The organism is Pseudomonas sp. SWRI50 (assembly GCF_014269095.1).
Taxonomy (GTDB): Bacteria; Pseudomonadota; Gammaproteobacteria; order Pseudomonadales; family Pseudomonadaceae; genus Aquipseudomonas; species Aquipseudomonas kermanshahensis.
The window spans coordinates 284,472-340,973 of sequence record NZ_JABWRW010000001.1 but is presented as its reverse complement, the minus strand read 5'-3'; the positions used below and the strand labels follow the sequence as shown (position 1 = coordinate 340,973).

Below are 56,502 nucleotides of genomic sequence, written 5' to 3'. Positions count from 1 at the left end.
TGCGGTCCTGGGCGTCTTTCTTGATAGCGTTGATCATTTTTGAACTTCCTCGATCAGGGTTCCTTCCGCGCCGCCATGCACGATGTTCAGCAGGGCGCCCGGCTTGTTCATATTGAAGACGCGCAGCGGCATCTTGTGGTCGCGGCAAAGGCAGATTGCCGTCAGATCCATCACACCCAGCTTGCGATCCAGCACTTCATCGTAGGTCAGATGATCGAACTTCTCGGCATGCGGGTCCTTGAATGGATCTGCAGTGTATACACCATCGACCTTGGTTGCCTTCAATACCACGTCGGCATCGATTTCGATGGCGCGCAGGCAAGCGGCAGAGTCGGTGGTGAAGAACGGGTTGCCGGTACCGGCAGCGAAGATTACGACTTCTTTGGCGTTCAGGTGGCGCATGGCTTTGCGGCGATCATAGTGATCGGTCACGCCTACCATGGAAATCGCCGACATGACGATGGCGGTAATGTTTGCCCGCTCCAGCGCGTCGCGCATGGCCAGGGCATTCATGACGGTCGCCAGCATGCCCATGTGGTCACCGGTGACGCGGTCCATGCCGGCTGCACTGAGCGCCGCACCACGGAACAGGTTGCCACCGCCGATCACCAGACCGACTTGCACACCGATGCCGACCAGTTGGCCGACTTCCAGCGCCATGCGATCCAGGACCTTGGGGTCGATCCCGAACTCTTCCGAGCCCATCAGGGCCTCGCCGCTAAGTTTGAGTAGAATGCGTTTATAGCGAGCCTGATGACCACTGCCCTGCTGAGCCATTGCGAATCTCTCCTGCGGCGTTTGTAAAAAAATTCTGGCGGGCTGCTTGAGCCTGCGTGTAACTCTAACGTGACGCAGCGACTGCGTCAGCGAACAGCGGTTTGGAAAACCGCTCCCGCTTTGACAAAGAGGCTGCGCGCGTGAGCGGGCAGCCTCTTTGGGGCGACAGACGTGTCTGTCTTACTGCTTGGCAGCAGCTACCTGAGCGGCAACTTCTTCAGCGAAGTTGTCGACTGGCTTCTCGATGCCTTCGCCGACCTTGAAGTAGGTGAAGGAAACGATTTCAGCACCGGCTTTCTTGGCCAGCTCGCCAACCTTGACTTCCGGGTTCATGACGAAGGCTTGCTCTTTCAGCGAAGCTTCAGCCTTGAACTTGGTGATACGGCCGTTGATCATGTTCTCAACGATGTTTTCCGGCTTGCCGGCGATCTTGTCGGCGTTCAGCTGCAGGAAGACATTCTTCTCGCGCTCGATGGCCTCGGCGGAGATTTCCGATGCATCCAGGAACTCCGGGTTCGAAGCAGCAACGTGCATGGCGATGTTCTTGGCCAGCTCGACGTCGCCGCCTTTCAGGACAACAACGGCACCGATCTTGTTGCCGTGCAGGTAAGCACCAACAACGTCACCCTCAACGCGCGCCAGGCGGCGGATGTTGACGTTTTCGCCGCACTTGGCGACCAGGGCTTCACGGGCTGCTTCGCGCGAGGCGATCAGCGGTGCAGCGTCGGTCAGCTTCTGGGCGAAGGCTTCTTCGAGGCTTTCGGCTACGAAGTTTTTGAAGTCGTCTTGCAGGGCCAGGAAGTCGGTCTGCGAGTTGACTTCCAGCAGAACGGCGGCTTTGCCGTCGGTCTTGACGGCGATAGCGCCTTCAGCAGCGACGTTGCCAGCCTTTTTGGCGGCCTTGATGGCGCCCGAGGCACGCATGTCGTCAATGGCTTTTTCGATGTCGCCGCCGGCCTTTTCCAGGGCCTTTTTGCAATCCATCATGCCTTCGCCGGTACGCTCGCGCAGTTCTTTGACCAGCGCTGCAGTAATTGCTGCCATTTCAAAATCCTCTTGGAAAGTTTTTCAACCATTCCACCCGCTCATCACGGGCGTTCAATTCTGCAAATCCGCTGTTTCTATCTCAGCAGGCCCATAGTGCGGGGCGGTTGCTGACAGCAGGATTTCAAGGTGGCAAAAAGGGGGCAAAGCCCCCTTTTTGCGTGCCAAGTAGACGCCAGGCGTCAATTACTCAGCAGCAGGTGCAGCCGCTTCTTCAGCGTAGACTTCGGTGCCGCCAGCAACGTTGTTGCGGCCGCGGATGATGGCGTCGGCCATCGAAGTCATGTACAGCTCGATAGCGCGGATGGCGTCATCGTTACCTGGGATGATGTAGTCAACACCTTCCGGGCTGCTGTTGGTATCGACAACGCCGATAACCGGGATGCCCAGCTTGTTGGCTTCGGTGATAGCAATGCGCTCGTGGTCAACGTCGATCACGAACAGGGCATCAGGCAGGCCGCCCATGTCCTTGATACCACCCAGGCTGCGGTCCAGCTTTTCCAGATCGCGCGAACGCATCAGGGCTTCTTTCTTGGTCAGCTTGGCAAAGGTGCCATCTTCGGCCTGAGTTTCCAGGTCGCGCAGACGCTTGATCGAAGCACGGATGGTTTTGTAGTTGGTCAGCATGCCGCCCAACCAGCGGTGGTCAACGTATGGCGAACCGGCACGAGCAGCTTGCTCGGCGACGATCTTGCCGGCGGAACGCTTGGTGCCGACGAACATGATCTTGTTCTTGCCCTGGGCCAGACGCTCTACGAAAGCCAGAGCTTCGTTGAACATTGGCAGGGTTTTTTCCAGGTTGATGATGTGGATCTTGTTACGCGCGCCGAAAATGTACTTGCCCATTTTCGGGTTCCAGTAACGGGTCTGGTGGCCGAAGTGCACACCGGCCTTCAGCATATCGCGCATGTTGACTTGGGACATGATAGTTCCTTGATAAGTCGGGTTGGGCCTCCACGCATCCCAATGACCAACCCACAGATTCTAGAATCCGGGGCACCCAGGTCATCGTGTCGACACGTGTGTGGGTTTAGGGCTTACGGGGTCGACCCCGAAAGCGGCGCATTTTATACCACAGACCGCGAGCGAACGGAACCCGAATACTGTCGCGTCCGTCAGCGGTTTTTGCAGCACCCAGGCTTTCAGGCCAAAATGCCCTCTATAGACAGCAGGATGGCCGGCTTTATCCCGACCGATTGCCGCCCTGCTCTGCTAGAATCCGGCCTTTCCCGTTTGTTCGCGCCGTGCACGGCGCCGTAGAGAGCCTGTAATGACCGTCACCATCAAGACCGCAGAAGACATCGAGAAGATGCGCATCGCCGGCCGCCTGGCCGCCGAGGTGCTGGAAATGATCGAAGAGCACGTCAAGCCCGGTGTCACCACCGAAGAACTGGACCGCCTGTGCCACGACTACATCGTCAACGTGCAGCAGGCCATCCCGGCGCCGCTCAACTACAAGGGTTACCCCAAGTCGATCTGCACCTCGATCAACCATGTGGTCTGCCACGGCATCCCCAACGACAAGCCGCTCAAGGACGGTGACACGCTCAACATCGATGTCACCGTGATCAAGGACGGCTACCACGGCGACACCAGCCGCATGTTCCACGTCGGCAACGTGCCGGTCTGGGCCGAGCGCCTGTCCAAGGTCACCCAGGAATGCATGTACAAGGCCATCGAGCTGGTCAAGCCGGGCTGCCGCCTGGGCGACATCGGCGAAGTGATCCAGAAGCACGCTGAAAAGAACGGCTTCTCGGTGGTGCGCGAATTCTGCGGCCACGGCATCGGCAAAGTGTTCCACGAAGAACCGCAGATCCTCCACTACGGCCGCGCCGGCACTGGCATGGAACTCAAAGAAGGCATGACCTTCACCATCGAGCCGATGATCAACCAGGGCAAGGCAGACACCAAGGTCCTGGGCGATGGCTGGACCGCCATTACCAAGGACCGCAAGCTCTCGGCCCAGTGGGAGCACACCCTGGTGGTGACGGCGACCGGTTACGAGATCTTCACGCTGCGCAAGGACGACACTATCGCGCGCACCTCGGCCTGAGTCCGCGCCAGGCACCCCACGACAGGAACGCGACGCAATGCCCCAGGTGGATCCCGAGCTGTTCGACCGCGGCCAGTTCCAGGCGGAACTGGCCCTCAAGGCGAGCCCTATCGCCGCCTTCAAGAAAGCCATCCGCCAGGCGGGCGAGGTGCTCGACCGGCGTTTTCGCGAAGGCCGCGAAATCCGCCGTTTGATCGAGGACCGCGCCTGGCTCGTCGACAACATCCTGCAGCAGGCCTGGAACCAGTTCGACTGGGGCGACCAGCGCGGCATCGCCCTGGTCGCGGTAGGCGGTTACGGGCGCGGTGAACTGCACCCGCATTCCGACATCGACCTGCTGATTTTGCTAGGTGCTGCCGAACACGAGCAGTACCGCGAGGCCATCGAGCGCTTCCTCACCCTGCTCTGGGACATCGGCCTGGAAGTGGGCCAGAGTGTGCGCACCGTCGACGAATGTGCCGAGCAGGCACGTGCCGACCTGACGGTCATCACCAACATGATGGAAAGCCGCACCGTCGCCGGCCCCGAAGCCTTGCGCCAGCGCATGCTGGACGTCACCAGCACCGAGCACATGTGGCCGAGCAAGGAGTTCTTCCTGGCCAAGCGCGCCGAGCTCAAGGCCCGCCACCACAAGTACAACGACACCGAGTACAACCTTGAGCCCAACGTCAAGGGCTCACCCGGTGGCCTGCGCGACATTCAGACCGTGTTGTGGGTGGCGCGCCGCCAATACGGCACGCTGAACCTGCACGCCCTGGCCGGTGAAGGTTTTTTGCTGGAAAGCGAGAACGAACTGCTGGCCTCCTCCCAGGACTTCCTGTGGAAGGTGCGCTATGCCCTGCACATGCTGGCCGGGCGCTCGGAAGACCGCTTGCTGTTCGACCACCAGCGCAGCATCGCCGCCTTGCTGGGCTACAGCGACGAGAACCCCAAGCGCGCGATCGAGCAGTTCATGCAGCAGTACTACCGGGTGGTGATGAGCATCAGCCAGTTGTGCGACCTGATCATCCAGCACTTCGAGGAAGTCATCCTCGCCGACGATGACAGCGGCACCACTCAACCCTTGAATGCGCGCTTCCGCCTGCATGACGGCTATATAGAAGCCGCCAAGCCGAACGTATTCAAACGCACGCCGTTCGCCATGCTGGAAATCTTCGTGCTGATGGCCCAGCACCCGGAGATCAAAGGGGTACGCGCTGATACCGTGCGCCTGCTGCGCGAGCACCGGCACCTGATCGACGAAACCTTCCGTCACGATATCCGCAACACCAGCCTGTTCATCGAGTTGTTCAAGTGCGAGATCGGCATCCACCGCAATCTGCGCCGGATGAACCGCTACGGCATCCTCGGCCGCTACCTGCCGGAATTCGGCCTGATCGTCGGGCAGATGCAGCATGACCTGTTCCACATCTATACGGTCGATGCGCACACGCTCAACCTGATCAAGCACCTGCGCAAACTGCAGTACACGCCGGTTTCCGATAAATTCCCGCTGGCCAGCAAGCTCATGGGCCGCCTGCCCAAACCCGAGCTGATCTACCTGGCCGGGCTTTACCACGACATCGGCAAGGGCCGCCAGGGTGACCACTCGGAGCTGGGCGCGGTGGACGCACAGACGTTCTGCGAGCGCCACCAACTGCCGGCCTGGGACAGCCGCCTGATCGTCTGGCTGGTGCTGAACCACCTGGTGATGTCCACCACCGCACAGCGCAAAGACCTGTCCGACCCACAGGTGATCAACGACTTTGCCTTGCATGTGGGGGACGAGACCCGCCTGGATTACCTCTATGTGCTGACCGTGGCCGACATCAACGCCACCAACCCCAGCCTGTGGAACTCCTGGCGCGCCAGCCTGCTGCGCCAGCTGTACACCGAGACCAAGCGCGCCCTGCGCCGTGGCCTGGAAAACCCACTGGACCGCGAAGAGCAGATCCGCCAGACCCAAAGCGCCGCGTTGGACATCCTCGTGCGCGAAGGCGTCGACCCGGACGACGTCGAGCAACTCTGGTCGCAGCTGGGCGACGACTACTTCCTCAAGCACAACGCGGCCGATGTGGCCTGGCACACCGACGCCATCCTCCAGCAGCCGGCCGACGGCGGGCCGCTGGTGCTGATCAAGGAAACCACCCAGCGCGAGTTCGAGGGCGGTACGCAGATCTTCATCTATGCCCCCGACCAGCACGACTTCTTCGCCGTGACCGTGGCGGCCATGTCGCAGTTGAACCTGAACATCCATGACGCGCGCATCATCACCTCGAGCAGCCAGTTCACCCTCGACACCTATATCGTGCTCGACAATGACGGCGGCTCGATCGGCGACAACCCGCAGCGGGTCAAGCAGATTCGCGACGGCCTCACCGAAGCGCTGCGCAACCCCGAGGACTACCCGACGATCATTCAGCGCCGGGTGCCACGCCAGCTCAAGCACTTCAATTTCCCGCCGCAGGTGACCATCCTCAACGATGCCCAACGGCCGGTGACCATCCTTGAGATCACCGCGCCCGACCGGCCGGGCCTGCTGGCTCGGATCGGCCGCATCTTCCTGGAGTTCGACCTGTCGTTGCAGAACGCCAAGATCGCCACCCTCGGCGAGCGCGTGGAAGACGTGTTCTTCATCACCGATGCCGATAACCAGCCGCTGTCCGACCCGCAGCTGTGCAGCCGCCTGCAGGAGGCTATCGTCCAGCAGTTGCAGGCTGGCCAGGCGAGCGACGCCAGCCCGACCCGCGTGACCTTTTAACGATTAGACGATTGACGAGACCTTGCGCCGATGAACCATGCCCTGACCCAGCTTCAGCCCTACCCGTTCGAGAAACTGCGCGCCCTGCTGGGCAGTGTGAAACCTGCGGCCGACAAGCGCGCCATCGCGCTGTCGATCGGTGAGCCGAAGCACACATCGCCGGCGTTCGTCGCCCAGGCCATGGCCGACAACCTCGACAAGCTGGCGGTGTACCCCAGCACCCTCGGCCTGCCAGGGCTGCGCCAGGCCATCGGCCAGTGGTGCGAGCGCCGCTTCGGCGTGCCAACCGGCTGGCTGGATGCCGACCGTCACATCCTGCCGGTCAACGGCACCCGTGAAGCACTGTTCGCCTTCACCCAGGCCGTGGTCAACCGGGCCGATGATGGCCTGGTGGTCAGCCCTAACCCGTTCTACCAGATCTACGAAGGCGCGGCGCTGCTGGCAGGCGCCACCCCGCACTACCTGCCGTGCCTTGAAAACAACGGCTTCAACCCTGACTTCGACGCCGTGCCGGCTGATGTCTGGCAGCGTTGCCAAATCCTCTTCCTGTGCTCGCCAGGCAACCCTACCGGCGCGCTGGTGCCGATGGACACCCTGAAGAAGCTGATTGCCCTGGCCGACGAGCATGATTTCGTGATCGCCGCCGACGAATGCTACAGCGAGCTGTACTTCGACGAAGACGCCCCACCACCGGGCCTGCTCAGCGCCTGCGCCGAACTGGGCCGCAGCGATTTCAAACGCTGCGTGGTGTTCCACAGCCTGTCCAAGCGTTCCAACCTGCCTGGCCTGCGTTCGGGCTTCGTCGCGGGCGATGCCGAGATCATCAAGCCATTTTTGCTGTACCGCACCTACCACGGCTGCGCCATGCCCGTGCAGACCCAGCTGGCCAGCATCGCTGCCTGGCAGGACGAGGCGCACGTGCGCGAAAACCGTGACCAGTACCGCGCCAAGTACGATGCCGTGCTGGATATCCTGCAGCCGGTGATGGATGTGCAACGCCCGGATGGCAGCTTCTACCTGTGGGCCAAGGTGCCGGGCTGCGACGCCGCGTTCACCCGCGACCTGTTCGAAGCCCAGCATGTGACCGTGGTGCCGGGGTCGTACCTGTCGCGTGACGTGGATGGCGTGAACCCTGGCGCTGGCCGAGTGCGCATGGCGTTGGTTGCGCCGCTGGCCGAGTGCATCGAGGCCGCCGAGCGGATTCGCGCGTTCCTGCAGAACCGCTGATTAGGCAGGGGGCGCTTTGCGCCCCATCGCAGCGGTTCGGCGCCCCGACAAGCCAGCTCCTACAGATAACTGCGCAGGCTCAGACCTTGTGAGGCCCCTGTGGGAGCGGGCTTGCCCCGCGAATGGGCTGCAGAGCGGCCCCTGCGAGCTACCGGACAGCGCCCAGGTTCGCCTCGCTCATATCCAGCTCACCCAGCACCTGCCGCACCACCTCATCGCCCACCAGGTGCTGACGATGCAGGTTGTACAACTCCAGCCGCTGCGCCCGCAGCGCACGCAAGCGCAAACGCCGCTCAAGCAGGTCCATCTGCTCAGCCAGGGCCCGTGCCTCCGCCGTGTCGTTGTAACTGTCCAGCTCGTCCCGGTACTCGGCCATCAACCGTGCCTTGAGCTCGGTCGCCAGTGTTGCTTGCGCGGCATCCTGCGGCGCGTTGGCATCGATCACCTCTTCCGCCTCCAGGGCATGAATCGCGGCCTCGGCCGTGCGTCGCCAAGCCTCCAGCACTTCTTGATGCAGCCGCTCATCCGGGCTTTGGGTGACGCCGCGCAGCAGAATCGGCAAGGCAATGCAGGCACTGATCAACGACAGCAGAATGACCCCTGCGGCGATGAAGATGAGCAAATCACGCTCGGGGAACGCGTGCCCCGCACTGATCAACAGCGGCACCGACATCACACCCGCCAGAGTCACGGCGCCACGTACGCCCCCTAGGGTCAGCAGCCAGCAGGAACGCGCCGTGGGCATCAGCACCAGCGCCGGCTTGCCCCGCCAGCGGCGTACCACACCAATGGCCCGCCAGATGCTCTGCACCCAGATAAACCGCAGCAGGATCAACGCCGCGAAGATCGCCAGTACATCCAGGCAGCGCCAGGCCAAGGTCGGCCAGACAGTGGCCTCGTGGCTCACGACGGCCTTGATGATGTCCGGCAATTGCAGGCCGAGCAGCAGGAAGATCAGGCCATTGAAGGCAAACTCCAGCAACGACCACACACTGCGATTGAGCAAGCGGGTACTGGTCTGGCGGGGCAGCAGGTCGAGCCAGCTCTGCATCATGCCGGCCGCCACTGCCGACAGAATGCCGGATACCCCCAGGCGCTCTGCCAATACATATGCCGCAAAGGGCAGCAACAGCATGAACACCACGTGCGTGGCGGGGTCGTCCCAGCCGCGGGCGATCATCCAGGCGCGCAGACGGCCGATCAGCCAGCTCAGGGCAACGCCGACCGCCAGGCCGCCAAGGGCAACCAGGACGAAGCTGAAGCTTGCATCGGCCAACGAGAACACCCCCGTGATCGCTGCGGCCAAGGCGAACTTGAACGTCACCAGGCCCGAGGCATCGTTCATCAGCGCCTCACCCTGCAGCATATGCATCAGCGGGGTTGGCAGACGGTCCTGTGCAATGGCCGAAACGGCCACGGCATCGGTAGGCGACAACACCGCTGCCAGGGCAAAAGCGACCGGCAGCGGGATGCTCGGCAACAGCCAGTGAATGAAGTAACCGGCGCCGACCACGGTAAACAGCACCAACCCCACGGCCAGCGCCACCACCGGCCCGCGAATGCGCCACAATTCGCGCTTGGGAATGCGCCAGCCATCGGCAAACAGCAGCGGCGGCAGGAACAGGAAGAGGAACAGCTCGGGGTCCAGGGCCACGTGCAGCCCCAGGGTGGGCCAGGCCAGCAGCGCGCCAGCGGCAATCTGCACCAATGGCAGGGGCAGCGGAATCATCCGGCCGACCAGCTTCGACACGCTGACCAGCGTGAGCAAAATGAGGACGGTATAGGCTGACTGCATCCGTGAAAGCTTCCTTTATGAATCAATAACCGTAGCGAGGCGAAACATCGCCATTGAAACAATATGTTAGCGGCGTATGGCAATGCGGGGCCGCTGCACGATAGTCGCAGGTGCGGCGGGAATATGTAACACAATGATGCATGTGTTTGGGTGACGGGGGGCAAGGCTGAAGGGCGTTGGCGCCTATGAGAACGAGCGCCGCCCGCGCGGCGCTTCGCAGCACAAGGCTGCTCCTACATCTGTTTCGGGCCAATTATTCCTGTGGCATGGGCGCGCGGCCCCTTGGTGCCCACCTTGATATCGAGTCGGACAAACAAGGCGGTCGCGCGCAGATTCCACAGGCGTGACTGGCCCGAAACAGATGTAGGAGCAGCCTTGTGCTGCGAAGCGCCGCGCGGGCGGCGCTCGGTCTCATAGGCGCTACAACGCTCAACCCCTCCCCATTCGCCCACACCCCGTGGCGCTCACCGAATCGTTCCCGCATAATCCCGCGACTGACTTTCGAAAAATGGAGAAATTGGGGAACCTTTGCCCCAATGTACACAATGACTTACACGCTCTACGGCATCAAAGCCTGTGACACCATGAAAAAGGCGCGTACCTGGCTCGAAGACAAAGCCATCGCCTACGAATTCCATGACTATAAAACCCAAGGCATCGACCGTGACAGCCTGAACCGCTGGTGCGACGAGCACGGCTGGGAAGTCATCCTCAACCGTGCCGGCACCACCTTCCGCAAGCTCGACGACGCCAGCAAGGCTGATATCGACCAGGCCAAGGCCGTCGAGCTGATGCTTGCCCAACCTTCGATGATCAAGCGCCCGGTGCTCGATCTGGGCGAGCGCACCCTGGTTGGTTTCAAACCTGATTCGTATGCCGCAGCTCTGGCCTGAGCCCGCCTGCGCTTCCACCCTATTTCGCACGAGGTAATCCCATGTCCAATACCCTGTTCAGCCTGGCCTTCGGTGTCGGCTCCCAGAACCGCCAGGGCACCTGGCTTGAAGTCTTCTACGCACAACCGCTGGTCAACCCAAGCGCCGAGCTGATCGCTGCCGTTACCCCGATCCTCGGCTACGAAGGCGGCAACCAGGCCATTGCGTTCAGCAATGCGCAAGCGGCGCAGCTGGCTGAAGCCGTGAAAGGCATCGATGCCGCCCAGGCTGCCCTGCTGACCCGCCTGGCTGAAAGCCACAAGCCGCTGGTCGCCACCCTGCTGGCAGAAGACGCCGCGCTGACCTCGACCCCAGAGGCCTACCTCAAGCTGCACCTGCTGTCGCACCGCCTGGTCAAGCCGCACGGCGTGAGCCTGGCCGGCATCTTCCCGCTGCTGCCAAACGTCGCCTGGACCAACCAAGGCGCCGTCGACCTGGGCGAGCTGGCCGAACTGCAACTGGAAGCACGCCTGAAGGGCGAGCTGCTGGAAGTGTTCTCGGTGGACAAGTTCCCGAAAATGACCGATTACGTGGTCCCGGCCGGCGTGCGTATCGCCGACACCGCCCGTGTGCGCCTGGGCGCCTACATCGGCGAAGGCACCACCATCATGCACGAAGGCTTCGTCAACTTTAACGCGGGCACCGAAGGCCCAGGCATGATCGAAGGCCGCGTTTCGGCGGGCGTCTTCGTCGGCAAGGGTTCGGACCTGGGCGGCGGCTGCTCGACCATGGGCACCCTGTCCGGTGGCGGCAACATCGTCATCAAGGTCGGCGAAGGCTGCCTGATCGGCGCCAACGCCGGTATCGGCATCCCGCTGGGCGACCGCAACACCGTCGAAGCTGGCCTGTACATTACCGCTGGCACCAAGGTGAACCTGCTCGACGAGAACAACGAGCTGGTCAAAGTGGTCAAGGCCCGCGACCTGGCCGGCCAGACCGACCTGCTGTTCCGTCGCAACTCGCTGAATGGCGCGGTGGAATGCAAGACTCACAAGTCGGCCATCGAGCTGAACGAGGCGCTGCACGCCCACAACTGAGAACCTTCCTCGGTTTGAAGTGATAAGATCGGGTCTGGCGTAATGCCAGACCCGTTTTTCATTCCAGGCCCCGCGACCATGTTCCAGCCCTCCCCCTGGCGTGCCGATTTCCCCGCCATCGCCGCCCTGCAACGGCAGCACCAGACTTACCTGGACAGCGCCGCCACCAGCCAGAAACCGCAAGCCCTGATCGATGCCCTGAGCCATTACTACGGCCATGGCGCGGCGAACGTGCACCGTGCCCAACACCTGCCCGGCGCGCTGGCGACCCAGGCGTTCGAAACCAGCCGCGACAAGGTTGCCGCCTGGCTCAATGCCGCCGATTCGCGGCAGATCGTTTTCACCCATGGCGCCACCTCGGCCCTCAACCTGCTGGCCTATGGCCTGGAGCACCGCTTCGAAGCCGGTGACGAAATCGCCGTCAGTGCCCTGGAACACCATGCCAACCTGCTGCCCTGGCAACAGCTGGCCCGGCGGCGCAACCTTCGCCTGGTTATCTTGCCGCTCGACATTCACGGCGGCATCGACCTCGATCAGGCCCTGCAACTGATCGGGCCACGCACCCGGGTACTGGCGGTCAGCCAGCTGTCCAACGTGCTGGGCACCTGGCAACCGCTGTCGGCCTTGCTGGCCCATGCCCGGGCCCAAGGCGCATTGACCGTGGTCGACGGCGCCCAGGGCGTGGTGCATGGCCGCCATGATGTGCAGCAGTTGGCGTGCGACTTCTATGTCTTTTCCAGCCACAAGCTGTATGGCCCGGAAGGGGTTGGCGTGCTGTACGGTCGCAGCCAGGCGCTGGCGCTGCTGCGCCACTGGCAATTTGGCGGTGAGATGGTGCAACTGGCCGAGTACCAGAGCGCCAGCTTCCGCCCCGCCCCGCTGGGCTTCGAAGCCGGTACCCCACCCATCGCGGGTGTCATCGGCCTAGGCGCCACGCTCGATTACCTGGCCAGCCTCGATGCTCAGGCGGTCGAACGGCATGAGGCCAGCTTGCACCAGCACTTGCTGCGCGGCCTGGCCGACCGCGATGGCATTCGCGTGCTCGGCTCGCCACAGACGGCCTTGGCCAGCTTCGTGATCGAAGGGGTGCACAACGCCGACATAGCCCATCTGCTGACCGAGCAAGGCATCGCCGTGCGTGCCGGCCATCATTGCGCCATGCCGCTGCTCAAAGGGCTGGGGCTTGAGGGGGCGATTCGGGTGTCGCTGGGGCTGTATAACGACAGCGATGACCTGCAGCGCTTTTTCGACGCGCTGGATCAAGGGCTGGAGATGTTGCGATGAGTTTGCCGACAGCTGCCCGCGAGGCGCTGGAACAGTTCGAGCAGGCCCGCGGCTGGGAGCAACGTGCGCGGCTGCTGATGCAGTGGGGTGATCGTCTTGAGCCGCTGAGTGATGCCGACAAATGCGAGCACAACCGTGTGCATGGCTGTGAAAGCCTGGTGTGGCTGGTGGCTGAACAGCAAGATGGCCAGTGGCGATTCAAGGCCAGCAGCGATGCACGGTTGTTGCGCGGGTTGCTGGCCTTGCTGCTGGTGCGGGTGCAAGGCCTGGCCAGCAGCGAGCTGGCTGAGCTGGATTTGCCGGGCTGGTTCAGCCAGTTAGGCCTGGAACGGCAACTGTCCCCCTCGCGCAGCAATGGCCTGCATGCGGTGTTGCTGCGGATGGCAGAAATCACCTCCAGCCACTGAACAGTGGGACTTATTCGCGGGCTTGCCCGCGAATAGGAACAGGTTACTCGGGTTTGACCCGCTCCGAAGGCCGCCTGGCACCCGCCACCAGTTTTTCCACGGCCTTGCTGGCCGCGACCATGCCAAAGGTCGCGGTCACCATCATCACTGCGCCAAAACCACCCGAGCAGTCCAGGCGCACGCCTTCACCGACGAAACTCTTCTGCAGGCAAACACTGCCATCACCCTTGGGGTAGCGCAGCTGTTCGCTGGAAAACACACACGGCACGGCGTAGTTACGGCTGACATTGCGCGAGAAGTTGTAGTCGCGACGCAAGGTGGACCGTACCCGTGAAGCCAGTGGGTCGTTGAAGGTCTTGTTGAGGTCACCGACCTGGATTTGCGTGGGGTCGATCTGCCCCCCCGCGCCACCGGTGGTCACAACGCCGATCTTGCGCCGCTTGCACCAGGCAATCAGCGCGGCTTTGGCCATGACGCTATCGATGCAGTCGATGACGAAGTCGAGGCCTTCGGTGATGTACTCGGCCATGGTCTCGCGGGTGACGAAGTCAGCTACCGCGTGCACCGTGCACGCTGGGTTGATCGCCCGCAGGCGCTCGGCCATGACCTCGACCTTGGGCCGCCCCACTTGCCCTTCGAGGGCATGGGCCTGACGGTTGGTATTGCTGACACAGACATCGTCGAGGTCGAACAGGGTAATCTCGCCCACGCCACTGCGCGCCAACGCCTCGGCCGCCCACGAGCCGACCCCGCCGATACCGACGATCGCCACATGGGCCTGTTTCAACCGTTGCAGGCCATCATCGCCATACAACCGGGCGACGCCGGCAAAGCGTGGATCTTCTGTGCTCATCTTGCTACCCCGAAGCGCATACCGCTAAAAACGGCGCGCATTATATGCCAATGGCGCCGTTGGCCTCCATGGTTAGGAAAGTGCCGGCCAATCCTGCTTTAATATTCACTCAATTCGACAGACTTGGACGACAATGTCATCACGCAAATTCGGCCTCAACCTGGTCGTGGTCCTGGCCATCGCGGCGCTGTTCACCGGGTTCTGGGCGCTGATCAACCGCCCCGTCTCCGCGCCTGCCTGGCCGGAGCAGATCTCTGGTTTCTCGTACTCGCCCTTCCGCCTCGGCGAGAGCCCGCAAAAGGGCCAGTACCCCAGCGACGACGAGATGCGCCAAGACCTGGAGCAGATGAGCAAGCTGACCGACAGCATCCGCATCTATACCGTAGAGGGCACCCAGGCAGATATCCCGCGCCTGGCCGAGGAATTCGGCCTGCGGGTGACCTTGGGTATCTGGATAAGCCCGGACCTTGAGCGCAACGAGCGCGAAATCGCCACCGCCATCGAACTGGCCAACACCTCGCGCAGCGTGGTGCGGGTGGTGGTCGGCAACGAGGCGCTGTTCCGCGAAGAAGTCACGCCCGAGGCACTGATCCAGTACCTGGACCGGGTACGCGCCGCGGTCAAGGTGCCGGTCACCACCAGTGAGCAGTGGCACATCTGGAAAGAACACCCGGAGCTGGCCAAGCACGTCGACCTGATCGCCGCGCACATCCTGCCTTACTGGGAATTCGTGCCGATGCAGGACTCGGTGGAGTTCGTACTCGACCGCGCCCGCGACCTCAAGCAGCAGTTCCCGCGCAAGCCGCTGCTGCTTTCGGAAGTCGGCTGGCCGAGCAATGGCCGCATGCGCGGCGGTGCCGATGCTACCCAGGCTGACCAGGCCATCTACCTGCGCACCCTGGTGAACACGCTCAACCGCCGCGGTTACAACTACTTTGTGATCGAGGCCTACGACCAGCCCTGGAAAGCCAGTGACGAAGGTTCGGTGGGGGCTTACTGGGGCGTGTTCAACGCCGAGCGCCATCAGAAGTTCAACTTCGATGGCCCGGTAGTCGCCATCCCGCAGTGGCGTGCCCTGGCGGTCGCCTCGGTGGTGCTGGCGATGATTGCCCTGATGGTGCTGTTCATCGACGGCTCTGCCCTGCGCCAGCGCGGCCGCACCTTCCTGACCTTCATCACCTTCCTGTGTGGGTCGGTGCTGGTATGGATTGCCTACGACTACAGCCAGCAATACAGCACCTGGTTCAGCCTCACCGTGGGCGTGCTGTTAGCGCTGGGTGCACTGGGCGTGTTCATCGTGTTGCTGACAGAAGCCCACGAACTGGCCGAGGCGGTATGGATACACAAGCGCCGTCGCGAATTCCTGCCGGTGCAGGCCGACAGCGCCTACCGGCCCAAGGTGTCGGTGCACGTCCCCTGCTACAACGAGCCTCCCGAAATGGTCAAACAGACCCTCGATGCCCTGGCCGCGCTGGACTACCCCGACTACGAAGTGCTGGTGATCGACAACAACACCAAGGACCCGGCCGTGTGGGAACCCCTGAAGGCCCACTGCGAGAAGCTTGGCGAGCGCTTCAAGTTCTTCCATGTCGCGCCCCTGGCCGGTTTCAAGGGCGGCGCGCTCAATTACCTGCTCCCGCACACCGCTAAAGATGCCGAAGTGATCGCAGTGATCGACTCCGACTACTGCGTCGACCGCAACTGGCTCAAGCACATGGTGCCGCATTTCGCCGACCCGAAAATCGCCGTGGTGCAGTCGCCCCAGGACTACCGCGACCAGCACGAAAGTGCCTTCAAGAAGCTGTGCTACAGCGAGTACAAGGGCTTCTTCCACATCGGCATGGTCACCCGCAACGACCGTGACGCGATCATCCAGCACGGCACCATGACCATGACCCGCCGTTCAGTCCTGGAAGAGCTGGGCTGGGCCGAATGGTGCATCTGCGAGGACGCCGAGCTGGGCCTGCGGGTGTTCGAAAAAGGCCTGTCGGCCGCCTACGCCCACAACAGCTACGGCAAGGGCCTGATGCCCGACACCTTCATCGACTTCAAGAAGCAGCGCTTCCGCTGGGCCTACGGCGCCATCCAGATCATCAAGCACCATGCCGGCGCCCTGCTGCGCGGCAAGGGCAGCGAGCTGACCCGCGGCCAGCGCTATCACTTCCTGGCCGGCTGGCTGCCGTGGATCGCCGACGGCATGAACATCTTCTTCACCGTCGGCGCACTGCTGTGGTCGGCGGCGATGATCATCGTGCCGCACCGGGTCGACCCGCCGCTGATGATCTTCGCCATCCCCCCGCTGGCGCTGTTCTTCTTCAAGGTGGGCAAGATCATCTTCCTGTACCGCCGGGCGGTCGGGGTCAACCTCAAGGACGCCTTCGCCGCCGCGCTGGCGGGGCTGGCGTTGTCGCACACCATCGCCAAGGCGGTGCTGTATGGGTTCTTCACCAGCAGCATGCCGTTCTTCCGCACGCCCAAAAATGCCGACAGCCATGGTGTGCTGGTGGCCCTCTCCGAAGCGCGCGAAGAACTGTTCATCATGCTGCTGTTGTGGGGCGCGGCGCTGGGCATCTATCTGGTGCAAGGGCTGCCCAGTTCGGACATGCGCTTCTGGGTGGCGATGCTGCTGGTGCAGTCGTTGCCGTACCTGGCGGCATTGGTGATGGCGTTGCTGTCGTCGTTGCCAAAACCTGCCGAGAAGAACGTCAAAGCACAAGCCACCTGAAACAGGCCGGGGCCGCCCAGCGGCCCCATTGCCCCGTGCCGACAACCCTCGTTTGATATAAGATAACGCCCCTCGTTTTTCCGCCTTGCCTTGCCCCGGAGTTCCCCATGACGGCCCCTGCCGAGCTCTCGCCTACCCTTCAACTGGCCTGCGACCTGATCCGTCGCCCCTCGGTCACCCCCGTCGATGCCGACTGCCAGGCGCAGATGATGAATCGCCTGGGCGCCGTGGGCTTCCAGCTCGAACCCATGCGCATCGAAGACGTCGACAACTTCTGGGCCAGCCATGGCAACCAGGACGGCCCGGTGCTGTGCTTCGCCGGCCATACCGACGTGGTGCCGACCGGCCCGGTGCAGCAGTGGCAGCACGAGCCGTTCGAAGCGCTGATCGATGCCGATGGCATGCTCTGCGGCCGTGGCGCCGCCGACATGAAAGGCAGCCTGGCGTCGATGGTGGTGGCCAGCGAGCGCTTCGTGCGCGACTACCCCGACCACCGTGGCAAGGTCGCTTTCCTGATCACCAGCGACGAAGAGGGCCCGGCCCACCACGGCACCAAGGCCGTGGTCGAGCGCCTGAAAGCACGCAACGAGCGCCTGGACTGGTGCATCGTCGGGGAGCCTTCAAGCACCACCCTGCTCGGCGACGTGGTCAAGAACGGCCGCCGCGGCTCGCTGGGCGCCAAACTGACTGTGCGTGGCAAGCAAGGCCATGTGGCCTACCCGCACCTGGCGCGCAACCCGATCCACCTCGCCGCCCCCGCCCTGGCAGAACTGGCGGCCGAGCATTGGGACGAAGGCAACGCGTTCTTCCCGCCAACCAGCTTCCAGATCTCCAACCTCAATTCCGGCACTGGCGCCACCAACGTGGTACCCGGTGAGCTGACTGCGCTGTTCAACTTCCGTTTCTCTACCGAGTCGACGGTCGAAGGCCTGCAGCAGCGGGTGGCGGCAATCCTCGACAAGCATCAGCTTGACTGGAGCGTCGACTGGGCGCTGTCCGGCCTGCCTTTCCTTACCGAGCCGGGCGAATTGCTCGATGCGGTGTCGGCCAGCATCAAGGCCGTCACCGACCGGGATACCCAGCCGTCCACCAGCGGCGGTACTTCCGATGGCCGGTTCATCGCCACCATGGGCACCCAGGTGGTCGAGCTCGGCCCGGTCAACGCCACCATTCACCAGGTCGATGAGCGCATCCTGGCCAGCGACCTCGACCTGCTGACCGAGATCTACTACCAGACCTTGGTCCGGTTGCTCGCCTGATGCTGGCCTGCCCCCTCTGCCAGGCAGCCCTGTCGCGGCTCGACAATGGCGTGGTGTGCCCTGCCGGCCACCGCTTCGACCGCGCCCGCCAGGGTTACCTGAACCTGCTGCCGGTGCAGCACAAGAACAGCCGCGACCCGGGTGACAACCAGGCCATGGTCGAAGCCCGTCGCGACTTCCTGAACGCCGGGCACTACGCCCCGGTGGCCGGTCGCCTGGCCGAACTCGCTGCCGAGCGCCAGCCGGGTGCGTGGCTGGACATCGGCTGCGGTGAAGGCTATTACACCGCGCAGCTGGCCCAAGCCCTGCCCGACGCCGACGGCTACGCCCTGGACATTTCTCGCGAAGCGGTCAAGCGCGCCTGCCGACGTGATCCGTCGGTCACCTGGATGGTCGCCAGCATGGCCCGCGTGCCCCTGGCCGACGCCAGCTGCCAGTTCATCGCCAGCGTGTTCAGCCCGCTGGACTGGGCCGAAGCCAAGCGCCTGCTCAGCCCTGGCGGTGGCCTGATGCGGGTCGGCCCGACCAGCGGCCACCTGATGGAGCTGCGTGAAGTGCTCTACGATGAAGTGCGCCCGTACGCCGACGACAAGCACCTGGCCTTGGTGCCGGACGGCATGGCCCATGCGCACAGCGAAACCCTTGAGTTCCGCCTGAGCCTGGCTGCGCCCAAGGCACGTGCCGACCTGCTGGCCATGACCCCGCACGGCTGGCGCGCCAGCGCCGAAAAACGGGCACTGGTGATCGACCAGGCCGAGCCGTTCGAGGTCACGGTTTCCATGCGTTATGACTATTTCGTGCGCCAAGACTGAGCACACCCGGAGCCCTTATGCGCCAACCTGATATCGAGATTTACCTGAAGGACGCCGACGTCGACCACAAGCAAATTGCCGCCTGGCTCGCCGAGGCTGTCGGCCCGTGCAGCGAATGGCAGCAAAAAGGCCAGACCTTCAAATGCAAGGCCGGTAACATTCCAGTCACTTGGTTACCCAAGGCTGTAGGGAAATGGAACAGCCTTTACCTGGAAAGCGACCAGACGCCGTGGGCTGATGACGTCGCCTGTGCACGCGCCGCGCATGCCGCGCTCGGCGTCGAAGTACGCTGCGCACCGGGTGGCTGGGTCGAGGAAGACGGTGAAGAAGATGCCGATCGCTGGATCCGCATCAGCGCCGACGGTGAAGAGGAAATCACCTGGCGCACCAGCTGAATACGCTGGAAACTGATCGCATCAGGCTGCAAGTGACACGGACTTGCAGCTTGAGGCTTACCACATGAGGCTCAGAGCCCTACTACGTCCTCGGCTTGCAGGCCTTTCTGGCCCTGCACGCAGGCGTACTCGACCTGTTGCCCTTCGACCAGGGTACGATGCCCCTCACCGCGGATCGCCCGATAATGGACGAACACATCCGCACCACCTTCGCGCTGAATGAAGCCATAGCCCTTGGCATCGTTGAACCACTTTACATTCCCAGTCTCACGAGACGACATCTGAACTACTCCGGATTTTTATTGTGAAGATCGCCTTGTAGGCCCGCAGTCATCACCGCGTGCCGACGCCGCTTGCCGAAATATCCTGCAAGTGGCAGGCCGAGTATATGACACAGATTAAAAAAAATTGATGACGGTCCGGATTTTTGCCGGTTTTTGCTGAACTTACGCACATACGGCAGACTAATTGGCTGGATACTCACCTGAAAATCACTCCCAGGGCCCACTCCTCATGACCCGTTCCCCCCTGCGCCGCCTGATCTTCGGCGCCCTGCGTCGCCTGTTGTACCTGTGGGTGCGCTCCGAGACCATCAACCAGTCGTCGCTGACGCTCAAGCTCGACCGCAGCCGCCCGGTGTTCTATGCCCTGCCGTCGCCCTCGCTGACCGACCTGGCAGTACTCGACCGCGAGTGCACCAAGGCAGGGCTGCCACGCCCGGTGCTGCCGGTGGCCGTGGGCACCCTGCACGAGCCGGCCGCGTTCTTTTACCTGACGCCCGACCCCGACTGGCTGGGCCGCCAGGACAAAAGCGGCGCCCCGCCCACCCTCGAACGCCTGGTCGCGGCCGTGACCCAGCACGCCGAGGAAGACGCGCAGATCATTCCGGTGAGTGTGTTCTGGGGCCAAAGCCCCGCCAGTGAGTCCAGCCCCTGGAAGTTGCTGTTCGCCGACAGCTGGGCGGTCACCGGGCGCCTGCGCCGGCTGCTGACCGTGCTGATCCTGGGGCGCAAGACGCGTGTGCAGTTCTCTGCACCGATCCACCTGCGTGAACTGGTACAGCACAACAAGGGCCACGAGCGCACCGTGCGCATGGCCCAGCGCCTGATGCGCGTGCACTTCCGTAACCTCAAGACAGCCGTGATCGGCCCGGACATCTCGCACCGACGCAACCTGGTCAAGGGCCTGGTGCATGCGCCCCAGGTACGCCAGGCCATCAGCGACGAAGCCGAGCGCGAGGGCATCCCCCTGGCCAAGGCCGAAGCCCAGGCGCTGCGCTATGGCAACGAGATCGCCTCGGACTACACCTACACCGCGATCCGCTTCCTCGAAGTGGTGCTCAGCTGGTTCTGGAACAAGATCTACGACGGCATCAAGGTCAACCACATCGAGCAGGTGCAAGGCATCGCCCCGGGCCACGAAGTGATCTACGTGCCCTGCCACCGCAGCCACATCGACTACCTGCTGCTGTCGTACCTGTTGTTCCGCAACGGCCTCACCCCGCCGCACGTGGCGGCCGGCATCAACCTCAACATGCCAGTCGTCGGTAGCCTGCTGCGCCGTGGCGGGGCGTTCTTCATGCGCCGCACTTTCAAGGGCAACCCGCTTTATACCGCCGTGTTCAACGAGTACCTGCACACGTTGTTCAGCAAAGGGTTCCCGGTGGAGTACTTCGTCGAAGGCGGCCGCTCGCGCACCGGGCGCATGCTACAACCGCGTACCGGCATGCTGGCGATCACCCTGCGCAGCTTCCTGCGCTCGTCGCGCACGCCCATCGTCTTCGTGCCGGTTTACATCGGCTATGAGCGCGTGCTCGAAGGCCGTACTTACCTGGGCGAACTGCGCGGTGCGAGCAAGAAGAAGGAGTCGATCTTCGACATCTTCAAAGTCTTCAGTGCCCTGAAGCAGCGCTTTGGCCAGGTCTACGTCAACTTCGGCGAGCCGATCCGCCTGGCGGGCTTCCTCGACGAGCAGCAACCCGGCTGGCGTGAACAGGACCACGGCCCACAGTTCCGCCCGGCCTGGCTCAACCAGGCCACTTCACGCCTGGGCGACACCGTGGCGCGCCACCTCAACGAGGCCGCGGCGATCAACCCGGTCAACCTGGTGGCCCTGGCGCTGCTGTCCACCAGCCGCCACGCCCTCGACGAACGTGCCCTGAGCCGCGTACTGGACCTGTATCTGTCGCTGTTGCGCAAAGTGCCGTATTCGCCCCACACCACCTTACCGGAGGGGGATGGCCTGGCCTTGATCGAGCATGTGAAGGGTATGAAGCTGCTGTCCGAGCAGAAGGACGCCTTGGGCCGCATCTTGTACCTGGATGAAGCCGATGCGGTATTGATGACCTATTACCGCAACAACGTCCTGCACATCTTCGCCCTGCCGGCCTTGTTGGCCAGCTTCTTCCTCAGCAGCTCACGCATGAGCCGCGAACTGCTTGGCCAGTATGTCCGGGCGCTGTACCCGTACCTGCAAACCGAGTTGTTCCTGCGCTGGGCGCCGGAACAACTGGAGGAGGTGATAGACCAGTGGCTGGCAGCACTGGTCGAGCAAGGGCTGTTGCGCCAGGAAAACGATGTCTACCTGCGCCCGGCACCGAGCTCTCGGCCGTTCGTACTGCTGACATTGCTGGCCCGCAATATCACCCAGACCTTGCAGCGCTTCTACATGGCCACTTCGCTGTTGCTCAACAGCGGCCAGCACACCTTGAGTGCCGAAGCGTTGGAAGACCTCTGCGTGATGATGGCCCAGCGCCTGTCGATTCTGCATGGCCTCAACGCCCCGGAATTCTTCGACAAGACCCTGTTCCGCCACTTCATCCAGACGTTGATCGAGCAAGGCGTGCTGCAAGCAGACGCGCAAGGCAAGCTGGGCTACCACGACAAGCTCGCCGAGGTGGCCGAAGCAGTAGCCAAGCGCGTGTTGTCGGCGGAGTTACGCTTGTCGATCCGCCAAGTCGCCTTGCACCGCGACGACTCCCTGGAAACTTCGGCCCTCTGAGGCTTCATCTGACGCGCAAATCCGCTAAAGTCCCTGGGGTTGGCCAAAAGCCAGCGCCAAGGACTACGGAGATTCCATGAAAAAGCTCTTTATGCTGTGTTGCGCATCCCTGCTTGCAGCCTGCTCCAACCACACTCCATCGACCCAGGCCAGCCTGGACGGCGAAGTCTTTTACCTGCAGCGCATCGCCCTGCCCCCAACCGCCACCCTCAGCGTGAGCTTGCAGGACGTGTCGCTGATGGACGCACCCGCAGTGACCCTGGCCAGCCAGGCCGGCCCGGTTAAAGGCAATGTGCCGCTGCCGTTCCACCTCACCTATGACCCGGCCCAGGTCAAGCCCGGCCACCGCTATGCGATCAGCGCGCGTATCGAGCTCGACGGCAAGCTGCTGTTCATCAACACCGAACACCACGGCGTGAAACTCGACGGCAGCGACACCCAGCCCGTGCGGATCAAGGTCGATCAGGTTCGCTAACACCCGTACATTTCTGTTCAGAAGGAAAGCTTCATGATTCGCTCTTCCCTGCGTTTCACCACCCTGTGCGCCGGCTTGCTGCTGTCTGCCAGTGCCCTGGCGCTGTCGCTGGGCGACCTGTCCCAGAAGGACGCCACCGGTGGCCTGAAAGACGCGCTGACCCAAGGCGCGCAGATTGCCGTCAAGCAACTGAGCACCCCAGGCGGTTTCAACAACAACCCGGACGTGCGCATCGAACTGCCGGGCAACCTTGGCAAGGCCGCCAAAGCCATGAAGATGTTCGGCAAGGGTGACCAGGTCGACGCCATGGAAACCAGCATGAACAAGGCCGCCGAGGCTGCCGTGCCACAAGCCCAGGCGATCCTGGTCGATGCTGTCAAGAACATGAGCGTGACCGATGCCAAGGGCATCCTCAGCGGTGGCGACGATTCGGCCACCCAGTACCTGAACAAGAGCAGCCGCGAACAGATCCGCGCCAAGTTCCTGCCGATCGTCAAGCAAGCCACCGACAAGGTGGGCCTGGCCCAGCAGTACAACAACTTTGCCGGGCAAGCGGTGGCCTTGGGCGTGGTCGACGCCAAGAGCGCCAGCATCGAGAACTACGTGACCGAAAAGGCGCTGGATGGCCTGTTCGAGATGATCGGCAAGCAAGAACACAGCATTCGCCAGAACCCGGCCGAGGCAGCTACCAGCCTGGCCAAGAAGGTCTTCGGCGTTCTGTGATAGCTAAGGGGCTGCTTTGCAGCCCATTCGCGGGACAAGCCCGCTCCCACAGGGCCTCACTTTGAGATACGCAAGCACTTGTGGGAGCGGGCTTGCCCCGCGAATGGAGGGCATCGCCCTCCCCTGCAGCCTTCAGTCTTTCCGGACCCTGAACCATGCCGCATAGAGCGCCGGCAAGAACAGCAGGGTCAACGCGGTCGCAACAATCAACCCGCCCATGATCGCCACCGCCATCGGCCCATAGAACACACTGCGCGACAACGGGATCATCGCCAATACCGCCGCCAGCGCGGTCAGCACGATCGGGCGGAAGCGCCGTACCGTGGCCTCGATGATCGCCTGCCAACGCGCCATGCCCGCCGCGATGTCCTGTTCGATCTGGTCCACCAGAATCACCGAGTTGCGCATGATCATCCCGGCCAGGGCAATGGTGCCGAGCATGGCGACGAAGCCGAACGGCTGGCGGAACACCAGCAGGAACAGCGTCACCCCAATCAGCCCCAAGGGCGCGGTCAGGAACACCATCACCGTGCGCGAGAAGCTGCGCAGCTGGATCATCAGCAAACTCAACACCACCACGATGAACAGCGGCATGCCGGCATTCACTGATTTCTGCCCCCGCTCCGAGTCCTCCACCGTGCCACCTACCTCGAGCAGGTAGCCATCCGGCAGCTTGGCCTTGATCGCCTGCAGCGTCGGCTCGATCTGCCGCACCAGCGTTGCCGGCTGTTCCTTGTCATAGATGTCGGCGCGCACGGTCACCGTTGGCAATCGGTTACGGTGCCAGATGATGCCCTCCTCGAAGCCATACTCCAGGGTCGCCACCTGCGACAGCGCCACGCTCTGGCCGTTATCGGTGGGCAACGCCAGGCTGCCGAGGTTGGTCAGCTCGCTGCGTTCCTTGTGCGTGCCGCGCAGCAGGATTTCGATCAATTCGTTGTCTTCGCGGTACTGGCTGACCGTGGTCCCGGTCAGCGAGCTCTGCAAGAAGCTGGACAACTGCGCGGTGCTGACGCCGAGGGCGCGCGCGCGGTCCTGGTCGATCTCCAGGAACACCGCTTTGCTCGGCTCTTCCCAGTCCAGGTGCACGTTCACCACATGCGGGTTCTCACGCACCTTGTCGGCCACCTCGCGGGCCAGCGCACGGGCCTTCTCGATGTGCTCGCCGGTCACCCGGAACTGCACCGGATAGCCCACGGGTGGGCCGTTCTCCAGGCGTGTGACGCGGCCGCGCAGCTCGGGGAACTGCTGGTCCATGGTAGTGATCAGCCAGCTGCGCAGGCGCTCACGGTCATCCATCGACTTGGCCAGCACCACGAACTGGGCAAAGCTGGCGGCCGGCAGTTGCTGGTCCAGTGGCAGATAGAAGCGCGGCGAACCGGTGCCCACATAGGCCACGTAATTGTCGATGCCGTCCTGCTGCTTGAGCAGTGCTTCCAGTTGCTTGACCCGCTCGGCGGTGTTGGCCAGCGACGCGCCTTCGGCCAGTTTCAGGTCGACCATCAGCTCCGGGCGCCCGGAGGCCGGGAAGAACTGCTGCGGCACAAAACGGAACAACAGAATGCTGCCGACAAACGCCGCGAGGGTCAGCAGGATGACCGTCTTACGCCGCCGCACGCACCACTCCACCACCCGCCGCACGCGCTGGTAGAACGGCGTGGCATACGGGTCGGGTGCGTGCCCATCACTGCCGTGCCGCGCCGCATGCAGCTTGGCCAGGTCTGGCAGCAGCCGCTCGCCCAGGTACGGCACGAACACCACCGCAGCGACCCAGGAGGTCAACAGCGCAATGGTCACCACCTGGAAGATCGAGCGGGTGTATTCGCCGGTACTGGAGGCCGCCGTGGCGATAGGCAGGAAGCCCGCCGCGGTGATCAGGGTGCCGGTGAGCATCGGGAAGGCCGTGCTGCTCCAGGCATAGCTCGCCGCCTTGAGCCGGTCGTAGCCCTGCTCCATCTTGATCGCCATCATTTCCACGGCAATGATCGCATCATCCACCAGCAGGCCCAGCGCCAGCACCAGGGCGCCGAGCGAGATCTTGTGCAAGCCGATGCCAAAGTAATGCATGGCGGCAAAGGTCATGGCCAGTACCAACGGGATGGCCAACGCCACCACCAGCCCGGTGCGCAGGCCCAGGGAGAAGAAGCTCACCAACAGCACGATGACTAACGCCTCGGCCAGTACTTGGACGAACTCACCGACGCCCGCCTTGACCGCCGCCGGCTGGTCCGAGACCTTGCGCAGCTCCATGCCCGCCGGCAGGTTGCTCGCCAGGCGTTCGAACTCGGCCTCCAGGGCCTTGCCCAGTACCAGGATGTCGCCACCGTCCTTCATCGAGACGGCCAGGCCGATGGCGTCCTCACCCATGAAGCGCATGCGCGGTGCGGGCGGGTCGTTAAAGCCGCGGTGCACCTCGGCAACGTCGCCGATGCGGAAGGTGCGATCGCCCACGCGAATCGGGAACTGGCGGATCTGCTCGACGCTGTCGAAGCGCCCGCTCACCCGCAATTGCAGGCGCTCGCTGGGGGTTTCGAAGAAGCCGGCGGTGCTCACCGCGTTCTGCGCCTGCAGGGCCTGTTGGACAGCCTCCAGCGGCACCCCAAGGGTTGCCAGCTTGAGGTTGGACAGCTCGATCCAGATTTTCTCGTCCTGTAGCCCGACCAGCTCGACCTTGCCGACGTCCTTGACCCGCTGCAGCTGGACCTGGATACGGTCGGCGTAATCCTTGAGCACCGCGTAGTCAAATCCCGCGCCGGTCAGCGCATAGATGTTGCCGAATGTGGTGCCGAACTCGTCATTGAAAAACGGGCCCTGCACTTCCGGTGGCAGGGTGTGCCGGATGTCCGCGACCTTCTTGCGGATCTGGTACCACAGCTCGGGGATGTCCTTGGAGTGCAGCGAATCGCGGGCCATGAAGGTCACCTGCGACTCGCCCGGGCGGGAGAACGAGACGATCCTCTCGTACTCGCCGGTCTCCATCAGTTTCTTTTCGATGCGCTCGGTAACCTGGCGCGACACTTCTTCGGCGGTGGCGCCGGGCCACAGGGTGCGCACGACCATGGCCTTGAAGGTGAACGGCGGGTCCTCGCTCTGGCCCAGCTTGGTGTAGGACATGGCGCCAATGGCAGCCAGCAGGATCATCAGGAACAGTACGATCTGGCGATTGCGCAGCGCCCAGGCGGAAAGGTTGAAACCCATCGGGACTTACTCCTTGGCCGTCAGGTTCACTACACGGTTGGTGCGGTCCACGGGGCGCACCTCCTGCCCCTCGCGCAGCACATGGCCACCCGCGGCGACCACCCAGTCGCCCGGCTTCAAGCCTTCGAGTACCGGGACGCTGTCGGTGCCGTATGGCCCGAGGCGCACCACCGTACGCGCCAGGCGGTGGTCCGGGTTGACCCGCCAGACATAGGCCTGGCCGTTTTCTGCGGTCACCGCAGACAGCGGCACCGCCAGTGGGATGAGGCCCTCATGGGCAATGAACACGCGCGCGCTCTGGCCCAGCTCGGCCGGTGCCTTGGCGGAAGTGAAGGCGATGCGCGCGGCAAAGGTGCGCGAACGTGGGTCGGCTGCCGGCGAAAGCTCACGGATGCGCCCTTCGAAACGCTCACCAGGGTGCGACCACAGTTCCACACTGACCGCCTGCCCCACCGCGAAGCGGGCGAATTGCTGCTCCGGCAGGCCGATGGCCACCTCACGCTCGCCATCTGCAGCCAGGGTGAACACGGTCTGCCCGGCGGCGACCACCTGGCCGACCTCGACCTGGCGCTTGGCGATCACCCCAGCCTGCGGTGCACGCAGCACCGCGTAATCGGCCTGGTTGCCGGCAACGTCGAACTCGGCCTTGGCTTGTTTAAGGCGGGCCATGCCGGCGCGGTAGAGGTTTTCGGCATTGTCGTATTGCGAATGGCTGACCATCTGCCGGTCTAGCAGCTTCTGGTAGCGATCACGCTCGGCGCGCACCAGCGCCAGGTTGGCTTCGGCGGCCGCCAGTTGGGCACGATTGGCCTCCAGTTGCAGGCGCACATCCTGGGGGTCCAGCTCGGCCAGCGGCTGCTCGGCCTTGACCCGCTGCCCTTCTTCGACCAGGCGCTTGCTGACCTTGCCAGCGATGCGGAAGGCCAGTTCCGGCTCGAAGCGCGCACGCACTTCGCCGGGGTAGCTGTCGGCTGCCGCTTCAGCCGGCTGCGGCTGGATCACCAGTGCCGGGCGCGGCGCAGCGGGCGGTGCGGTTTCCTGGCCACACGCCGTCAGCAACAGGGCGACGGCAGCGGGCAAAGCGATGGACAAGGCATGGCGCAACATGATGAATCCTTTCGCGAAGAGCACATCGAATATTTATACTGACGGGTATATTAAATCAGCGAACCGAAGCCGGGAAGCCAGCGCCGGAAAGAAAATCAACATCAACGTTTGGCCATTCCTTGAGGCCGGATGGCGTGCGACCCGTTAAGATGGGCGACTCTTCAACCAGATGCAGACTCCAATGCCCAACGACGCACCCATCGGGCCCGGTCGCCCCAAGGACCTGGCCAAGCGCGAGGCGATCCTCGAAGCGGCCAAGACACTGTTCCTCAGCCTTGGCTATGCCAACACCAGCATGGATGCGGTCGCTGCAGCGGCAGGTGTTTCAAAACTCACCGTGTACAGCCACTTCACCGACAAGCAGACGCTGTTCTGCTCGGCGGTCATGGCAACCTGCCAGATCCAGCTGCCGGACCTGCTGTTCGAATACCCCGAGGGGGCACCGGTAGAAGAGGTGCTGCTGACCATTGCCCGTAACTTCCAGGCGCTGATCAGCAGCGACGAAGCGGTCAAGCTCAGCCGCCTGATCATGGCCCAGGGCAGCTCGGACCCGGGTTTTGGCGAGTACTTCTACGAAGCCGGGCCCAAACGCGTGTTGGCGGGTATGGAAGCGCTGCTGCGCGGAGCGCATGAGCGCGGGTTGCTGCGCATCGACAACCCGTTGCGCGCGGCAGAGCACTTCTTCTGCATGGTCAAGGGCGCACCGGACTACCGGTTGCTGCTGGGGTGCGCCGGGCCACTGGAAGGCGACGAGGCCGAGGCGCATGTGCGTGAGGTGGTGGGGGTGTTCATGCGGGCGTTCCGGCCTTAGCGTGATCCATTCAACCAACCGGCACGAACCCGGTACGGTAGGAGCAGCCTTGTGCTGCGAAGAGGCCGGTGAATTCACCTTGAATCTTCACTGCTTTCACCGGCCTCTTCGCAGCGCGAGGCTGCTCCTACAGGCGTCTTCGTAATCAGGCCTTCAGGGCTTTCTTCGGGTAGATGTCATACCGGCTCGACTTGCCCTCCAGGCAATGGCTCGGCTTCGGCCCGTCGATGATCGGTGCCTTGCGCGGGCGCTTCACCACCACCCGATGGCTGGCCAACGCCAGGGCGGCTTCGAGCAAGGCCGGGGCATCCATGTCATCCCCCACCAACGGCCGGAACACGCGCATTTCCTTCTTCACCAATGCGCTTTTGTCCCGGTGCGGGAACATCGGGTCGAGGTAGATCACCTGCGGCGGCTCGCCCTCCCAGGCGCGCATGCGCTCGATGGCATTGCCGGTCAGCAAGCGCATGCGCCCGACAATCGGCCCCACTTCTTCATCCACACGGGCCCGCGCCAGGCCGTCTTCCAACAACGCGGCAATCAGCGGCTGGCGCTCGATCAGGGTCATCTGGCAACCCAGGCTGGCCAGCACGAAGGCATCCTTGCCCAGCCCTGCGGTCGCGTCGAGCACTTGCGGCCGAACACCTTGAGCAATGCCGACCGCCTTGGCGATCATCTGCCCATTGCCACCGCCAAACTGGCGCCGGTGCGCAGCCTGGCCTTCGACGAAGTCCACCCGCACGGGCCCAGGTGCCTGTGGGCCCAATTGCTGGATTTGCAAGCCTTCAGCGCCCACCTGCACAGCGAAGCCGGCGGCATCGTCCTGCAGCGGCAGGCCCAGGCGCTCGGCCCACGCCGCAGCCTGTTGCGCATACTCAGCCGACATCGCTTCGACCCTGATCCCCGTGCCTTGCTCTTCCATCGTCCACACCTAAAAAATCAAACCCAGCCCTTAATGAATCGGCAACCACGGCCGATACAGGCAATATCCCGCTATTCTGCCAGAGCACAACGCGCGCGACTGCCATGACAGATACTCTTCCCATCGGTTTGACCTACCTGTCGCCTGTCGGCCACTACGGTCAGCAGAATACCCAGACACTCGGGGGCGTCAGCCACCTGTGGCAGGATTTCTTTGCCCGCGCCATGGCCGAGCAACAGGAAGTACCCGCGGACAGTATCAGCGAGTCGTTCGTGCAGTACGATCAGCACAGCGGCGAGCCGATTGGTGGGGCCAGGGCACTGGCGCTGATCGATGCCCAGCGCGCCTGCGCCGTGCACGACACCGAAATCGCGCCACCTGAGCCACTGTTCCTGCCCAAGGCAGAGCTTGAGGCAAACCTGATGGAACCTGCGCCTGAGCCGTTCAGTGCCATCGAGCTGATCGAACAACAGCGCGAGCTGGACCTGAGCAACAGCTGGTTGCGCCCGGTGGTCATGAGCCAGGGCCAGCCGCTTGCCGAGCCGGGCCCAGGCCCCTCCCCACGCCCACTGTTCCTGCCTATCGCCGAGTTCGAGACCCACCTGCTGGACCCGGCACCCGAGCCCTACGACGAAACCACCCTGGCCAAACAGCAGAACGACCTGGAATTCGACATCCATTGGGCGCGCCCGGTGGTGCTGAACAACGTTCGCGCGTACGCCTAAATTTACAGCAGCTCAGCGACAGATCTGCCAAAGACCCATGTCAACGTGGAAGTGGTTGTGGTGCGCGGCATTGTAGTCGGGCCCCAGCACGGTACTGAAGCGCTCGCAGGCCACCTGCTGCACCTCGCGTAAAAACTCAGCCTTCTGCCCGCCCGCCTGCCAATCCTGCGCCAGCACGATGCGCTGGCCGTCCTGCAAGCGGAAACCACTGATATCCAGAGCGTTGGCGGTGGCATGCTGGCTGAGTCGGCCTTGTTTGCGGTGGTAAACATTGCGGCAGGCGAAACTGCCCAGGTGATCGACCTGGGTCACCGGCTGCCCCAATACCCGCTGCGCCGCGGGCTGCAGGCCATGCTGCTCGAACAGCGCGTAGGCCACTGCCAGCGGGCAACTGGCGAGAAAACTGCTGCTGAGCCGTGCCTGACCGCCTTCGATGCGCCACACGTTGTTCAGCGGGCAGTTGGCCGAGGCTGGGCTGTCGGCCTGGGCCCGGTAACGCAGGCCACTGGTTGCCAGCGCTTCGCGGCACAGCGCCGGGTCATTGCGCAGGCGCGACAGTTTGTAGGCAGTGAGCAGGTTGGGTGGCTGGCGCACGTCCAGCGCCGCCCAGGGGTTCCATGCATCGGGCAGGCGCCAGCCGAGGTGCCAGGCCAGGGCTGCCATCAAGGACAGGCCCACCAGCAGCGCCAGCAACGCACGCATGGCCAATCAGCGACGGAACAGATCGTTGAGCTGCGCGAACGGCAACGCCTGTTCGCCGTAGCCGAACGTGCCTTCATCGCGAATTTCCAGGGCCGCCCGGTGGAAAGCCCCTAACGCTGCGCGGGCCAGCGACGACCCCACGCTGATTCGGCGCACGCCCAGGTCTTGAAGTTGATTGACGCTCAGCGTCACGCCTGCCAACCCCATCAGCACGTTGACCGGCTTGGGCGCCACCGCCTGTACGACTGCGCGAATTTCTTCGACCGTGCGCAACCCAGGCGCATAGAGCACATCCGCACCCGCTTCGGCAAAGGCTTGCAGGCGCAGGATGGTGTCATCCAGGTCCATTCGCCCGTGCAGCAGGTTTTCTGCGCGGGCGCAGAGGGTGAAGGGAAACGGCAGGCTGCGCGCTGCCTGAACCGCCGCGCGCACGCGCTCCACCGCCAGGCCGTGGTCATAGATGGGGGCGTCCTTGCGCCCGCTGGCGTCCTCGATAGAGCCCCCCACAAGGCCCGCCTCGGCGGCACGCAGAATGGTCTGTGCACAATCCTCAGGCAGGTCGCCAAAGCCGTTTTCAAGGTCGGCGGCAACCGGCAACGCCGTGGCATCGACGATCACGCCGGCATTAGCCAGGGTTTCGTCCAGGCTCAACGCGCCTTCGGCGTCTGGCCGGCCCAGGCTGAAGGCCAGGCCCGCGCTGGTCGTGGCCAGTGCCTCGAAGCCAAGGCTGGCCAGCAGCTTGGCAGAGCCGGCATCCCACGGGTTGGGGATGACGAACGCGCTGTCGCGCTCGTGCAGAGCCTTGAAGGCTTCGGCTCGCAGGGTTTGCACATCCATGGTCTCAACCTCAGGCATTAAGGAGTGGTCAGAGTAGTCCCAGTTGTTCGACCTCAGGGGGGCGTGGCAATTCCGGCAATGATGCAAGGCCGGGCAGGCGCTGCATCAGGCGCTGGTGAAAGCGCTGGGCCAATGCCGCAGCCAGGCGGTTATCCGAGGTGTGCAAGAAGATGTAGGGGCTGCGGCCTTCCTCGATCCAGCTGGCTATCTTGTCCACCCAAGGCGTCAGGAAGGTTTCGTTGGCGTCCAGTTGCGGGTGGCCAATAAAACGCACCTGCGGGTGCTGGCTGAAGGCAGCGGGGCGCGGTGGCACTTTGGGTTTCTTGGCTTGGGCATGCAATACGGCGGGGTCGCGCGATGTGCAGCTGAACAAGGCCCGTGGGTCGAGGCAGATGCGCTCGACGCCACGTTCAAGCAGCAGCCGGTTTAGCTGCCGCTCCTCCTCACCCCGCGCAAAAAAGGCGTCGTTACGCACCTCGACGGCCACCGGCACCGCCACTTCATCCAGAAAGTGGCTCAACTCTGCCAAGCGCGCAGGCCCGAACATGGCAGGCAGTTGCAACCAATAAGGCGATACTCGCTCACCCAGCGGCGCCATCAACCGGGTGAAGGTGATCGCCGCGTCCAGTTGCTCGCGAAGGTCCGCGGCATGGCTGACCTCGCGGGGGAACTTGGCCGTGAAACGAAAGTGCGCCGGCATGACCTGCGCCCAGCGGGCCACGGTCGCGGGCGCGGGGCTGGCATAGAAGGTGGTGTTGCCCTCGACCGCATTGAACACCTGGCTGTACAGGCCCAGGTATTCGTTGGCTCGGGCGTCGGCGGGGTACAGGTAATCGCGCCAGGCGCTTTCGCTCCACGACGGACAACCCAGAAAATAAGGCAGAAGAGAGGGAGTCATCCCTCAAATGTACAGGTCGAGCCCCAGTACTTCCATGTCCCAATCGGTAAAACCGGCTGTGCTCAGGTAACTGGCCAGCGCCGTTGCTGTGCGCCGATCACGGGCGCGGGGGAAGACCATGTCTTGCTGGCGGGCTGGCAGGCCACCGCTGCGACGACGAGTGGTGGCCTCTTGGGGGACGTCGCTTTGCGCGTCATTCTCGATCACTTCGGCATCGTCGATTGCCTCGTCGCGCACCGACGCTTTGCGCGGAGCGCGCTTGATCGGGTAGGACTGCGAGGAGAAACCGTCGATACGCATGGTGTGAGCACTCAGGACCAATGATGGCAATTTAGCAGCATCAGTGTTCCGTCGCTAATGCTCGAGTGATAACTAGACCACAGTTCGCGCGAAAGGTTTTATCGTCATCGGCGATAACCGACGAGTAGCCGTCAGCGTTTCTTGGGTGTGGCTACATTATCGCGCAAGTACACCGGTTGCGCCTGCTCGGCAGCGATGGCCTCGCCGCGCGCCCAGGCGAAGCGCGCCAGGCTGAGGATGTCGAGGGCATTGGGCAACGCTGCGGCATTGCTGGCAGCGACCTGCACTGCCAGGCGCTCGGCATACCCCCAGCCGGTGCCGGCACCGAACCACTCGCCCGTGCTGGCGTCGGGCAGCGCCACGCGCTCGGGCGGCAGCACCGCTTCCTGGCCGATCAGGCGCATTTCGCCTTCGCTTGCCTGGTAGCAGCCCCAGTACACCTCGTCCATGCGTGCATCGATGGCGGCAGCCACCTGCTGCACACCCTGCTCACGCATCGCGCCTTGCGCCAACGCGGCCAGGTTGGACACCGGCAGCACCGGGCGTTCGAGCGCGAACGCCAGGCCCTGAACCACACCGATGGCAATCCGTACGCCGGTGAAGGCGCCCGGGCCACGGCCGAAGGCGATGGCATCCAGCGCGTTCAACGCTACACCGGAGTCACCCAGCAGTTGTTTGATCATCGGCAGCAGCTTCTGCGCGTGCTGACGTGGGATCACCTCGTAATGGCTGGTTACCTTGCCGTCATGCAACAGGGCAACGGAACAGGCTTCGGTGGCGGTATCCAGGGCCAGCAGGGTGGTCATCGAACGGGTTTCCAGGGGCAGGGAAAAGAGCGTCAGTATAAACGACAACGGCCCGCAAGCGGGCCGTTGTCATGCAAGACGTTGGATCAGCTCAGGGCTGCCAGCACCTTGGCAGTGATGGCGTCGACCGAACCGACACCTTCGATGTGGCTGTACTTCGGCTTGCCGGCATTGGCGGCCGACAGCTTCTGGTAGAACTCGACCAGCGGCTTGGTCTGGGTGTGGTAGACCGACAGGCGATGACGCACGGTTTCTTCCTTGTCGTCGTCGCGCTGGATCAGGTCTTCGCCCGTCACGTCGTCCTTGCCTTCCACTTTCGGCGGGTTGTACTGAATGTGGTAGGTGCGGCCCGAAGCCAGGTGCACGCGACGGCCCGCCATGCGGCCAACGATTTCTTCATCGTCAACGGCGATTTCGACCACGGCATCGATGTCGACACCGGCAGCGACCATGGCTTCAGCCTGTGGAATAGTGCGTGGGAAACCGTCGAACAGGCAGCCGTTGGCGCAATCCGGCTGGGCGATGCGCTCCTTGACCAGGCCGATGATCAGCTCGTCGGAAACCAGCTGGCCGGCATCCATGACTTTTTTCAGTTCCAGGCCCAGCGGGGTGCCGGCCTTGACGGCGGCACGCAGCATGTCACCGGTGGAGATCTGGGGGATACCGAACTTCTCGGTGATGAATTTTGCCTGAGTACCTTTACCGGCCCCGGGAGCTCCCAGCAGAATTACGCGCATCTCGTGCTCCTCAAATTTTTTTATGAAATTCAATGGATTCGGCAACCAGGGCCAAGTCCGGAAAATCGGGTATGACCATAAATCGGTCAGAAGGCTGCTCAAGATACACAGCGCCCGGCAGCCAGACAAGCGTCCCAAAGTTGCAGGAATGCGCCACTTGCGCACTGCCCGGCAGGCGGTTGCTCTAAGCGCAACCGCCCTCCTCGCCCTTTATCGCGGCTAAAGGTGCACCCTTGCCTGGCGGCCCGCGGATAACCTCAGCCGGTATTGCGCAGGCCTGCTGCAATGCCCGCCACCGTGACCAGCAAGGCCTGCTCCAACGGGCTGTCCAGAGCGGCTTCGCGGCCGCGCGAGCGCGCCAGTAGTTCGGCCTGAAGGCGGTGCAGCGGGTCCAGGTAGGTGTTGCGCAAGCTGATGAATTCCAGGGTCTCTGGGCTGTGCGCCAGTAGCACCGGCTGCCCGGTCAGGCCCAGCACCACCTGGCAGGACTGCGACAATAGGTCGCGCAGGTGCACACCTAAAGGAAGCAACTCCGGTTGCACTAGACGTTCGTCGTAGGCCTCGGCGATTTGCGCATCGGCCTTGGCCAGCACCATTTCCAGCATGTCGATACGGGTACGGAAGAACGGCCATTGCTCACGCATTTGCGCCAGCAACTCGCCCTGGCCGCGTTGCAAGGCATTGCTCAAGGCCGTTTCCCAGCCCAGCCAGGCAGGCAACATCAGGCGCGTCTGGGTCCAGCCGAAGATCCACGGGATAGCCCGCAGGCTCTCGATGCCGCCCGCGCGTCGCTTGGCCGGCCGGCTGCCCAACGGCAGGCGGCCCAACTCCTGCTCAGGCGTCGACTGGCGGAAGTACTCGACGAAATCGGGGTTGTCGCGCACCACGCTGCGGTAGGCCTGCACGCCATCGGCGGCCAATTGGTCCATGACCTCACGCCAGGCCGGCTGCGGTGGGGGTGGCGGCAACAAGGTCGCCTCGAGCACCGCCGCCAGGTACAGGTTGAGGTTCTGTTCGGCGATACCGGGCAAACCGAACTTGAAGCGGATCATCTCGCCCTGCTCGGTGGTGCGGAATCGCCCAGCTACCGAGCCCGGCGGCTGCGACAGAATCGCTGCGTGGGCCGGGCCGCCGCCACGGCCAACGGTGCCGCCACGGCCGTGGAACAACAGCAGTTCCACTTGATGCTCGCGGCAGATGCGCACCAGGTTTTCCTGCGCCCGGTACTGCGCCCAGGCGGCCGCTGTGGTGCCGGCGTCCTTGGCTGAATCGGAATAGCCGATCATCACTTCCTGCGGCCCGCGCAGGCCGGCGCGATAGCCAGGCAGGCTCAGCAGGCGCTGCATCACCGGGCCGGCGTTGTCCAGGTCGGCCAGGGTTTCGAACAGTGGCACCACACGCATCGGGCGGGTCAGCCCGGCTTCCTTGAGCAGCAACTGCACGGCCAGCACATCTGAAGCGGCGCCGGCCATGGAAATGACATAGGAGCCCAGCGAAGCGGCCGGGGCAGCGGCAATTTCCCGGCAGGTGGCCAGCACCTCGGCGGTATCCGCCTGGGGCTGGAAATGCGCAGGCAATAATGGCCGGCGGTTTTTCAGTTCGGCCAGGAGGAAGGCGATACGCTGCTCTTCATCCCAGTCGGCATAGCGCCCCAAGCCCAGGTAATCGGTGATCTCGGTCAGCGCGTCACGGTGGCGGGCGGCATCCTGGCGCACGTCCAGGCGCCCCAGGTACAGGCCAAAGGTCACGGCACGGCGCAGGCAGTCGAGCAGTGGCCCTTCGGCGATCACGCCCATGCCGCATTCGTGCAGCGACTGGTAGCACAGCTCAAGCGGCGCGATCAGGTCGCGGTTGTCGACCAGTACGTCGGCACCGGCGGGCGTGCTGCTGCCCAAGGCGGCATGCGCCCAGGCGCGGGTCGCACGCAGGCGGTCGCGCAATTGCTTGAGGATAGCGCGGTAGGGCTCGGCACTGTCGCCGACGTGCTCCCGCAGCGCGCTGCTGGCGTGTTGCATGGACAGCTCGGCGGCCAAGGCATCGATATCACGCAGGAACAGATCAGCGGCCATCCAACGTGCCAGCAACAGCACTTCACGGGTTACCGCCGCCGTGACATTGGGGTTGCCGTCGCGGTCGCCGCCCATCCACGAGGCGAAGCGGATGGGGGCGGCCTCCAGCGGCAGGCGCAGCCCCGTGGCGTCGTGCAGCGCCTTGTCGACCTTGCGCAGGTGGTTGGGGATGGCCTGCCACAGCGAATGCTCGATCACCGCGAAGCCCCACTTGGCCTCGTCCACGGGGGTCGGCCGGGTGCGGCGGATTTCTTCGGTGTGCCAGGCTTCGGCGATCAGCCGGCGCAGGCGCTCACGTACCTGCTGACGTTCGGCGGGGGTCAGGTCGCGATGGTCCTGGGCGGCCAACTGGCCGGCGATGGCGTCGTACTTCTGGATCAAGGTGCGCCGCGCCACTTCGGTGGGGTGCGCGGTCAGTACCAGCTGTATGTCTAGCTTGGCCAACTGCCGGGCCAGGGCGTCGTTGCCATGCCCGGCCTGCTTAAGGCGGGCCAGCAGCTCAGGCAGCACGCGTGCCTCGAAGGGCTCTGGCTGGTCGGCGTCGCGGCGTCGGATCAACTGGTACTGCTCGGCCATGTTGGCCAGGTTGAGAAACTGGTTGAACGCCCTTGCCACCGGCAGCAAGTCGTCGTCAGCCAGGTCCCCAAGGGTCGAGCTCAGTTGCTCGCCAGCCACCCGGCGGTCGGCCTTGGCGCTGTGGCGGATGCCCTCGATCTTCTGCAGGAACGCCTCGCCGTGCTGCTGACGAATGGTGTCGCCGAGCAACTCCCCCAACACATGGACATCTTCACGCAAACGCACATCGATATCGGTCATTGGCCCTCTCTGTAGCGCAGCCTTGGCGCACTCGTTCAGGAAACAGCACTGGGCCAAGAGTGCCCCCAGCCGCGCGCCGATAGCAAGCCTAAGGGCAAGCCGTGATCGGCAAAGCAAACTAAAGTGCAAGCAGAGCACTCCGATGCAATGCAGCCTTTCGAGGCGTTGACAGAGGTCATCATGAAAATCCGTGAACTCGCCCAGCACTGGGAACAGAATGCCGCAGGCACCCTCAGCCGTACCGGCCATGTGCTGCATCTGGACCTGGAGTCCGAGGCGCGCCTGGCCGCGCTGATCGACATGTACCCCAAGCGCACCGCCGAAGAACTGCTCGGCGAATTGGTGGCGGCGGCCCTCGAGGAAATCGAGGCCAGCTTCCCCTATGTAAAGGGGAGCCAAGTGATCGCCACCGATGAAGAAGGCGACCCTTTGTTCGAAGATGTCGGCCCTACCCCGCGTTTTCTGTCGTTGTCCCGGCACCACTTGCATGAGCTGAGCAGCACCGCTGACGACAGCGAAAAATAGCCACGATGCACACTGTTCCGGGCCTGCAAGGCCCGGAATACCCCGCCTGAGCGTGAAAGTTCCGCACAAAACTCACTGACCAATCAGTCAGAAAACTTTGCCCGATTACGGGATTTTTTTCTGAACTAATCGAAAAACGGCCGAGTCCGAGCAAATAGCCATCACGCTAAAACCCTGCACACTGCCCTCGTGCACCGTTCAGCTGAAGCGCACGGTAACTGTCAGGGATTCAGCGATGGACTGCTACGGACATCGTCGTTATCAGGAGTGATCCAATGGAGCTGACCACCATGAAGACCCGCACTTTCAAACCGTCATCCACTCATGTGCGCGGGTTCAAGCTGGCCGCGCTGGCCCTGGGCAGTAGCCTGGTCCTGGCCGGCTGTGCGGGCAACCCGCCCACCGAGCAGTATGCCGTTACCCAGTCTGCCGTGAACTCTGCGGTCAGTGCCGGCGGCACCGAGTTCGCCGCGGTGGAAATGAAAGCGGCGCAGGACAAGTTCAAGCAAGCCGAAATCGCCATGCACGACAAAAAGTACGACGACGCCAAGCGTCTGGCCGAACAAGCCGAATGGGACGCCCGCCTCGCCGAACGCAAGGCTCAGGCGGCCAAGGCCCAGAAGGCCGTGCAGGATGCCCGCCAGGGCGTTCAGGACGTACGTGAGGAAGGCCTGCGCAGCGCTCAGTGAGCCCTGCCCCGCCACCCTTAGCCTTCGCACTCGATCAAAGGATGAACACTATGCGCAAACACGTCATGATTCCCGCCCTGCTGGCCCTGAGCGTCGGTCTTGCAGCCTGCTCGCACGACCCGAACGCCAACCTTGAATCGGCCCGCACCAACTTCTCTGCGCTGCAAAGCGACCCGCAGGCGAGCAAAGTCGCGGCGCTGGAAACCAAAGATGCTCAGGATTGGCTGAACAAAGCTGACAAGGCCTACATGGACCGCGAGGACCAGAAAAAGGTCGACCAGCTCGCCTACCTGACCAACCAGCGTGTCGAAGTCGCCAAGCAGACCATTGCCCTGCGTACGGCTGAAGGCGAACTGAAAAACGCCTCCGCCCAGCGCGCCCAGGCCAAGCTGGATGCCCGCGACGCGCAAATCGCCAAGCTGCAGGACAGCCTGAATGCCAAGCAGACCGACCGCGGTACGCTGGTCACCTTCGGCGACGTGCTGTTCGACTTCAACAAGGCCGTACTCAAGAGCAATGCCTACCCCAACGTGACCAAGCTGGCCCAGTTCCTCCAAGAGAACCCGGAACGCAAGGTCATCGTAGAGGGCTACACCGACAGCGTCGGCTCGGCCAACTACAACCAGAGCCTCTCCGAGCGTCGCGCCGGCGCCGTGCGCATGGCGCTGATCCGTGCTGGCGTAGACCCAGCGCGAATCGTCGCCCAGGGTTACGGCAAGGAGTACCCGGTGGCTGACAACGGCAGCAACTCGGGCCGTGCGCAGAACCGTCGCGTGGAGGTGACCATCTCCAATGACAACCAGCCGGTTGCACCGCGTTCGGTGAGCCAGGCGCAGTAAGGCTGGCAGGTAGGACGAAAAGCCCCGCTGTCTAAGCGGAATGCTATTCACTTACGTTATCCATCGCCTGTATTGGGGCCGCTTTGCGGCCCATCGCGGCACAAGGCCGCTCCCACAATGTTCGCGCATGCTCTGTAAATAGGGGCATAACGCGGTCGGTGTGGGAGCGGCCTTGTGCCGCGATGGGCCGCAGAGCGGCCCCGGCATTCTTAAGGCTTTTTATTGGGCGAGAGGTGCATGGCATAGCCCTCCAGCCATATACCCTCACTGCACCTGCTGCGGCGTCTCTTCCCCCATGCAGCGCACCGCACGTTTGCGGTTATCGACCAACACGCCGGTCAGGCCTTTCTGTTGGGTATCGAACAACACCAGCACACCGTCCACGCACTGGGCCACCTGGGGTGCAGGGTCGAGGGAGGCTTTGTAGTCTTCGCCCGGCAGGGTCTTGAGCATGGTGAAATCCTGCAGCAACAGGGCATCTTCAGGCTTGGCGAAATGCAGGTAACCGTAGTACCACAAAGCCCCCACCGTCACGATGATGCTGCCGACGCCGGTCAGGATCAGCGGGATGGCGTTGCGTTCTTCACTCATTGCTTGTTCTTCTCGTCAGGGTAATTGGGCACTTCGGCAAGCCGCCGCAGGCCGTTGAAATGACTCGGGTCGTCGAGGAAGCGCAGCATCACCTGGCGCCATACCGGGTCGGCGAAGGTCTGTACATGGCCCCCTCGGGTCAACTGCAGCACCCGCGGCGGCGGCGCGTGCTGGTACAGGCGGATGCCGTTGTCCAGCGGCACCAGGTGGTCGTCGATGCTGTGGAAGAACAGCTTCGGCGGGCTGTCCAGGCGCTCGATCGAACGGATCGCGCTGTCGCCGTCCGGCACCAGCCACGACAGCGGCACCTGCAGCGGCCAGGTCATCCATGAAGTGCTCAAGGCAAACCGCCCGACCGCACGGTAGCTGGCTGGCACACCATCGAACACCAGCGCGCTGAAGCGCTGGCGCTGCTCAGGGTGGGCCGCCAGGTAATGAATGGCCATGGCGCCGCCCAGGCTCTGCCCCAGCAGCACCACCGGCTTGCCCTTGACCTCGGGCGCCTTGTCCAGCCAGGCCATGGCCGCCGCGAGGTCTTCATAGACCTCGGGCAAACTCGGTTTGCCCTGGGACAACCCATAGCCCCGGTAATCGACCATCAGCACCTGGTAGCCCTGCTCCGGCAGCCAGTAGCTGCCGCCCAGATGGCCGGCCAGGTTGCCGCCGTTGCCGTGCAGGTGCAACACGGTGCCCTTGACCTCGACCCCGGCCTTGGCCGGTAGCCACCAACCATGCAGGCGTACGCCATCCGAAGTGGTCAAGGTGACGTCACGGTAGTCGAGCTTGGCCCGCTCCGGGGTGAACGGTTGGCCGCGCTCGGGGTAGAACAGCAGGCTGCTGCAACCGCTCAGGCCCAACAGGAGCACGCCAAGGGCCAGCAGGCGGCAGCGTTCAGAGAATGTTCGCGTAGTCGGCTTCAATGCGATCCAGGCTCAGGTGGTTGAGGAAGTTGGAGAAGCACATCCAGGCCGACAGTGCGTTGAGGTCACGGAACTGTTCGGGCAAGTACTTGGGCGGTTCGACCAGCCCCTCCTCGACCAGTTGGCGCAAGGTGCGCATGTCTTCCAGCGTGGTCTTGCCGCAGAACAGCAGCGGGATCTGCTCAAGCTTGCCCTTCTTCACGGCCAACTGAATGTAGTTGTAAACCATGATGAAGCCCTTGAGGTAGGACAAGTCCTTGGTGAATGGCAAGCCATTGGGCACCGAGCCGCGGAACACTCGGCTGGCATTGCTGTAGCTCTGCGCCATTTCAAAGCCCTGGGCTCGGAAAAATTCGAACACCTGGAGGAAGTCGGCGCCCTCCTCGACCATGTGGATGGCGCGTGTACGGTTGGTGAGCTTGCGCAGCCGGCTGGGGTAAGAGGCGAAGGCAATCACCTCCATGAGGATCGCCAGCCCCTCCTGGGTCACCGTCGATGAGGGTGGGCCCTTGGCCAGGAAGGTGCAGATCGGCTGGTTCAGGCCGTTCAGCGTGGTCCCCACATGCACCAGGCCTTCATGCACCTCCAGCGCACGCACGTCGCGGCTGTTGAACATGGCATCGGCACGTACCTTGATGTAGTCGGCACCGGCCGCCGCATCGGCGACGATACCGTCGGATTCGAACACGCGGATGGTTTCCTCGGCCTCGCCGAACACCTTGTTCAGGCGGCGCTGGAGGATGTCCACGGCCTCTTTGGCGGTGAGGTTCTTTGGCTCGTCCTTGAGGTCGCCGCGGCCATCGATGTTGTTCAGGTAGTCCGACAGCATCAGGCCCAGGTCGGCCAGGGTTGGGTCACCGGCGTGGAAGGCGTCGGACGCCGCCCCGTACAGCTCCTGCGAGATCAGCCCGAAGTCCTCGGTGCCGCGCGCCTCGAGCATGCGTACCACCATGCGGTATTCCTTGCACATGCGCCGCATGATCTGCCCGACCGGGTTGAACTGCCCGAGCCGGCGAGTGATGTCACGTTCGATGTTCTGGAATTCGGCCTTGACCGCGCTGGAGTCGAACGACAGCGGCCGCGACTGGTAATAGGCGCGGTCTACCGCAGGTGGCTCTTTGCCCTTGGCCTTGAGGAAGCCGTGGCGGATGTTGTCGTCCCATTTCACCGCATCGAGTACGCGGATGGGGGTCTGCGCCGCAACGATGCGGTCTGACAGCGCGCGTATGGTCTGCTGGTACTCGTCCACCGGGGACTCCTTATCTGCCTCGGCCTCGGTCCCTGTAGGAGCAGCCTTGTGCTGCGAAGAGGCCTTTATCGGCAACAAATATCTGTTGTCTCACCGGCCCTTTCGCAGCACAAGGCTGCTCCTACCGGGATCACATTGCAGTTTCACACCCTGAAAAGGACGGCAGAGGTCATTACTTGCCGGAGCGCTGGAAGCGTGCCACCTCAACGAACAGGTCGGAGTTGGCTGGGTCGTCCAGGTAGGCCAGCACCCGCGCCGAGGGGCTGTCGATGAGCACGCCCTCGCCGTTGTCTTCCGGCACTTCGGTGTTGCGCCCGGTCAGCTCTTTGTTTTTCACGGCCTGCTGCACCTGCTCGACATCGAGGTTGTACACCACCAGTTCCTTGCCATCGACGACTTCAAAACCGCCAATCAGGAAATTGCCACCCAGGCGCTTGGGCACGCCGGCCGAGAGGTACCAGCGGTTGCCGTGGCGCGAGACGGTGAAGACGTACTCTTCGGGGGCTTTGCCCTTGGCCGTGGCCACCGCCTTGTAGGCATCGCCGCCACTGCGGCTGATCGACAGCTTCAGCGGTTCACCCCAGGCGTCCTTGCTGCTCCACTTGCCGAGCAGGGCCTTGGGTGCGGCCTGGTTGCTCGGCAAGGGCTCATGGAAGGTCACCAGACAACCGCCCTGCAGCAGGAATGACAGCGTCAACAGCACCACACGCCAGGCTTTCATCAGGTTCTCCTTGAAAATAAGGTCTCAGCTCAGGCCGATGCCAACACCAGGTGCAGGTAACGGGTAAGCATAGCGAGCATCTGCCCATCGGCTTGCGCGTTCGCATCCTTGAGCAGGCCCTGATATTCCATCTGCTCGATAATCGCCGTCAACATTTGGGCGTCTTGTTCCGGTTGCCGTGAGCCGACCACCTGCAGCAATTGCCGGGTGCCGTGCAGCAGAATCTGGTCGTGGGCGCACACCAGCTCGGCCAAACGCGGGCACAGCAGTGCCTCCTGGCGGAAGGCCTGCTCGGCCATCAGAAAGTCGCGCCGGTTGAGCAACTGACGCGACACATAGTCAGCGGTCATGCTTGCCACTTCGTCGGCCAGCCGCGCTCGCGCCTGCGGGCTGCCATCGCCCTGGGCGAGCATCTGGCGCAGCACCACCTCGGTGTTGGCCCAGAGCTTGGCCATGTAGGCGGCGCTGCGCTCGACGTACTGGGCGAAGGTATCGGTGAGCAGGTCCTCGATGTCCTTGAAGTAATAGGTGGTGGCCGACAATGGCACACCCGCCTCGGCGGCCACGGCACGGTGGCGCACACCGCGCACACCATCGCGCACGACGATGCGCATGGCGGCGTCGAGGATCAGCTGGCGGCGCTGCTCGCTGCCTTGGCGGGCGGTCTTGCGGCCCTGGTACTGCACACTTTCGGCGACGGCGGTGGCGATGCCGGCGGCGCCTTGCTCGGCGATTGCGGGGGTCACGGGGTTACCTCACGGACGGTGTGTTGGCTGTACCGGCCCCTTCGCGGGCAAGCCCGCTCCCACAGGTATCGCGCCTGAGGGCAGTGCAATACCTGTGGGAGCGGGCTTGCCCGCGAAGGGGCCGGTGCAGACAACATAAGGCTTCAGGCAAGAAAAAGCCGCCCCTAGAGGCGGCTTTCTCAGATCACTCAGGCCTGCGGACGCATATGTGGGAACAGGATCACATCGCGAATCGACGGCGAGTTGGTCAGCAGCATCACCAGGCGGTCGATGCCGATGCCTTCACCGGCGGTTGGCGGCATGCCGTATTCCAGGGCGCGGACGAAGTCGGCATCGTAGTGCATGGCTTCGTCGTCACCAGCATCCTTCTCGGCCACCTGGGCCAGGAAGCGCTCAGCCTGGTCTTCGGCATCGTTCAGCTCGGAGTAGGCGTTGGCGATTTCGCGGCCACCGATGAACAGCTCGAAGCGGTCGGTCACGGCCGGGTTGTCGTCGTTGCGACGGGCCAGCGGCGACACTTCGAACGGGTACTCGGTGATGAAGTGCGGCTGCTCCAGCTTGTGCTCGACCAACTCTTCGAAAATCATCACTTGCAGCTTGCCCAGGCCTTCGTGGCCCAGCACCTTGGCACCGGCCTTTTTGGCGATGTCACGGGCACGGTCGACGTCTTGCAGGTCGGCAGCGGTCAGCTCAGGGTTGTACTTGAGGATCGAGTCGAACACCGACAGGCGCACGAACGGCTCGCCGAAGTGGAACACCTTGTCGCCGTACGGCACGTCGGTGCTGCCCAGCACCAGCTGCGCCAGCTCGCGGAACAGCTCTTCGGTGAGGTCCATGTTGTCGGTGTAGTCAGCGTAGGCCTGGTAGAACTCGAGCATGGTGAACTCGGGGTTGTGCCGGGTCGAAACGCCTTCGTTACGGAAGTTACGGTTGATCTCGAAGACTTTCTCGAAACCACCGACTACCAGACGCTTGAGGTACAGCTCCGGCGCAATGCGCAGGAACATGGCCATGTCCAGGGCGTTGTGGTGGGTTTCGAACGGCTTGGCCGCGGCGCCGCCTGGGATGGTCTGCAGCATCGGCGTCTCGACTTCGAGGAAGTCGCGCTCGATCAGGAACTTGCGGATGTGCGAAATCACCTGGGAGCGAACACGGAAGGTGTGGCGGGTTTCTTCGTTGACCATCAGGTCGACGTAACGCTGACGGTAGCGCTGCTCGGTGTCGGTCAGGCCATGGTGCTTGTCGGGCAGCGGGCGCAGCGACTTGGTCAGCAGGCGCACGTTGGTCATCTCGACGTACAGGTCACCTTTGCCGGAGCGGGCCAGCGTGCCCTCGGCGCTGATGATGTCGCCCAGGTCCCAGGTCTTGACGGCGGCCAGGGTTTCTTCCGGCAGGGTCTTGCGGTTGACGTAAACCTGGATGCGGCCAGTCATGTCCTGGATGACCATGAACGAGCCACGGTTGAGCATGATGCGCCCGGCAACCTTGACCGGAATCGCTGCAGCTTCCAGTTCTTCCTTGGTCTTGTCGGCATACTGCTTCTGCAGGTCGTTGCAGTAGCTGTCGCGACGGAAGTCATTGGGGAAGGCATTGCCCTTGGCGCGCTCTGCGGCAAGTTTTTCCTTGCGCAGGGCGATCAGGGCGTTTTCTTCCTGTTGCAGGTCTTGCGGTGCGCTATTGAGGTCGCTCATGTCGTCATTCTTTCCATCAGGTATTCGTTGCCCTTTTCGGGCAGGGCACGCGATGCCGGCGGGTAGCCAGGCATCGCGGCAGTGGTGTGCGGCTTACAGCCCTTGCTTGAGGCTCGCTTCCAGGTACTGGTCGAGGTCGCCGTCCAGCACCTTCTGGCAGTCGCTGCGCTCAACGCCGGTCCGCAAGTCCTTGATGCGCGAGTCATCCAGTACGTAGGAGCGGATCTGGTGGCCCCAACCGATGTCCGACTTGCTGTCTTCCAGCGCCTGGGAAGCGGCGTTGCGCTTCTGCATCTCCAGCTCGTACAACTTGGCCCGCAGCATTTTCATGGCGGTGTCTTTGTTGGCGTGCTGGGAACGTTCGTTCTGGCAGGCCACCACGGTGTTGGTCGGCACGTGGGTAATACGCACCGCGGAGTCGGTGGTGTTTACGTGCTGACCACCAGCGCCCGAAGAGCGGTAGGTGTCGACGCGCAGGTCGGACGGGTTGATGTCGATTTCGACCTTGTCGTCGATCTCGGGCGACACGAACACCGCCGAGAACGAGGTGTGGCGACGGGCGCCGGAGTCGAACGGGCTTTTACGAACCAGGCGGTGCACGCCGATTTCGGTGCGCAACCAGCCGAAGGCATATTCGCCCTTGATGTGCACGGTGGCGCCCTTGATGCCGGCGACTTCACCTTCGGAGAGCTCGATGATGGTGGCGTCGAAACCACGCTTGTCGGCCCAGCGCAGGTACATGCGCAGCAGGATGTTGGCCCAGTCCTGCGCTTCGGTACCGCCGGAGCCGGCCTGGATGTCCAGGTAGGCGTTGTTCATGTCCATCTCGCCGCTGAACATGCGACGGAACTCAAGCTGGGCCAGTTTTTCTTCCAGGCCTTCCAGCTCGGTCACGACGTCGCCGACGGCGCTTTCGTCCTCTTCCTCGACGGCCATGTCGAGCAGGTCCTTGCAGTCGGCCAGGCCGTTGGCCATCTTGTCCAACGTCTCGACGACCTGTACCAGCATGGCACGTTCGCGGCCCAGGGCCTGGGCATACTCAGGCTTGTTCCAGACGGCCGGGTCTTCCAGCTCGCGGTTGACTTCGATCAGGCGGTCATGCTTTTGATCGTAGTCAAAGATACCCCCGAATTGACTGGGAACGCTCGGTGAGGTCCTTGATGGTGTTCAGGATCGGTTGGATTTCCATGGGCGACGGCTCTCGTGCGAATTCGGTGAAAAGCCTGCGAGTATAACCGAGTCCAACGCATGGCGGCAGACCCGCCGGGCGGTACCCTGCACCCGGCACTACGAAGCACTACGCCGCAGCCGCAACCTCAAGCGATACCCACCTGGTTACGCCCCCCATTCTTGGCCAGGTACAGCCCCTTGTCGGCCGCCGAAATCAACTGCCGGCAATGCCCGCCCACCGCCGGTGTCTGGGTCGCCAGGCCAATGCTCACCGTCAACCGCGAATCCGCCGCTGGCGCCGTGTGCGGAATGCCCAGCGCCAACACCGTCTGGCGCAGTTTCTCGGCAATCAGCCGCGCCCCGCCTGGGGACGTATTGGGCAACACCAGGGCAAACTCCTCGCCCCCATAACGCGCCGGCAGATCCGTCGGCCGCGAGCACGAGCCGCGGATCGCCTCGGCCACTTGGCGCAACGCCTCATCACCCGCCAAATGCCCGAAACTGTCGTTGTAGGCCTTGAAGTAGTCGACATCGATCATCAACAACGACAACTGCTGCTGCTCACGCATGGCCCGGCGCCATTCCAGCTCCAGGTATTCGTCGAAGTGACGCCGGTTGGACAGCCCGGTCAGGCCATCGGAGTTCATCAACCGTTGCAGCATCAGGTTGGAATCGAGCAACTGCTGCTGGCTGACCCGCAGGGCACGGTACGCCTCGTCACGCTGGAGCAACGTCAGGTAGGAACGCGAGTGGTAGCGAATGCGCGCCACCAGTTCGATGTTGTCCGGCAACTTGACCAGGTAGTCGTTGGCCCCGGCAGCGAACGCCGCGCTCTTCACCAGCGGGTCTTCCTTGGTCGACAGGACGATGATCGGGATATCCTGGGTAGCCGGGTTGTTGCGGTACTCACGCACCAGCGTCAGCCCATCCAGGCCCGGCATGATCAGGTCCTGCAGGATCACCGTCGGTTTGATGCGCATGGCCTGGGACACCGCCTGGTGCGGGTCGGCGCAGAAATGGAAGTCGATGTTGTCTTCATGGGCCAGGCCACGACGCACCGCCTCGCCGATCATTGCCTGATCGTCGACCAACAGCACCATCGCCGAGTTCTCGTTGGTGGTCGCGAAACCTTCGATCGGTAGATCATTCATGCCTATTCACCTGATCACCGCCGACCAGGCGGCGTGATTCAATACATATCGTCATTTTGCGAAGAATTCCATCAATCGCCCGGCGATTCGCTCCAGCGGGCGGATTTCCACCGCCGCGTCAATCGCCGCGGCGGCCTTGGGCATGCCGTATACGGCACTGCTGGCCTGGTCCTGAGCGATGGTCAGAAAGCCCTGCTGGCGCATCTGTTTGAGGCCCTGGGCACCGTCGCGGCCCATGCCGGTGAGCAGCACACCCACCGCATCGCCGCTCCAGTAGCGTGCCACGCTCTCGAAGAACACATCGATCGAAGGCCGGTAGATTTCGTTGACGGGTTCGGCAGTGTAGGCCAGCTGACCATTTTGCAGCAGGCGGATATGGTGGTTGGTGCCCGCCAGCAGGACTTGCCCCGGCTGCGGCGGCTCGCCCTCGCGGGCCAGGCGCACCGGCAGGCCGGCAGCGCTGCTGAGCCATTCGGCCATGCCTGCGGCGAAAACCTGGTCGACGTGCTGGACCAGCACGATGGCCGCCGGGAATGCCGGCGGCAGGCCCTTGAGCAGCACCTCGAGGGCGGCCGGGCCGCCGGCCGACGAACCGATTGCCACCAAGCCACGACGCTGGGATGCCTCGCGCAATGGCGTGGCAACCGGGCGCGCGGCCGGCGTGCGCTGCTGGCCTATCAGCCAGCCGATGTTGAGGATCTTGCGCAGCAGTGGCGCCGCTGCCTCACGGGCATCGCCCGCGCCCAGGGCCGGGGTATCGACCACATCCAGGGCGCCATGGCCCATGGCCTCGAACACCCGGTGCACGTTCTGCTTGCGGTCGACCGTGACGATGACGATGGCGCAGGGGGTCTCGGCCATGATCCGCCGCGTCGCCTCTACCCCATCCATCACCGGCATGATCAAGTCCATGAGGATCAGGTCTGGCTGCTGCTCGGCGCACCGCTGCACCGCCTCGGCGCCGTTGCCCGCCACCCAGATCACCTGGTGCGCGGGCTCGAAGGCCAGCGCACGGCGCAACGCCTCCACCGCCATGGGCATATCGTTGACGATGGCGATCTTCATCCCTGAGCACCTCCAATCAGCTCCACCACAGCATCCAGCAACGCATCGTCGTGGAAACTGGCCTTTGCCAAATAGTAGTCGGCGCCAGCGTCCAGACCACGCCGCCGGTCTTCCTCACGGTCCTTGTACGACACCACCATCACCGGCAACGATTGCAGGCGCTGGTCCCGGCGCACCAGAGTGACCAGCTCGATGCCATCCATGCGCGGCATATCGATGTCGGTGATCAGCAAGTCGAAGTCTTCGCCGCGCAGGGCATTCCAGCCGTCCATGCCATCCACCGCCACGGCCACTTCGTAACCGCGGTTACCCAACAGTTTGCGCTGCAGTTCGCGCACGGTGAGCGAGTCGTCGACCACCAGGATGCGTTTGCGCGCCAGGCCGCGGGTGCCACTGTTGCCCCGCTCGATGCGCTCCAGGCTGCCGGTACTGAGCAGTTTTTCCACCGAGCGCAGCAGGTCTTCGACGTCGACGATCAGCACCACCGAGCCATCGTCGAGCAACGCCCCGGAGGAGATGTCCTGGACCTTGCCCAGGCGCGGATCGAGGGGCATCACCACCAGCACCCGCTCCCCGATCAAGCGTTCTACGGCTACCCCGTAGAGTTGCTCGCGCTCTCGAATCACCACCACCCGCAGGCTGCTTTCATCGGCCTGCCCTGCCGGGCGATTGAGCAACTGGCTGGCCGCCACCAGGCCGATGTGCCGCCCTTCATGCCAAAAATGCTGACGCCCTTCGATCTGCACGATCTGCTCGGCAGTCACCTCGAGCGTACGTTCGATGTGCGCGAGCGGGAAGGCATACGCTTCGCCGCCCACTTCCACCACCAGGCTGCGCACCACCGACAGCGTCAGCGGCACCTGCAGGTGGAAGCGGCAGCCCTGACCGGCCAGCTGGGTCAATTCGATCGACCCGCGCAGCTCGCGGATCATGTGTTGCACGGCGTCCAGGCCAACCCCGCGCCCCGACACCTCGGTCACCTTGTCGCGCAAGCTGAAGCCGGGCAAGAACAGGAACGTGATCAGCTCGGCCTCGCTCATCCGCGCCACGGTGTCGGCCGGCGACATGGCCCGTTCGACGATGGCGCTGCGCAGGCGCTCCAGGTCGATGCCGGCGCCATCGTCAATCAGCTCGAGGCTGAGCATGCCGGCCTGGTGCGAGGCACGCAGGCGAATCACGCCCTCCTGCGCCTTGCCTGCCAGCAGGCGCCGCTCTGGCAGTTCGATACCATGGTCGACCGCATTGCGCAGCAGGTGGGTCAGCGGCGCTTCGAGCTTTTCCAGCACATCGCGGTCGACTTGGGTTTTTTCGCCTTCGATGACCAAGCGAACCGGCTTGCCCAGAGACCGCCCAAGGTCACGGACCATGCGGCTCTGCCCGGCCAGAACGTCGGCAAAGGGCCGCATCCGGCAGGCCAGCGCCGTGTCATAGAGCAATTGCGCACGCTGGCTGGCCTGCCAGCCGAACTCGTCGAGGTCGGCGGCCTGCTGCTGCAGAATCTGCTGGGTCTCGACCAACAAGCGCTGGGTCTGGGCCAGGGCTTCGAGCACCTCGCTGCTCTGGCCACTGTCCTCCAGTTGCATGCGCAAACCATCGAGTGCCTGCATGCCTTGGCCATGCATGCGCTTGAGGCGCTGCAGGGTGGCCAGGTAAGGCTTGAGCCGCTGGGTCTCGACCAGCGACTTGCTGGACAGGTCGAGCAAGCTGTTGAGGCGGTCGGCCGTGACCCGCAGCACCCGCTCAGCGCCTTCGCCGGCGCGTTTACCGGCCTTGCGCCGTGGCGCGGGCTCAAGCTCGACGTCCACTTCCATGGGCTCGGGGGCCATCGGCAAGGGCTCGACAGGCAGGGTTGGCACGGGCGCTGTCGGCGACCGCATGGCCATCGCCATTGGCACCGCCCCCGGCGCCGCGCCCGGGTCCAGCAAGCTGGCCATCTGCGCAAGGAACACCGGCAGTGTCGCTTGGGCGCCCGCGTCGCCCGGCGTGGCGATGCGCATCAACAGGTCGGTCCCCTGCAGCAGCGCATCGATATGCTCGGCGCTCAACCGCAAGCGGCCTTCCTGCGCCGCCACCAGGCAGTCTTCCATCACGTGGGCCACGCTCACGCCAGCATCGACCCCGACAATACGTGCGGCCCCTTTCAGGGAGTGGGCCGCGCGCATGCAGGCTTCCAGTTGGTCGGCCTGGGTGGGGTTGCGCTCCAGCGCCATCAGGCCGGCGCTGAGTACCTGGGTCTGCGCCTCGGCTTCCAGGCTGAACAGCTCGAGCAACGATGCGTCGCGCATTTGCTCTGGGGTCATGACAGGCTCCGCTGCACCGCAGACAGTAAGTGTTGATCGTCCAGCACCCGCACACTGCGGCCGCGCCACTGCAGCACCGCCGCCGTAAAGTGGGTAACGTCCTGGCCACTGCCCAGCAGCGACGGGTCAAGCCGGTGAATGCCGTCGATTTCCTCGACCGCCATCACCACCGGTCCCCCTTCGGCAGCCAGGATCAGCATGCGCGGCATCTCGCGGCCGCTGCGTTGCTGCCCAGCAGCCGGCTGCACACCCAGCAAGTCCGCCAGCGACAGGCACGGCACCAAGGCACCGCGCACGTTGGCGACGCCCTGCAGCATTCGGGAACGCTGGTGCGGCAGCGAATGCACCGCCTGCAAGGGGGCGATTTCAGCCAGGCAGGCGGTGGCCAAGGCCAGCCATTCTTCGCCGAGCCTGAACAGCAGCATGGAACGGCCAACCGATTCCTCGGCCGCTGGCGCAACTGCGGCCTGGTCATCCTGCAGCAGGGCATAACGGTCGAGCAGGCGCGTGGCGGCCGCGGCATACACGTCACAGTTGCGGCAATGAATATGCCGCTCCAGCAGCGGGCACTGTTTGTCACCGTGCACGCCGATGCGGTTCCAGCAGTCGTCGATGCGCTCGTCGGCCTGCGCAAGCAGTTGCATCGCGGATTCACCCCTCATCGTTCAGGCTCCCGTCCCGCCCGTGCAGCACGCGCCTGCAAACGCTGAGCGCCTGCCAGGTCGCCCTGGGCCGCGAGCAAGGCCGCCAGGTGCACCAAGGCTTCGGGGTGCTGCGGCTCCAGGTACAGGGCCTTGCGATAGTGGGTAAGCGCCTGGCCGGCGTCGCCTTCGGTATCACTGAGCAAGCCCAGCCAGTAGTAAACCTGCGCCGTCGGAGCGAACTGGCTCAAGTAGCGCTGGCAGGCGGCACGCGCCTGCGCACTGGCGCCCGCGTTGGCATGCCGGGCAATGCTGGCCAGCAGTTCGGATTCGTTCTCGCCTTTGCGTTCTGCCGGCAGTGGCGCCTTGGCAGTGAACGGAAGCGCTCGCAACGGCCGCGCCAATGACGGCGTCGGCGGCGGGTACACGGGCAGGGGCAAAGGCGGCAGCGCGCGCTTGGCTGGAGGCGCGGGTAGTGCGCGGGCCGGTGCCACGGCGCCCTCCTGACGCACGTAGGCGAACGATTGAGCGATACCCAGCGGGCGCATGCCCAGCCGCGCCAGCAAGCTGCCTTCGGCAGGCCCGATAAACAGCACACCCTGCGGATGAGTCAGGCGCTTGAGCACCTCGAACACGCGCTGCTGGGTGGCCACGTCGAAATAAATCAACAGATTGCGACAGAACACGAAGTCGTACAGGCCATCGCGGCTGGCCAGGGCCGGGTCCAGCACATTACCCACTTGCAGGCTGACTTGCTGGCGCACGCGATCATGCAGGCGATGGCCGTCACCGAGCGCATCGAAAAAGCGCTCGCGAAACCCCAGGTCGCTGCCGCGAAACGCATTGCGGCCATAAACGGCCTGCTCACCCTTGGCCACCGAATTGGGGCTGATGTCGATGCCATCGATCACGAACGTGCCAGGGCCCATGCCACCATCGAGCAGCGCCATGGCCAGTGAATAAGGTTCTTCGCCGGTCGAGCACGGCAGGCTGAGCAGCCGCACCGGGCGGGCGCCGGCCAGTTCTGCCAGGCGCTTGTGGGCCAGCCCCACCAGGGCCGTGAAGGATTCCGGGTAACGGAAAAACCAGGTCTCGGGGACGATGACCGCCTCGATCAGGGCCTGTTGCTCGTCCGCCGACTGCTGCAGGCGCAGCCAGTAGTCGTCCAGGTCCACGGCGTTCACGGCACTGCAGCGCTGGCGCAAGGCACGCTCGACCATCGGCGCGCCTACCGACTCCACGTCCAGGCCGATGCGCTCGTGCAAATAGCGGAAGAAACGCTGTTCAATCATGTCGGCATTCCTGGCGCAGGGGCCCCGCGTTCATCGGCGAACAACAGCTCGCGCACGGCATCAGTCAGCAGGTCATCGACGGCGATGCGCTGCACCAAGCCCTGGGCATCCTGGCGCACAGGCCCGAGGTACGCTGCGTCGCCATTGTCCAGGCCATACGGCTGGAATTCTTCGGGGCGGCAACGCAAGGTCTCGGTGGCCTGTTCAAGGATCAGCCCAAGCTGCAAGTCGCCCCGGTAACGCACCAGCACCAGCCGCGTGCTGGTGCGTTGCGCCGCCGCCTGGCCAAAGCTCAGTGCCGACAGGTCGACCACCGGCACCAGTGCGCCGCGGTGCGCAAGGATGCCCGCGACCCACGACGGCGCCTGGGCAATCGGCTTGAGCGGCCGACGCGGCAGCACCTCGATCACCTCGTGCACGTCCAGGGCAAACCGCTGGTCAGCGATGCGAAACTGCAGGTACAGCGTGCCCTTGGCGTCGCTTGCCTGCGCTGCGCGGGGTTGCAAGTCGTTCATGGTCGTCAGACTTTGAAGCGCGACACGCCGCCACGCAGGCCTGCTGCCACCTGGCTGAGCTCGTCAATGGCAAAACTGGCCTGGCGCAGCGACTCGACCGTCTGGGTACTGGCATCGCTCAGCTGGGCCAACGCCTGGTTGATCTGCTCGGCGCCGGTGGCCTGGGCCTGCATGCCCTCGTTGACCATCAGCACACGCGGCGCCAGGGCCTGCACCTGATGGATGATCTGGCTGAGCTGCTCGCCCACTTGCTGCACCTCGAACATGCCGCGGCGCACTTCTTCAGAGAACTTGTCCATGCCCATGACCCCGGCCGACACCGCCGACTGGATTTCGCGCACCATCTGCTCGATGTCGTAGGTGGCCACGGCCGTCTGGTCAGCCAGGCGGCGTACCTCGGTCGCCACCACAGCAAAGCCACGGCCATACTCGCCGGCTTTTTCCGCTTCGATGGCGGCATTGAGCGACAACAGGTTGGTCTGGTCGGCCACCTTGACGATGGTCACCACCATCTGGGTGATGTTGCTCGCCTTTTCGTTGAGGATGCCGAGCTTGGCATTGACCAGGTCGGCGGCGCCCATCACCTGGTGCATGGTTTCTTCCATGCGGGCCAGGCCTTGCTGGCCGGAGCCGGCCAGGCTGGAGGCCTGATCGGCGGCAGAGGTGACCTCGGTCATGGTGCGTACCAAGTCACGCGAGGTGGCGGCGATTTCCCGCGAGGTGGCGCCGATTTCGGTGGTGGTCGCGGCAGTCTCGGTGGCGGTAGCCTGCTGCTGCTTGGACGTGGCGGCGATCTCGGTCACCGAGGTGGTCACCTGCACCGATGACCGCTGGGCCTGGGACACCAGGTTGGCCAGCGCCTCGGCCATTTCGTTGAAGCCGCTTTCGATGGCGCCGAACTCGTCCTTGCGGTCCAGGCTCAGGCGCATGCTCAGGTCGCCTGAACGCAGCCTGTCGAGGGCGTGGACGATGCGCTGCATGGGGGCGCTGATGGCGCGCATCAGTAGCAACCCGCAGATCCCGGCGGCAACGATTGCCAGCAGCAGCGAAACCATCATGCTGCCCTTGGCCGTGCTCACGGCGCTGACGATATCTTGAGTGGCAGCGTCGGCCGAAGCTCGGTTGTTCTCGATGACTTCGTTCAGGTGCTTGCGACCATCAACCCATGTGGGGGTGAGTACCTCGATGATAAGCCGTTCAGCTTCGGCATAGTTGTGCTGGCGGTAGGTGTCCAGCACCTGGCCGACGATCTTGATGTAGTTCTGTTCCAGCTCCACGAAGCTGTCGAAGCGGGCCTGGTCGTCGCTGTCCTTGATGGTGTTCTGGTAACTGGCCATGTGTTGCTTGAGGCGGTCCTCGAAGCTCTTGAACAGTTCCATATCCGCCGAGGTGATTTCGCGGTGGTTGGACAGCCCTACCAGTTGCTGGCTGGTGACGTAGCTGTCGACCCAGGCACTGCGGATCATCGAGCTGTAGTAGACCCCGGGGATGCTGTCGGTCCCCACTGCCTCCTCGGCACTTTCGATCGCCACCAGCCGCGAGTAGGCGGCTACGATCATCAGCAGCATGATGGCGATGATCACGGCGAAACTTGCCAGGATCCGTTGGCGCAAGGTCCAGTTCTTCACATTCAGCCCTCAGGAATTCACAACGAGCGGGAAAAATCGCCGAAGTATAGCCCAGGCATCCTACGCTTTTGCGGCTGAAATGCGGGTATTCAGGCATCCTTGCCTGATGGACAAGCCAAGTCGCCTGCTATTGGCCTGCGGCGAGCCGCACCTGGCTCTCCAGTTCCTGGCGCAATGCCGGGTCCAGGCGCAGCTGCCGGGCGAGTTCGTCCAGGTAGGCGCGCTCCATGAAGTTTTCCTGATCGACCATCATGACACTGGCCAGGTACATCTCGGCGGCCATTTCCGGTGTTTGCGCAGCACGCGCCACTTCGGCCGGGTCCAGCGGTTTGTTCAGCTCATCGTGCAGCCAGTGTTGCAGTTCGCGGTCCGAGTCCAGGCGGGTGAACTCACCTTCGATCAAGGCGCGCTCGCGCTCATCGATATGGCCATCGGACTTGGCCGCTGCCACCAGTGCGCGCAGCACCGCCTGGCTGTGCTGCTCGGCCTGGGCCGGTGGCAGGCGGTCGAGGGTTTGCGGCTCGGGCGCCTGCCCTGCCCCCGGCTGGCGCGCCTGCCAGTTGCCGTAGGCCTTGTAGGCCAGCACCCCGAGCGCAGCCAGGCCACCGTAGGTCAGGGCTTTGCCGCCATATTTGCGGGCCTTCTTGCTACCCAGCAACAGGCCCAGCGCCCCTGCCCCCAACGCGCCGCCACCCACGCCGGAAAGCAGGCCGCCAAGGCCGCCGGCGCTGGTGCCGGGCTTGCCTGAGCCGCCTTTGCCGGCCTGTTTTTCGAGCAGTTGCTGGCCGGCCTTGAGCAGTTGGTCGAGCAGTCCGCGGGTGTTCATTCAGGTACCTCCAGACGTCGCAAAAGAATGGCCAGATTAAGCCTTGCCCACGCGATCGCCACGGGGGGATTTGCTTCCGGATGTTGCATTGGCCAGCAAAAAGCCAACTAGACTCGATATCGCCAATACCTCGCGCAATCGCACTACGCTTATAACAATTGCTCCACTGCTTGCTTGATGACTGCCCCGACCCAGATCTCCAAGAAGAGGGAACACCATGTCAGCGCACAAGACCGCATTGCTCGGCGCCATGACGGGCGCGTTGTTCGCCAGCGCCAGCCTGCAGGCCGCCGAACCGCTCAACGCCCTGGGAGCCGGCGAAGGGCGCCTGGATATCGTCGCCTGGCCCGGCTACATCGAGCGCGGTGAAAGCGACAAGGCCTACGATTGGGTCACTGGCTTTGAAAAGGAAACCGGCTGCAAGGTCAGCGTCAAGACCGCCGCCACCTCGGACGAAATGGTCAGCCTGATGACCAA

General features: G+C 63.7%; 52 protein-coding genes (2 of these 52 running past the window's edge). 20 read left to right on the top strand and 32 right to left on the bottom strand.

What is annotated here, in order from left to right:
- From frr to rpsB, 4 genes are all read right to left on the bottom strand, one after another.
- Window positions 1-37 carry the 5' end (the start) of a ribosome recycling factor gene (frr, locus tag HU750_RS01600; RefSeq protein ID WP_027595794.1) on the bottom strand. It extends 521 nt beyond the left edge of the window, so 37 of the gene's 558 nt are visible here — the first part of the coding sequence; the start codon lies at window positions 35-37; its stop codon lies off the left edge, out of view.
- A complete protein-coding gene (gene pyrH / locus HU750_RS01595) occupies window positions 34-777 on the bottom strand; it encodes a UMP kinase (RefSeq protein ID WP_009686950.1) in 744 nt (247 codons plus the stop codon). Before pyrH ends, frr begins: the two co-directional genes overlap by 4 nt.
- A gap of 180 nt (window positions 778-957) precedes the next feature.
- Entirely contained in the window at window positions 958-1,821 is an 864-nt protein-coding gene (tsf, locus tag HU750_RS01590) for a translation elongation factor Ts (RefSeq protein WP_027595793.1), read from the bottom strand.
- 186 nt (window positions 1,822-2,007) lie between these two features.
- On the bottom strand, window positions 2,008-2,745 hold the full coding sequence (gene rpsB / locus HU750_RS01585; RefSeq protein WP_027595792.1) for a 30S ribosomal protein S2: 738 nt from the start codon (window positions 2,743-2,745) through the stop codon (window positions 2,008-2,010).
- A gap of 346 nt (window positions 2,746-3,091) precedes the next feature.
- On the opposite strand from rpsB, the gene map reads away from it, so the two are divergent.
- Genes map through dapC form a run of 3 tightly spaced genes read left to right on the top strand, consistent with a single transcriptional unit; the run spans window position 3,092 to window position 7,841 of the window.
- Window positions 3,092-3,874, top strand: a complete 783-nt coding sequence (map, locus tag HU750_RS01580) for a type I methionyl aminopeptidase (protein ID WP_027595791.1) — start codon at window positions 3,092-3,094, stop codon at window positions 3,872-3,874.
- A 37-nt stretch (window positions 3,875-3,911) separates the two neighbouring features.
- A complete protein-coding gene (locus tag HU750_RS01575) occupies window positions 3,912-6,614 on the top strand; it encodes a [protein-PII] uridylyltransferase (protein WP_186675977.1) in 2,703 nt (900 codons plus the stop codon).
- A 30-nt stretch (window positions 6,615-6,644) separates the two neighbouring features.
- A complete protein-coding gene (dapC, locus tag HU750_RS01570) occupies window positions 6,645-7,841 on the top strand; it encodes a succinyldiaminopimelate transaminase (RefSeq protein WP_186675975.1) in 1,197 nt (398 codons plus the stop codon).
- Between the two features lie 148 nt (window positions 7,842-7,989).
- Here the strand turns inward: dapC and HU750_RS01565 are convergent, their stop codons facing one another.
- Entirely contained in the window at window positions 7,990-9,636 is a 1,647-nt protein-coding gene (locus HU750_RS01565; protein WP_186675973.1) for a Na+/H+ antiporter, read from the bottom strand.
- A gap of 545 nt (window positions 9,637-10,181) precedes the next feature.
- Here HU750_RS01565 and HU750_RS01560 point away from each other — a divergent pair.
- From HU750_RS01560 to HU750_RS01545, 4 genes are all read left to right on the top strand, one after another.
- Entirely contained in the window at window positions 10,182-10,529 is a 348-nt protein-coding gene (locus tag HU750_RS01560; protein ID WP_027595785.1) for an ArsC family reductase, read from the top strand.
- Between the two features lie 41 nt (window positions 10,530-10,570).
- Complete coding sequence (gene dapD / locus HU750_RS01555) at window positions 10,571-11,605, top strand: 2,3,4,5-tetrahydropyridine-2,6-dicarboxylate N-succinyltransferase (protein WP_085272744.1); 1,035 nt, start codon at window positions 10,571-10,573, stop codon at window positions 11,603-11,605.
- A gap of 78 nt (window positions 11,606-11,683) precedes the next feature.
- Window positions 11,684-12,889: a cysteine desulfurase gene (locus HU750_RS01550; protein WP_186675970.1), complete on the top strand. Its 1,206-nt coding sequence runs from the start codon at window positions 11,684-11,686 to the stop codon at window positions 12,887-12,889.
- Window positions 12,886-13,296 carry a SufE family protein gene (locus tag HU750_RS01545; RefSeq protein WP_186675955.1) on the top strand — a complete coding sequence of 137 codons (411 nt, stop codon included), beginning with the start codon at window positions 12,886-12,888 and terminating at the stop codon, window positions 13,294-13,296. The genes HU750_RS01550 and HU750_RS01545 overlap by 4 nt, the downstream gene beginning before the upstream one ends.
- A 43-nt stretch (window positions 13,297-13,339) precedes the next feature.
- Here the strand turns inward: HU750_RS01545 and tcdA are convergent, their stop codons facing one another.
- Complete coding sequence (tcdA, locus tag HU750_RS01540; RefSeq protein ID WP_099428481.1) at window positions 13,340-14,149, bottom strand: tRNA cyclic N6-threonylcarbamoyladenosine(37) synthase TcdA; 810 nt, start codon at window positions 14,147-14,149, stop codon at window positions 13,340-13,342.
- Window positions 14,150-14,282: 133 nt separating this feature from the next.
- Between tcdA and HU750_RS01535 the strand changes: the two genes are divergently transcribed.
- The 4 genes from HU750_RS01535 (at window position 14,283) to HU750_RS01520 (ending at window position 19,340) form a co-directional block, all read left to right on the top strand.
- On the top strand, window positions 14,283-16,874 hold the full coding sequence (locus HU750_RS01535; protein WP_186675952.1) for a glycosyltransferase: 2,592 nt from the start codon (window positions 14,283-14,285) through the stop codon (window positions 16,872-16,874).
- A 107-nt stretch (window positions 16,875-16,981) separates the two neighbouring features.
- Window positions 16,982-18,133, top strand: coding sequence for a succinyl-diaminopimelate desuccinylase (gene dapE / locus HU750_RS01530; protein WP_186675949.1), 1,152 nt, complete (start codon window positions 16,982-16,984; stop codon window positions 18,131-18,133).
- Complete coding sequence (locus HU750_RS01525) at window positions 18,133-18,945, top strand: putative RNA methyltransferase (protein WP_186675934.1); 813 nt, start codon at window positions 18,133-18,135, stop codon at window positions 18,943-18,945. The genes dapE and HU750_RS01525 overlap by 1 nt, the downstream gene beginning before the upstream one ends.
- A 17-nt stretch (window positions 18,946-18,962) precedes the next feature.
- Window positions 18,963-19,340, top strand: coding sequence for a hypothetical protein (locus HU750_RS01520; RefSeq protein WP_027595777.1), 378 nt, complete (start codon window positions 18,963-18,965; stop codon window positions 19,338-19,340).
- 71 nt (window positions 19,341-19,411) lie between these two features.
- Here HU750_RS01520 and HU750_RS01515 read toward each other — a convergent pair whose 3' ends face one another.
- Window positions 19,412-19,621, bottom strand: a complete 210-nt coding sequence (locus HU750_RS01515) for a cold-shock protein (protein ID WP_027595776.1) — start codon at window positions 19,619-19,621, stop codon at window positions 19,412-19,414.
- A 232-nt stretch (window positions 19,622-19,853) separates the two neighbouring features.
- Between HU750_RS01515 and plsB the strand changes: the two genes are divergently transcribed.
- The 3 genes from plsB to HU750_RS01500 all read left to right on the top strand — a co-directional run bounded on the left by plsB (window position 19,854) and on the right by HU750_RS01500 (window position 23,538).
- Entirely contained in the window at window positions 19,854-22,340 is a 2,487-nt protein-coding gene (gene plsB / locus HU750_RS01510; RefSeq protein ID WP_099428479.1) for a glycerol-3-phosphate 1-O-acyltransferase PlsB, read from the top strand.
- Window positions 22,341-22,416: 76 nt separating this feature from the next.
- The gene (locus HU750_RS01505; protein ID WP_186675931.1) at window positions 22,417-22,815 is read left to right on the top strand and encodes a YbaY family lipoprotein; all 399 of its coding nucleotides are present in this window, start codon (window positions 22,417-22,419) and stop codon (window positions 22,813-22,815) included.
- Window positions 22,816-22,848: 33 nt separating this feature from the next.
- Window positions 22,849-23,538: a DUF4197 domain-containing protein gene (locus HU750_RS01500; RefSeq protein WP_186675928.1), complete on the top strand. Its 690-nt coding sequence runs from the start codon at window positions 22,849-22,851 to the stop codon at window positions 23,536-23,538.
- A gap of 132 nt (window positions 23,539-23,670) precedes the next feature.
- Here the strand turns inward: HU750_RS01500 and HU750_RS01495 are convergent, their stop codons facing one another.
- Together HU750_RS01495 and HU750_RS01490 are read right to left on the bottom strand one after the other, a co-directional pair.
- Window positions 23,671-26,736, bottom strand: a complete 3,066-nt coding sequence (locus tag HU750_RS01495) for an efflux RND transporter permease subunit (RefSeq protein WP_186675925.1) — start codon at window positions 26,734-26,736, stop codon at window positions 23,671-23,673.
- Between the two features lie 6 nt (window positions 26,737-26,742).
- Window positions 26,743-27,843: an efflux RND transporter periplasmic adaptor subunit gene (locus HU750_RS01490; RefSeq protein WP_186675922.1), complete on the bottom strand. Its 1,101-nt coding sequence runs from the start codon at window positions 27,841-27,843 to the stop codon at window positions 26,743-26,745.
- Window positions 27,844-28,012: 169 nt separating this feature from the next.
- On the opposite strand from HU750_RS01490, the gene HU750_RS01485 reads away from it, so the two are divergent.
- The gene (locus HU750_RS01485) at window positions 28,013-28,654 is read left to right on the top strand and encodes a TetR/AcrR family transcriptional regulator (RefSeq protein WP_186675919.1); all 642 of its coding nucleotides are present in this window, start codon (window positions 28,013-28,015) and stop codon (window positions 28,652-28,654) included.
- 145 nt (window positions 28,655-28,799) lie between these two features.
- Here the strand turns inward: HU750_RS01485 and HU750_RS01480 are convergent, their stop codons facing one another.
- Window positions 28,800-29,576, bottom strand: a complete 777-nt coding sequence (locus tag HU750_RS01480) for a class I SAM-dependent methyltransferase (protein ID WP_186675917.1) — start codon at window positions 29,574-29,576, stop codon at window positions 28,800-28,802.
- A 104-nt stretch (window positions 29,577-29,680) separates the two neighbouring features.
- On the opposite strand from HU750_RS01480, the gene HU750_RS01475 reads away from it, so the two are divergent.
- Entirely contained in the window at window positions 29,681-30,301 is a 621-nt protein-coding gene (locus HU750_RS01475; protein ID WP_186675914.1) for an energy transducer TonB, read from the top strand.
- Window positions 30,302-30,313: 12 nt separating this feature from the next.
- On the opposite strand, the gene HU750_RS01470 is transcribed toward HU750_RS01475, so the two are convergent.
- The 7 genes from HU750_RS01470 to ppc form a co-directional block, all read right to left on the bottom strand.
- Window positions 30,314-31,003, bottom strand: a complete 690-nt coding sequence (locus HU750_RS01470; RefSeq protein WP_186675911.1) for an extensin-like domain-containing protein — start codon at window positions 31,001-31,003, stop codon at window positions 30,314-30,316.
- Between the two features lie 6 nt (window positions 31,004-31,009).
- Window positions 31,010-31,840, bottom strand: coding sequence for an isocitrate lyase/PEP mutase family protein (locus tag HU750_RS01465; protein WP_099453113.1), 831 nt, complete (start codon window positions 31,838-31,840; stop codon window positions 31,010-31,012).
- Window positions 31,841-31,868: 28 nt separating this feature from the next.
- Window positions 31,869-32,738 (bottom strand): DUF72 domain-containing protein, encoded by an 870-nt coding sequence (locus tag HU750_RS01460; protein WP_186675906.1) that lies wholly within the window; start codon window positions 32,736-32,738, stop codon window positions 31,869-31,871.
- Between the two features lie 3 nt (window positions 32,739-32,741).
- Window positions 32,742-33,038: a hypothetical protein gene (locus HU750_RS01455; protein WP_099453111.1), complete on the bottom strand. Its 297-nt coding sequence runs from the start codon at window positions 33,036-33,038 to the stop codon at window positions 32,742-32,744.
- 131 nt (window positions 33,039-33,169) lie between these two features.
- Window positions 33,170-33,844 carry a tRNA (adenosine(37)-N6)-threonylcarbamoyltransferase complex dimerization subunit type 1 TsaB gene (gene tsaB, locus HU750_RS01450; RefSeq protein ID WP_186675903.1) on the bottom strand — a complete coding sequence of 225 codons (675 nt, stop codon included), beginning with the start codon at window positions 33,842-33,844 and terminating at the stop codon, window positions 33,170-33,172.
- Window positions 33,845-33,930: 86 nt separating this feature from the next.
- Complete coding sequence (adk, locus tag HU750_RS01445; RefSeq protein WP_027595762.1) at window positions 33,931-34,581, bottom strand: adenylate kinase; 651 nt, start codon at window positions 34,579-34,581, stop codon at window positions 33,931-33,933.
- Between the two features lie 257 nt (window positions 34,582-34,838).
- Window positions 34,839-37,466: a phosphoenolpyruvate carboxylase gene (gene ppc, locus HU750_RS01440; protein WP_186675898.1), complete on the bottom strand. Its 2,628-nt coding sequence runs from the start codon at window positions 37,464-37,466 to the stop codon at window positions 34,839-34,841.
- A gap of 180 nt (window positions 37,467-37,646) precedes the next feature.
- On the opposite strand from ppc, the gene HU750_RS01435 reads away from it, so the two are divergent.
- The 3 genes from HU750_RS01435 to lptF all read left to right on the top strand — a co-directional run bounded on the left by HU750_RS01435 (window position 37,647) and on the right by lptF (window position 39,519).
- A complete protein-coding gene (locus tag HU750_RS01435) occupies window positions 37,647-37,991 on the top strand; it encodes a pilin assembly protein (protein ID WP_099430867.1) in 345 nt (114 codons plus the stop codon).
- A gap of 275 nt (window positions 37,992-38,266) precedes the next feature.
- A complete protein-coding gene (locus HU750_RS01430; protein ID WP_027595759.1) occupies window positions 38,267-38,680 on the top strand; it encodes a DUF4398 domain-containing protein in 414 nt (137 codons plus the stop codon).
- 50 nt (window positions 38,681-38,730) lie between these two features.
- The gene (gene lptF / locus HU750_RS01425; protein ID WP_085272731.1) at window positions 38,731-39,519 is read left to right on the top strand and encodes a lipotoxin F family OmpA-related lipoprotein LptF; all 789 of its coding nucleotides are present in this window, start codon (window positions 38,731-38,733) and stop codon (window positions 39,517-39,519) included.
- Between the two features lie 264 nt (window positions 39,520-39,783).
- Here lptF and HU750_RS01420 read toward each other — a convergent pair whose 3' ends face one another.
- From HU750_RS01420 to HU750_RS01350, 15 genes are all read right to left on the bottom strand, one after another.
- Entirely contained in the window at window positions 39,784-40,110 is a 327-nt protein-coding gene (locus HU750_RS01420) for a PA3694 family proteiin (RefSeq protein WP_027595755.1), read from the bottom strand.
- Entirely contained in the window at window positions 40,107-41,030 is a 924-nt protein-coding gene (locus HU750_RS01415) for an alpha/beta hydrolase (protein WP_099453106.1), read from the bottom strand. Before HU750_RS01415 ends, HU750_RS01420 begins: the two co-directional genes overlap by 4 nt.
- On the bottom strand, window positions 41,002-42,279 hold the full coding sequence (locus tag HU750_RS01410) for a flavohemoglobin expression-modulating QEGLA motif protein (RefSeq protein WP_027595753.1): 1,278 nt from the start codon (window positions 42,277-42,279) through the stop codon (window positions 41,002-41,004). The genes HU750_RS01415 and HU750_RS01410 overlap by 29 nt, the downstream gene beginning before the upstream one ends.
- Before the next feature lie 172 nt (window positions 42,280-42,451).
- Window positions 42,452-43,000 (bottom strand): hypothetical protein, encoded by a 549-nt coding sequence (locus HU750_RS01405; RefSeq protein WP_186675897.1) that lies wholly within the window; start codon window positions 42,998-43,000, stop codon window positions 42,452-42,454.
- 29 nt (window positions 43,001-43,029) lie between these two features.
- The gene (locus HU750_RS01400) at window positions 43,030-43,734 is read right to left on the bottom strand and encodes a TetR/AcrR family transcriptional regulator (RefSeq protein WP_027595751.1); all 705 of its coding nucleotides are present in this window, start codon (window positions 43,732-43,734) and stop codon (window positions 43,030-43,032) included.
- 200 nt (window positions 43,735-43,934) lie between these two features.
- Window positions 43,935-45,437 carry a lysine--tRNA ligase gene (gene lysS, locus HU750_RS01395; RefSeq protein WP_027595750.1) on the bottom strand — a complete coding sequence of 501 codons (1,503 nt, stop codon included), beginning with the start codon at window positions 45,435-45,437 and terminating at the stop codon, window positions 43,935-43,937.
- Between the two features lie 93 nt (window positions 45,438-45,530).
- Window positions 45,531-46,626 (bottom strand): peptide chain release factor 2 gene (gene prfB, locus HU750_RS01390; protein WP_097151322.1). Its coding sequence is split into 2 segments (ribosomal slippage): window positions 45,531-46,553 and window positions 46,555-46,626, totalling 1,095 coding nucleotides; the frame shifts between segments, so codons are not numbered across the junction.
- Between the two features lie 127 nt (window positions 46,627-46,753).
- Window positions 46,754-47,758: a Wsp signal transduction system regulator diguanylate cyclase WspR gene (wspR, locus tag HU750_RS01385; RefSeq protein WP_085272729.1), complete on the bottom strand. Its 1,005-nt coding sequence runs from the start codon at window positions 47,756-47,758 to the stop codon at window positions 46,754-46,756.
- A gap of 51 nt (window positions 47,759-47,809) precedes the next feature.
- Entirely contained in the window at window positions 47,810-48,823 is a 1,014-nt protein-coding gene (gene wspF, locus HU750_RS01380; protein WP_027595747.1) for a Wsp signal transduction system protein-glutamate methylesterase WspF, read from the bottom strand.
- A complete protein-coding gene (locus HU750_RS01375) occupies window positions 48,820-51,123 on the bottom strand; it encodes a hybrid sensor histidine kinase/response regulator (RefSeq protein ID WP_186675895.1) in 2,304 nt (767 codons plus the stop codon). The genes wspF and HU750_RS01375 overlap by 4 nt, the downstream gene beginning before the upstream one ends.
- Window positions 51,120-51,785: a chemotaxis protein CheW gene (locus HU750_RS01370; protein WP_186675893.1), complete on the bottom strand. Its 666-nt coding sequence runs from the start codon at window positions 51,783-51,785 to the stop codon at window positions 51,120-51,122. Before HU750_RS01370 ends, HU750_RS01375 begins: the two co-directional genes overlap by 4 nt.
- Window positions 51,782-53,056, bottom strand: coding sequence for a CheR family methyltransferase (locus HU750_RS01365; RefSeq protein WP_186675890.1), 1,275 nt, complete (start codon window positions 53,054-53,056; stop codon window positions 51,782-51,784). Before HU750_RS01365 ends, HU750_RS01370 begins: the two co-directional genes overlap by 4 nt.
- Window positions 53,053-53,571 carry a chemotaxis protein CheW gene (locus HU750_RS01360; protein WP_186675887.1) on the bottom strand — a complete coding sequence of 173 codons (519 nt, stop codon included), beginning with the start codon at window positions 53,569-53,571 and terminating at the stop codon, window positions 53,053-53,055. The genes HU750_RS01365 and HU750_RS01360 overlap by 4 nt, the downstream gene beginning before the upstream one ends.
- 5 nt (window positions 53,572-53,576) lie before the next feature.
- On the bottom strand, window positions 53,577-55,199 hold the full coding sequence (locus HU750_RS01355) for a methyl-accepting chemotaxis protein (protein WP_186675885.1): 1,623 nt from the start codon (window positions 55,197-55,199) through the stop codon (window positions 53,577-53,579).
- Window positions 55,200-55,326: 127 nt separating this feature from the next.
- Window positions 55,327-56,025, bottom strand: coding sequence for a tellurite resistance TerB family protein (locus HU750_RS01350; RefSeq protein ID WP_186675883.1), 699 nt, complete (start codon window positions 56,023-56,025; stop codon window positions 55,327-55,329).
- A 217-nt stretch (window positions 56,026-56,242) separates the two neighbouring features.
- Between HU750_RS01350 and ydcS the strand changes: the two genes are divergently transcribed.
- Window positions 56,243-56,502, top strand: partial view of a putative ABC transporter substrate-binding protein YdcS gene (gene ydcS, locus HU750_RS01345; protein WP_186675881.1) — the 5' portion only. Its footprint extends 892 nt past the window's final position; the window shows 260 of its 1,152 coding nt (coding positions 1-260); the start codon lies at window positions 56,243-56,245; its stop codon lies beyond the right edge, outside the window.

Bases quoted from the DNA above. Each gene is read 5' to 3' on its own strand.
- pyrH (WP_009686950.1), bottom strand. From the start codon at position 777: ATGGCTCAGCAGGGCAGTGGTCATCAGGCTCGCTATAAACGCATTCTA.
- tsf (WP_027595793.1), bottom strand. From the start codon at position 1,821: ATGGCAGCAATTACTGCAGCGCTGGTCAAAGAACTGCGCGAGCGTACC.
- rpsB (WP_027595792.1), bottom strand. From the start codon at position 2,745: ATGTCCCAAGTCAACATGCGCGATATGCTGAAGGCCGGTGTGCACTTC.
- map (WP_027595791.1), top strand. From the start codon at position 3,092: ATGACCGTCACCATCAAGACCGCAGAAGACATCGAGAAGATGCGCATC.
- HU750_RS01575 (WP_186675977.1), top strand. From the start codon at position 3,912: ATGCCCCAGGTGGATCCCGAGCTGTTCGACCGCGGCCAGTTCCAGGCG.
- dapC (WP_186675975.1), top strand. From the start codon at position 6,645: ATGAACCATGCCCTGACCCAGCTTCAGCCCTACCCGTTCGAGAAACTG.
- HU750_RS01565 (WP_186675973.1), bottom strand. From the start codon at position 9,636: ATGCAGTCAGCCTATACCGTCCTCATTTTGCTCACGCTGGTCAGCGTG.
- HU750_RS01560 (WP_027595785.1), top strand. From the start codon at position 10,182: ATGACTTACACGCTCTACGGCATCAAAGCCTGTGACACCATGAAAAAG.
- dapD (WP_085272744.1), top strand. From the start codon at position 10,571: ATGTCCAATACCCTGTTCAGCCTGGCCTTCGGTGTCGGCTCCCAGAAC.
- HU750_RS01550 (WP_186675970.1), top strand. From the start codon at position 11,684: ATGTTCCAGCCCTCCCCCTGGCGTGCCGATTTCCCCGCCATCGCCGCC.
- HU750_RS01545 (WP_186675955.1), top strand. From the start codon at position 12,886: ATGAGTTTGCCGACAGCTGCCCGCGAGGCGCTGGAACAGTTCGAGCAG.
- tcdA (WP_099428481.1), bottom strand. From the start codon at position 14,149: ATGAGCACAGAAGATCCACGCTTTGCCGGCGTCGCCCGGTTGTATGGC.
- HU750_RS01535 (WP_186675952.1), top strand. From the start codon at position 14,283: ATGTCATCACGCAAATTCGGCCTCAACCTGGTCGTGGTCCTGGCCATC.
- dapE (WP_186675949.1), top strand. From the start codon at position 16,982: ATGACGGCCCCTGCCGAGCTCTCGCCTACCCTTCAACTGGCCTGCGAC.
- HU750_RS01525 (WP_186675934.1), top strand. From the start codon at position 18,133: ATGCTGGCCTGCCCCCTCTGCCAGGCAGCCCTGTCGCGGCTCGACAAT.
- HU750_RS01520 (WP_027595777.1), top strand. From the start codon at position 18,963: ATGCGCCAACCTGATATCGAGATTTACCTGAAGGACGCCGACGTCGAC.
- HU750_RS01515 (WP_027595776.1), bottom strand. From the start codon at position 19,621: ATGTCGTCTCGTGAGACTGGGAATGTAAAGTGGTTCAACGATGCCAAG.
- plsB (WP_099428479.1), top strand. From the start codon at position 19,854: ATGACCCGTTCCCCCCTGCGCCGCCTGATCTTCGGCGCCCTGCGTCGC.
- HU750_RS01505 (WP_186675931.1), top strand. From the start codon at position 22,417: ATGAAAAAGCTCTTTATGCTGTGTTGCGCATCCCTGCTTGCAGCCTGC.
- HU750_RS01500 (WP_186675928.1), top strand. From the start codon at position 22,849: ATGATTCGCTCTTCCCTGCGTTTCACCACCCTGTGCGCCGGCTTGCTG.
- HU750_RS01495 (WP_186675925.1), bottom strand. From the start codon at position 26,736: ATGGGTTTCAACCTTTCCGCCTGGGCGCTGCGCAATCGCCAGATCGTA.
- HU750_RS01490 (WP_186675922.1), bottom strand. From the start codon at position 27,843: ATGTTGCGCCATGCCTTGTCCATCGCTTTGCCCGCTGCCGTCGCCCTG.
- HU750_RS01485 (WP_186675919.1), top strand. From the start codon at position 28,013: ATGCAGACTCCAATGCCCAACGACGCACCCATCGGGCCCGGTCGCCCC.
- HU750_RS01480 (WP_186675917.1), bottom strand. From the start codon at position 29,576: ATGGAAGAGCAAGGCACGGGGATCAGGGTCGAAGCGATGTCGGCTGAG.
- HU750_RS01475 (WP_186675914.1), top strand. From the start codon at position 29,681: ATGACAGATACTCTTCCCATCGGTTTGACCTACCTGTCGCCTGTCGGC.
- HU750_RS01470 (WP_186675911.1), bottom strand. From the start codon at position 31,003: ATGCGTGCGTTGCTGGCGCTGCTGGTGGGCCTGTCCTTGATGGCAGCC.
- HU750_RS01465 (WP_099453113.1), bottom strand. From the start codon at position 31,840: ATGGATGTGCAAACCCTGCGAGCCGAAGCCTTCAAGGCTCTGCACGAG.
- HU750_RS01460 (WP_186675906.1), bottom strand. From the start codon at position 32,738: ATGACTCCCTCTCTTCTGCCTTATTTTCTGGGTTGTCCGTCGTGGAGC.
- HU750_RS01455 (WP_099453111.1), bottom strand. From the start codon at position 33,038: ATGCGTATCGACGGTTTCTCCTCGCAGTCCTACCCGATCAAGCGCGCT.
- tsaB (WP_186675903.1), bottom strand. From the start codon at position 33,844: ATGACCACCCTGCTGGCCCTGGATACCGCCACCGAAGCCTGTTCCGTT.
- adk (WP_027595762.1), bottom strand. From the start codon at position 34,581: ATGCGCGTAATTCTGCTGGGAGCTCCCGGGGCCGGTAAAGGTACTCAG.
- ppc (WP_186675898.1), bottom strand. From the start codon at position 37,466: ATGACCGATATCGATGTGCGTTTGCGTGAAGATGTCCATGTGTTGGGG.
- HU750_RS01435 (WP_099430867.1), top strand. From the start codon at position 37,647: ATGAAAATCCGTGAACTCGCCCAGCACTGGGAACAGAATGCCGCAGGC.
- HU750_RS01430 (WP_027595759.1), top strand. From the start codon at position 38,267: ATGGAGCTGACCACCATGAAGACCCGCACTTTCAAACCGTCATCCACT.
- lptF (WP_085272731.1), top strand. From the start codon at position 38,731: ATGCGCAAACACGTCATGATTCCCGCCCTGCTGGCCCTGAGCGTCGGT.
- HU750_RS01420 (WP_027595755.1), bottom strand. From the start codon at position 40,110: ATGAGTGAAGAACGCAACGCCATCCCGCTGATCCTGACCGGCGTCGGC.
- HU750_RS01405 (WP_186675897.1), bottom strand. From the start codon at position 43,000: ATGAAAGCCTGGCGTGTGGTGCTGTTGACGCTGTCATTCCTGCTGCAG.
- lysS (WP_027595750.1), bottom strand. From the start codon at position 45,437: ATGAGCGACCTCAATAGCGCACCGCAAGACCTGCAACAGGAAGAAAAC.
- wspR (WP_085272729.1), bottom strand. From the start codon at position 47,758: ATGAATGATCTACCGATCGAAGGTTTCGCGACCACCAACGAGAACTCG.
- wspF (WP_027595747.1), bottom strand. From the start codon at position 48,823: ATGAAGATCGCCATCGTCAACGATATGCCCATGGCGGTGGAGGCGTTG.
- HU750_RS01375 (WP_186675895.1), bottom strand. From the start codon at position 51,123: ATGACCCCAGAGCAAATGCGCGACGCATCGTTGCTCGAGCTGTTCAGC.
- HU750_RS01370 (WP_186675893.1), bottom strand. From the start codon at position 51,785: ATGAGGGGTGAATCCGCGATGCAACTGCTTGCGCAGGCCGACGAGCGC.
- HU750_RS01365 (WP_186675890.1), bottom strand. From the start codon at position 53,056: ATGATTGAACAGCGTTTCTTCCGCTATTTGCACGAGCGCATCGGCCTG.
- HU750_RS01360 (WP_186675887.1), bottom strand. From the start codon at position 53,571: ATGAACGACTTGCAACCCCGCGCAGCGCAGGCAAGCGACGCCAAGGGC.
- HU750_RS01350 (WP_186675883.1), bottom strand. From the start codon at position 56,025: ATGAACACCCGCGGACTGCTCGACCAACTGCTCAAGGCCGGCCAGCAA.